The sequence below is a fragment of the Acinetobacter sp. CFCC 10889 genome (genome assembly GCF_003268395.1).
Taxonomy (GTDB): Bacteria; Pseudomonadota; Gammaproteobacteria; order Pseudomonadales; family Moraxellaceae; genus Acinetobacter.
Genome location: NZ_LQXQ01000009.1, coordinates 57,672 through 103,198 on the forward strand (window position 1 = coordinate 57,672; position 45,527 = coordinate 103,198).

The 45,527-nt window shown below is 38.7% G+C and carries 38 protein-coding genes and 2 pseudogenes (1 of these 40 only partly in view); 23 read left to right on the plus strand and 17 right to left on the minus strand.

The genetic code is table 11. The annotated features are described in order from the left end of the window. From AVJ19_RS04900 to AVJ19_RS04955, 12 genes and pseudogenes are all read left to right on the plus strand, one after another. A protein-coding gene (locus AVJ19_RS04900) for a nuclear transport factor 2 family protein (protein WP_111858665.1) crosses the window boundary here: on the plus strand, window positions 1-38 show its final stretch. Its footprint begins 490 nt before the window's first position; the window shows 38 of its 528 coding nt (coding positions 491-528); the start codon falls outside the window, past its left edge; the stop codon is at window positions 36-38. Window positions 39-68: 30 nt separating this feature from the next. After that, a complete protein-coding gene (locus AVJ19_RS04905) occupies window positions 69-1,346 on the plus strand; it encodes an aromatic ring-hydroxylating oxygenase subunit alpha (RefSeq protein ID WP_111858666.1) in 1,278 nt (425 codons plus the stop codon). Between the two features lie 10 nt (window positions 1,347-1,356). Continuing rightward, window positions 1,357-1,842: an aromatic-ring-hydroxylating dioxygenase subunit beta gene (locus AVJ19_RS04910; protein ID WP_111858667.1), complete on the plus strand. Its 486-nt coding sequence runs from the start codon at window positions 1,357-1,359 to the stop codon at window positions 1,840-1,842. Window positions 1,843-1,851: 9 nt separating this feature from the next. Next, window positions 1,852-2,588: pseudogene (locus AVJ19_RS04915) on the plus strand (SDR family NAD(P)-dependent oxidoreductase). A 34-nt stretch (window positions 2,589-2,622) separates the two neighbouring features. Further along, window positions 2,623-3,576 carry a PDR/VanB family oxidoreductase gene (locus AVJ19_RS04920; protein ID WP_111858668.1) on the plus strand — a complete coding sequence of 318 codons (954 nt, stop codon included), beginning with the start codon at window positions 2,623-2,625 and terminating at the stop codon, window positions 3,574-3,576. A 73-nt stretch (window positions 3,577-3,649) separates the two neighbouring features. Then, complete coding sequence (locus AVJ19_RS04925; protein WP_111858669.1) at window positions 3,650-4,606, plus strand: p-hydroxyphenylacetate 3-hydroxylase reductase component; 957 nt, start codon at window positions 3,650-3,652, stop codon at window positions 4,604-4,606. A gap of 253 nt (window positions 4,607-4,859) precedes the next feature. Continuing rightward, window positions 4,860-6,002 carry an ABC transporter substrate-binding protein gene (locus AVJ19_RS04930; protein WP_111858670.1) on the plus strand — a complete coding sequence of 381 codons (1,143 nt, stop codon included), beginning with the start codon at window positions 4,860-4,862 and terminating at the stop codon, window positions 6,000-6,002. Window positions 6,003-6,096: 94 nt separating this feature from the next. After that, complete coding sequence (locus AVJ19_RS04935) at window positions 6,097-7,134, plus strand: branched-chain amino acid ABC transporter permease (RefSeq protein WP_111858671.1); 1,038 nt, start codon at window positions 6,097-6,099, stop codon at window positions 7,132-7,134. Then, window positions 7,131-8,933 (plus strand): ABC transporter permease subunit, encoded by a 1,803-nt coding sequence (locus AVJ19_RS04940; protein ID WP_111858672.1) that lies wholly within the window; start codon window positions 7,131-7,133, stop codon window positions 8,931-8,933. The genes AVJ19_RS04935 and AVJ19_RS04940 overlap by 4 nt, the downstream gene beginning before the upstream one ends. Window positions 8,934-8,965: 32 nt before the next feature. Next, a complete protein-coding gene (locus AVJ19_RS04945; RefSeq protein ID WP_322873941.1) occupies window positions 8,966-9,703 on the plus strand; it encodes an ABC transporter ATP-binding protein in 738 nt (245 codons plus the stop codon). 14 nt (window positions 9,704-9,717) lie between these two features. Then, entirely contained in the window at window positions 9,718-10,710 is a 993-nt protein-coding gene (locus AVJ19_RS04950) for a ketopantoate reductase family protein (RefSeq protein WP_111858674.1), read from the plus strand. A gap of 12 nt (window positions 10,711-10,722) precedes the next feature. Continuing rightward, complete coding sequence (locus tag AVJ19_RS04955; protein WP_111858675.1) at window positions 10,723-11,469, plus strand: class II aldolase/adducin family protein; 747 nt, start codon at window positions 10,723-10,725, stop codon at window positions 11,467-11,469. Window positions 11,470-11,674: 205 nt separating this feature from the next. Here AVJ19_RS04955 and AVJ19_RS04960 read toward each other — a convergent pair whose 3' ends face one another. The 8 genes and pseudogenes from AVJ19_RS04960 to AVJ19_RS04995 all read right to left on the minus strand — a co-directional run bounded on the left by AVJ19_RS04960 (window position 11,675) and on the right by AVJ19_RS04995 (window position 18,686). Next, window positions 11,675-12,379: a hypothetical protein gene (locus AVJ19_RS04960; RefSeq protein ID WP_111858676.1), complete on the minus strand. Its 705-nt coding sequence runs from the start codon at window positions 12,377-12,379 to the stop codon at window positions 11,675-11,677. 174 nt (window positions 12,380-12,553) lie between these two features. Further along, on the minus strand, window positions 12,554-13,330 hold the full coding sequence (gene pcaD, locus AVJ19_RS04965) for a 3-oxoadipate enol-lactonase (protein ID WP_111858677.1): 777 nt from the start codon (window positions 13,328-13,330) through the stop codon (window positions 12,554-12,556). Window positions 13,331-13,383: 53 nt separating this feature from the next. Then, a complete protein-coding gene (gene pcaF / locus AVJ19_RS04970; protein WP_111858678.1) occupies window positions 13,384-14,589 on the minus strand; it encodes a 3-oxoadipyl-CoA thiolase in 1,206 nt (401 codons plus the stop codon). Between the two features lie 147 nt (window positions 14,590-14,736). Beyond that, on the minus strand, window positions 14,737-15,387 hold the full coding sequence (locus AVJ19_RS04975) for a 3-oxoacid CoA-transferase subunit B (RefSeq protein ID WP_111858679.1): 651 nt from the start codon (window positions 15,385-15,387) through the stop codon (window positions 14,737-14,739). A gap of 20 nt (window positions 15,388-15,407) precedes the next feature. Further along, entirely contained in the window at window positions 15,408-16,091 is a 684-nt protein-coding gene (locus AVJ19_RS04980) for a 3-oxoacid CoA-transferase subunit A (RefSeq protein WP_111858680.1), read from the minus strand. Between the two features lie 135 nt (window positions 16,092-16,226). Further along, on the minus strand, window positions 16,227-17,147 hold the full coding sequence (gene catA / locus AVJ19_RS04985; RefSeq protein WP_111858681.1) for a catechol 1,2-dioxygenase: 921 nt from the start codon (window positions 17,145-17,147) through the stop codon (window positions 16,227-16,229). A gap of 125 nt (window positions 17,148-17,272) precedes the next feature. Beyond that, window positions 17,273-17,563 (minus strand): muconolactone Delta-isomerase, encoded by a 291-nt coding sequence (gene catC / locus AVJ19_RS04990; RefSeq protein ID WP_111858682.1) that lies wholly within the window; start codon window positions 17,561-17,563, stop codon window positions 17,273-17,275. Between the two features lie 14 nt (window positions 17,564-17,577). Next, a pseudogene (locus AVJ19_RS04995) lies at window positions 17,578-18,686 on the minus strand (muconate/chloromuconate family cycloisomerase). Between the two features lie 119 nt (window positions 18,687-18,805). Between AVJ19_RS04995 and catM the strand changes: the two are divergent. From catM to AVJ19_RS05015, 4 genes are all read left to right on the plus strand, one after another. Continuing rightward, on the plus strand, window positions 18,806-19,723 hold the full coding sequence (catM, locus tag AVJ19_RS05000; RefSeq protein WP_111858683.1) for a cis,cis-muconate-binding transcription regulator CatM: 918 nt from the start codon (window positions 18,806-18,808) through the stop codon (window positions 19,721-19,723). Between the two features lie 389 nt (window positions 19,724-20,112). Further along, window positions 20,113-20,505 (plus strand): DUF4440 domain-containing protein, encoded by a 393-nt coding sequence (locus tag AVJ19_RS05005; protein WP_111858684.1) that lies wholly within the window; start codon window positions 20,113-20,115, stop codon window positions 20,503-20,505. A gap of 408 nt (window positions 20,506-20,913) precedes the next feature. After that, the gene (locus AVJ19_RS05010; protein ID WP_111858685.1) at window positions 20,914-22,179 is read left to right on the plus strand and encodes an OprD family outer membrane porin; all 1,266 of its coding nucleotides are present in this window, start codon (window positions 20,914-20,916) and stop codon (window positions 22,177-22,179) included. A gap of 28 nt (window positions 22,180-22,207) precedes the next feature. Further along, a complete protein-coding gene (locus AVJ19_RS05015) occupies window positions 22,208-23,593 on the plus strand; it encodes an MFS transporter (protein WP_111858686.1) in 1,386 nt (461 codons plus the stop codon). Window positions 23,594-23,661: 68 nt separating this feature from the next. Here the strand turns inward: AVJ19_RS05015 and AVJ19_RS05020 are convergent, their stop codons facing one another. The 5 genes from AVJ19_RS05020 to dnaE all read right to left on the minus strand — a co-directional run bounded on the left by AVJ19_RS05020 (window position 23,662) and on the right by dnaE (window position 32,167). Next, the gene (locus AVJ19_RS05020; RefSeq protein WP_171334159.1) at window positions 23,662-25,668 is read right to left on the minus strand and encodes an esterase/lipase family protein; all 2,007 of its coding nucleotides are present in this window, start codon (window positions 25,666-25,668) and stop codon (window positions 23,662-23,664) included. A gap of 129 nt (window positions 25,669-25,797) precedes the next feature. Then, complete coding sequence (locus AVJ19_RS05025) at window positions 25,798-26,727, minus strand: ABUW_2363 family tetratricopeptide repeat lipoprotein (protein WP_111858688.1); 930 nt, start codon at window positions 26,725-26,727, stop codon at window positions 25,798-25,800. Window positions 26,728-26,921: 194 nt separating this feature from the next. After that, on the minus strand, window positions 26,922-27,722 hold the full coding sequence (gene cysE / locus AVJ19_RS05030; protein WP_111858689.1) for a serine O-acetyltransferase: 801 nt from the start codon (window positions 27,720-27,722) through the stop codon (window positions 26,922-26,924). Then, window positions 27,722-28,558, minus strand: coding sequence for an RNA methyltransferase (locus tag AVJ19_RS05035; protein WP_111858690.1), 837 nt, complete (start codon window positions 28,556-28,558; stop codon window positions 27,722-27,724). The genes cysE and AVJ19_RS05035 overlap by 1 nt, the downstream gene beginning before the upstream one ends. A 36-nt stretch (window positions 28,559-28,594) precedes the next feature. Beyond that, entirely contained in the window at window positions 28,595-32,167 is a 3,573-nt protein-coding gene (dnaE, locus tag AVJ19_RS05040) for a DNA polymerase III subunit alpha (protein ID WP_111858691.1), read from the minus strand. Window positions 32,168-32,342: 175 nt separating this feature from the next. On the opposite strand from dnaE, the gene AVJ19_RS05045 reads away from it, so the two are divergent. Further along, window positions 32,343-33,233 (plus strand): tetratricopeptide repeat protein, encoded by an 891-nt coding sequence (locus AVJ19_RS05045; RefSeq protein ID WP_111858692.1) that lies wholly within the window; start codon window positions 32,343-32,345, stop codon window positions 33,231-33,233. A gap of 60 nt (window positions 33,234-33,293) precedes the next feature. Here AVJ19_RS05045 and AVJ19_RS05050 read toward each other — a convergent pair whose 3' ends face one another. Beyond that, a complete protein-coding gene (locus AVJ19_RS05050; RefSeq protein WP_111858693.1) occupies window positions 33,294-34,352 on the minus strand; it encodes a type II asparaginase in 1,059 nt (352 codons plus the stop codon). A gap of 349 nt (window positions 34,353-34,701) precedes the next feature. Here AVJ19_RS05050 and AVJ19_RS05055 point away from each other — a divergent pair, with 349 nt between their 5' ends. Next, window positions 34,702-35,397: a tetratricopeptide repeat protein gene (locus AVJ19_RS05055; RefSeq protein WP_162626539.1), complete on the plus strand. Its 696-nt coding sequence runs from the start codon at window positions 34,702-34,704 to the stop codon at window positions 35,395-35,397. Window positions 35,398-35,457: 60 nt separating this feature from the next. On the opposite strand, the gene AVJ19_RS05060 is transcribed toward AVJ19_RS05055, so the two are convergent. Continuing rightward, on the minus strand, window positions 35,458-36,888 hold the full coding sequence (locus AVJ19_RS05060) for a pyridoxal phosphate-dependent aminotransferase (RefSeq protein ID WP_111858695.1): 1,431 nt from the start codon (window positions 36,886-36,888) through the stop codon (window positions 35,458-35,460). A 228-nt stretch (window positions 36,889-37,116) separates the two neighbouring features. Between AVJ19_RS05060 and msrB the strand changes: the two genes are divergently transcribed. The 4 genes from msrB (at window position 37,117) to AVJ19_RS05080 (ending at window position 41,697) form a co-directional block, all read left to right on the plus strand. Beyond that, a complete protein-coding gene (gene msrB, locus AVJ19_RS05065) occupies window positions 37,117-37,536 on the plus strand; it encodes a peptide-methionine (R)-S-oxide reductase MsrB (protein ID WP_111858696.1) in 420 nt (139 codons plus the stop codon). Further along, the gene (locus tag AVJ19_RS05070) at window positions 37,533-38,015 is read left to right on the plus strand and encodes a glutathione peroxidase (protein WP_111858697.1); all 483 of its coding nucleotides are present in this window, start codon (window positions 37,533-37,535) and stop codon (window positions 38,013-38,015) included. The genes msrB and AVJ19_RS05070 overlap by 4 nt, the downstream gene beginning before the upstream one ends. A gap of 254 nt (window positions 38,016-38,269) precedes the next feature. Next, on the plus strand, window positions 38,270-40,456 hold the full coding sequence (locus tag AVJ19_RS05075) for a TonB-dependent receptor (protein ID WP_416240569.1): 2,187 nt from the start codon (window positions 38,270-38,272) through the stop codon (window positions 40,454-40,456). Between the two features lie 320 nt (window positions 40,457-40,776). Then, window positions 40,777-41,697 (plus strand): LysR family transcriptional regulator, encoded by a 921-nt coding sequence (locus AVJ19_RS05080; protein ID WP_111858699.1) that lies wholly within the window; start codon window positions 40,777-40,779, stop codon window positions 41,695-41,697. Between the two features lie 91 nt (window positions 41,698-41,788). Here the strand turns inward: AVJ19_RS05080 and AVJ19_RS05085 are convergent, their stop codons facing one another. Then, window positions 41,789-42,715, minus strand: a complete 927-nt coding sequence (locus AVJ19_RS05085; protein WP_111858700.1) for an alpha/beta fold hydrolase — start codon at window positions 42,713-42,715, stop codon at window positions 41,789-41,791. An 8-nt stretch (window positions 42,716-42,723) separates the two neighbouring features. After that, window positions 42,724-43,275, minus strand: a complete 552-nt coding sequence (locus AVJ19_RS05090; RefSeq protein ID WP_111858703.1) for a PadR family transcriptional regulator — start codon at window positions 43,273-43,275, stop codon at window positions 42,724-42,726. Window positions 43,276-43,436: 161 nt separating this feature from the next. Between AVJ19_RS05090 and AVJ19_RS05095 the strand changes: the two genes are divergently transcribed. After that, window positions 43,437-45,461 carry an NADPH-dependent 2,4-dienoyl-CoA reductase gene (locus AVJ19_RS05095; RefSeq protein ID WP_111858701.1) on the plus strand — a complete coding sequence of 675 codons (2,025 nt, stop codon included), beginning with the start codon at window positions 43,437-43,439 and terminating at the stop codon, window positions 45,459-45,461. Window positions 45,462-45,527 lie beyond the last annotated feature (66 nt).

Genomic DNA, 45,527 nt, shown 5'->3' on the forward strand with positions numbered 1-45,527 from the left:
ACAGTACTGCCGAATTGCCTGTACCGAACCAGAACTAAACCAAGGAAAATTTAAAAAGGATCATTTTTATGAATAGTTTAATTCCAATGCAAGACATTGATCGTGATTACAATGAATTAGTACAAAGCGATCGTGCGCATACTTCGCTGTATAAAGACCCTGCTATTTTTGAAGATGAAATGGAAAAAATCTTCTACAAAACATGGGTATGGGTAGCACATGCCAGTGAAATTCCAGATGTGGGCAGTTATAAAACCATGAACATTGGCAAACAGCCTGTTGTTGCAGTACGTGACCGTAAAAAGAAAGTCCACGTACTATTAAACCGTTGCCGCCATCGCGCTGCAACGGTGTGTGAACATAAAAAGGGTAAAACCAACAGCTTCGTTTGTCCGTATCACGGTTGGAGCTATGCACTTGATGGTAGTTTACGTGGTGTGCCATCACCTGAAAGTTATGGTGAATGTCTGGATAAATCAGAATTGCCGATGATTAGCCTACGTGTTGAAGAATATAACGGCATGATTTTCGCTTCATTTAACCATGAGATTGAACCGCTTGAAGACTTCTTGGGTGCTGCGAAAAAGTGGATTGATTTATTCATGAAACAAGGTGCGGGTTATCCAGTTAAAGTCTTAGGTGAACACCGTTTTACTTTCCCTGGTAACTGGAAAATTCAGTTAGAAAATACTACGGATGCGTATCATTTCCCATTGGTGCATAAATCATTCTTAAGTTCAGTCGATGAAAAAACTGAAGAATTATTTAACTTTGAAAATCAACCGGGCTTTGTTGAAGACTTGGGCAATGGTCATAGTGTCATGGTGATGATTCCTGAATTGGTTGATCTTGATGAAGAACTGATGGAGCGTCCAATTCAAGAACGTTTTGAAAATTTGGCACAAGCCTTACGTGATGAAGGTCATGCCGAACTTGAAGTGCGCCGTATTGTTCGGGCTGTTGGTGGTTCAGGTTTTAACCTCAATATTTTCCCAAATATTGCATGTTCTATGGCGTTCTTCCGTGTGATGCAACCGATTTCAGTGGAAAAAACTGAAATTCACCATTCTGTGATTACCATGGATGGTGGTCCGCAAATTGCCAATCAATATCGCTTACGTTTACATGAGCATTTCCAAGGTCCGTTTGGTTTTGGTACACCTGATGATGCTGAAGCATGGGAACGTGTACAAAAAGGTGCAAGTGCGGGTGATGATTTATGGATCATGCTGAATCGTGGTTTGCCGGGTGAAGTAAAAACTGAAGATGGTTTAAAAAGTGATGTCAGTGCAGAAACAGGGATGCGTGCTGCTTATCAGCAGTGGAAAAAGTTGATGACGGTTTAAGGAGAATGCCATGAAAATTGATTTAAATTTATTGAATGAAGTCACTGCTTTTGTATGGGCAGAAGCAGATATGCTTGACCATTTTGAACATGAAGCTTGGTTAAATCTGTGGAATGAGCAGGGTGTTTATATCATCCCGATTGATCCAACATTGACGGATTATGAAAACAATCTGAATTATGCGTATGACAATCATCACATGCGTCAGCTTCGGGTGAATCGTTTGAAAAATGGGGAAGCCATTTCAACATCACCGAAAGCCAATACGGTACGTAGTGTGTCACGTATTCGTGTGATTAAAGATGAAGATGGTGAAATTATCTTGCGCTGCGCACAAAACCTACGTGAATTTCGTAAGGAAAATTTAAAAAATTATACGGCTGATGTAACTTTCCATTTGGTACGTGATGCAGCACAAGGTTTTAAAATTAATCGTAAAATTATTAACTTAGTCAACTCTACTGATACTTTGGCAGGGATCAGCTACATTCTCTAGGAGAACACAATGAAACAGGTTGTTTTAGTGACAGGTGCTGCCTCAGGTTTGGGAAATGTCATTGCAGAATATTTTGCAGCGCAAGGTCATCAAGTGATTTTATCGGCAAGTACGCTAGAAAAGGCGGAAAATGCCAAAGCACGTAGTCCGCATGCAGAGCAGATGTTTCCACTTAAACTGGATATTTCAGTTGAGGCAGACTTCCATACAGCAGTGCAGTGGATTGAGGATAAATTCTCAAAGCTTGATGTGCTCATTAACAATGCCACAGTCACTAAAGCCACACCTGTTTTAGAGATTACTGCCGCAGATTTTGATTGGATTACACAGGTGAATCAGCGTGGTACTTTTCAAGCGTGTCAAATCATTGGTAAATACATGGCTGAAAAAGGCTATGGGCGCATCATTAATATGGCGTCACTTGCGGGACAAAATGGTGGTACAGCAACAGGTGCACACTATGCTGCAACCAAAGGTGCGATTGTGACCTTAACCAAAATTTTTGCCAAAGAATTTGCTGCTAAAGGGGTTACTGTAAATGCAGTTGCTCCAGGTCCGATGGAATCACCGATAGTACATAGCGTTGTTTCTGATGAAAAAATGGCACAGTTTATTCAAAATATTCCAGTAAAAGCTTTGGGGAGTATGGAGTTTATTGCGGAAACTTGTGGATTATTGGCAAGTCAAATGCAGCATTTGTTACAGGTGCAACATGGGACATTAATGGCGGATTATTTATGCGTTAAGCCATGAGCTTAACCTGTAAGAGGGAGAAAAATCATGACAACACTTTATCATGTTGTGGTTAAAAATCGCCATGTCGAAGGTGAAAATGTCGCAGTGATGGAGTTTGAATCTGCAACATCGACAGCATTACCTCAAATTGAAGCAGGTGCGCATATTGATGTGCATTTGCCCAATGGTATGGTGCGCCAGTATTCATTGTGCCAGAACCCAAGTCAGCAGGGGGTTTTCCGTTTGGGTATTTTACGTGATCCTGAGTCACGTGGTGGTTCAGTTTCCGCATTTGATGACTTAAAAAATGGCATGCAAATTCAGGTCAGCGAGCCGAAAAATTTATTTCCATTGGTCAAAGCCAAACATTCAGTGTTGATTGGTGGCGGCATCGGTATTACGCCATTGATTACGATGGCGTATCAGTTGGCACAAGAGGGAGCATCGTTTGAGTTGCATTATTGCGGTGCGAGTCCTGAACGTTGTGCATTTGTCGATGAGATTAAAAATGGTGAATTAGCTACATTTACCACCTTTCATTTTAAGTCTGAAGGTGCAAGTCATCGCAAGTTTTTTGAATCTGCGATTCAAGATATTGATGCAGAAAGCCATATTTATACTTGTGGTCCAAATGGATTTATGGACTGGGTGATTAATTTAGCGACAACGCAACATTTTCCAGACAGCCAAATTCATAAAGAATATTTCCAAGTAGATGTGGAAACAGGTGGTGATGCCTTTGAAGTAGTGGCACAGCAAAGCGGTAAAATTATTTTGGTAGATGCAGAAGAAACGATTTTACAGGCACTTGCACGAGAAGGCATTGAGATTGAAATGTCTTGTGAGCAAGGGGTGTGTGGGACATGTATGTGCGATGTGATCGAGGGTGAGCCTGATCATCGAGATGTGTATTTTACTGATGAAGAAAAAGCCAGTAATGAACAGATTTTAGTGTGCTGTTCAAGATCTAAATCAGCACGCTTGGTACTCGATATTTAAGTCTTTGCTATTTAAAGAATTGATTTTTGAATATTGAATACATAGGAATAGGACAAAGATTCAGGAGAGAATAATGAATACATTACATGCCATGGACAGCGCAAAAATAGATCCAATGAAATTTCGTCGCGCTTTAGGTAACTTTGCCACAGGTGTCACCATTATGACTGCGCAAAATGCAGCAGGTGAAAAGGTTGGGGTAACAGCAAATAGTTTTAATTCGGTATCGCTTGATCCTGCATTGATTTTGTGGAGTATTGATAAAAATTCATCGAGTTTTCATGTGTTTGAACAAGCAACACATTTTGCGGTGAATATTTTATCAGGTTCACAAATTGAACTTTCAAATAAGTTTTCACGCCGTAATATCGACAAATATGAGGGAACGAGCTATCGCACAGGGGCAGGTCAAGCCCCGATTCTCGAACATTGTTCAGCAGTTTTTGAATGCGAACGTCATCAAATTATTGAAGGTGGTGATCATTGGATTATCATTGGAAAAGTAGTGGATTTTCATGATGAGGGACGTAGTCCATTGGTATATCACCAAGGTGCATATTCTGGGGTAACACCACATCCATTGTTGCAAGTGAAAGATGCAGTGGACGTTGCTGATGTGGGAGCAATGCATCATGGACATTTACATAGCAATGTTTGTTATTTGATGAGTCGTGCATTTAAATTTTATCAAAATGACTATATTCCAAAGCAGTTGGTGACAGGTTTTAGAACCAGTGAAGCACGTTTATTGTTAGTCTTAGGCAGTGCTACTGCATCAAGTAAAGCAGATCTGCCACGTGATATTGCGATGCCGATGCGGGAAGTAGAACAGTCAGCTGCAATATTAGCAAAAGATGGTTTATTGATTGAAAATGAAGGTTTTTATCATTTGACTGAAAAAGGTAAAAAAACTGCACATTATTTATTTGATATTGCAGATAGCCATCAAAATGAAGTGTTAGAAAAATATTCGGATAATGAAAAGGATATTTTTATTAAAATTTTAAAGGATATCGCAGGAATTGTTTAAGCTAAAAGTGAATTGATGATAGAGCGCAGAAATAGCTAAGTCAGAGCCTTGGCGTTAAAAACAGAAAGCTTTTATTACTGTGAGCTAAGCTTTAAGATAAATATGAATGTTGATCTTGTTCGTTTTAGAATATGTAAAATTTATCACTCAAATGTGTGATATATTTTTTAAAATTAACAAGAAAATTACATGTATTTATGTTATAAAAAATGAAGTCGAGAGACTTGTGATAATGAAAAATGGAGTTAACGATATGGAAATTAAAAAAATATTACTGCTTTCAGCATTGACGACTGTTGCAGTAAGTAGCCACGCAGAAATTCGCATAGGTGTGGTCAGTTCATCTACTGGACCTGTTGCTATGGTGGGAATTCCCCAACGCAATACGATTGCTTTATTGCCTAAAATGATTGCTGGCGAGAAAGTTACTTATATTTCTTTAGATGATGCGAGTGATCCAACAGCTAGCGTAAAAGCGGTCAATAAACTGATCAATGAAAGTAATGTTGATGCCATTATTGGTCCATCAGGTTCACCGAATGCCAATGCTGTGATTGGTACAATTGCCAAAGCACAAGTGCCTTTGCTTGCCCCTGTAGGAACATCTACAGTAGTTTTACCGATGAATGAGCAACGTAAATGGGTTTTTAAAACCACGCAAAATGATGAGTTAATTGCAGAAGCGTTGGTTGAAGACATGGTAAAACGTAAGATTAAAACTTTAGGTTTTATCGGTACGGCAGACCCTTATGGTGAAAACTGGAGTAAAGTCGTTAGCGCGTTGGCTGCGAAAAAGGGCATTAAAGTGACTCAAAAAGAGTCTTTCCAACGTCAAGATACGTCATTAACAGGGCAAGCACTGAAGTTAATTGCAGGTAAACCACAAGCAATTTTGATTGCAGCACCTGGTAGTGCTGCAGTTACACCGCAAGTGGCATTATATGATCGTGGTTATCGTGGACAGGTTTATCAAACGCATGGCGCAGCATTGGATCAGTTCTTAAAGCTTGGTGGTAAAAAAGTTGAAAATACCATTTTGGCTGCAAGTTTGATGTTGGTGATCAATGAAGTTGCCAATACGCATCCATCCAAAGCTGTTGCTTTGCAATATATGAATAACTATAAAAAAGCCTATGGCAGCTATCCTGCGACTTTTGGAGCGAATGTTTATGATGCAGGATTATTACTTGAGAAAGCGATTCCAATCGCATTAAAACAGTCGAAACCAGGCAATGTAAAATTCCGTCAAGCCTTACGCAGTGCGTTGGAGCAGACCAAAGAGTTAGCAGCAACACAAGGTGTTTACAACATGACACCGATGGATCATAGCGGCTTTGATAAACGTGGTCGTGTCATGATTACAGTCAAAAATGGACAATGGACATTGTTGAAATAATTCATCTTTCTTAATTTTTAATCTGCTATTTAAATATTAGGGTGTCAACGCTCTGAGTGGAGTGTTGCCTCTAAAATGGCAAGGATCTGGCGTTATGGATTTAAATATCGCATTAATTCTTGGGCAAGATGGAATTACCAGTGGTGCAATTTATGCCTTGCTCGCATTATGTATTTTATTGGTTTTTACTGTAACCCGAATTTTACTTATTCCCTTAGGCGAGTTTAGTGTTTTTGGTGCGTTGACATTGGCTGCCATTCAGGCAGGGACACCAAGTCGTATTGTATGGCTACTCGTGGTGTTTTTTGTTGCACAATTGCTCATAGATGTTTATGTGAGTTTTAAAAATAACGCAAAATTAAATTTAAAAGGTCATGCACTTGGGGTAGCCTATATCGCATTGCTCACTGCCGCAATGTATTTTTTACCTTTGGCAAATTTACCGATTTTTGTGCAAGTCATATTGGCTTTGGCTGTAGTGACGCCATTAGGACCACAAATTTATCGTTTATTTTTCCAACCTTTAGTTGCGGCAAAGCCTTTGGTTTTACTCATTGTTTCGATTGCTGTGCATGTGGCATTGGTTGGTATTGGGTTATTAATATTTGGTCCAGATGGTGCACAAACTAAACCTTTTAGCGAAGCAACTTTTGAGGTTGGAAGTTTAGTGGTGAGTAGCCAGACGCTATTTATTCTTGCTGCATTCTTCATTCTCATTATTGCCCTTTGGTATTTCTTTGGCAAAACTTTATATGGCAAAGCGCTGAGAGCAACGGCGGTGAATCGTATTGGTGCACAACTCATGGGTATTTCTCCGATTTTTGCAGGAAAAATTACCTTTGCAATGGCAGCATTTATGGGGGCTTTTGCAGGGATTCTCATTGCGCCAATTACCACTTTGTACTATGACTCTGGTTTTATTATCAGTTTAAAAGGCTTTGTCGGGGCAATTATTGGCGGTTTAGCCAGTTTTCCTGTTGCTGCTGCGGGCTCCGTGGTTGTGGGAATTATTGAAGCATTTTCGATGTTTTGGGCAAGTGATTATAAAGAAATTATTGTATTTACCTTGATCATCCCATTTTTGCTGTGGAAGTCTTTAACCTCTCGTCAAATTGAGGAGGATCATGAATGAAGTCTAAATATTTATTTATGGGCTTTATTGCCATCATGGCGATCAGTCCTCTGCTTTTACCAACATATCAAGTCACTTTGCTGAACTATATTGGTTTGAATGCCTTGGTGGTATTGGGACTGGTTTTACTGACAGGTGTAGGGGGAATGACCAGTTTTGGTCAGGCAGCGTTGGTTGGGATCGGGGCGTATTCAACGGCATATTTAACAGTGACTGAGCAATTGCCACATTTTTTAGCATGGACAGGCGGTAGTCCTTGGGCTGCATTGTTCTTGGGTATTTTTATTACTGTTATTTCTGCGCTATTGGTCGGTGGATTAACCTTAAAACTTTCGGGGCATTATTTACCTTTAGGTACGATTGCATGGGGCATTTCTTTATATTATTTCTTCTCGACCATTGAAACCTTGGGTGGGCATTCGGGAATTTCCAATATTCCGAATATTTCAATCGCAGGCTATGCTTTAGATACCAATAACAAGATGTTTTATTTGATTTGGTTGATTCTTTGTATTGCCATTATTCTGACTAAAAATTTACTGAACTCAAGAGAGGGACGTGCGATTCGTGCATTGAAAGGTGGACAAATCATGGCGGAATCTATGGGGGTAAATACCTTTAGATCGAAAATGGTGGTCTTTATCATTTCTTCGATTTTTGCATCTATTTCGGGTTGGCTTTATGCGCATAACCAATCTTTTATTAATCCAACACCATTTGGCTTACAGATGGGGATTGATTATTTGTTTATGGCATTACTTGGCGGTGTGAGCAGTATTTGGGGGGCAATTTTTGGTGCAGGCATTTTTACGATGATGCGCCAATGGTTGCAAGACCTGATGCCTGTACTGTTTGGTAATGATGGACAGTATGAAACCATAGTCTTTGGCTTAATGATCGTGGTTTTGATGCAAAAAGCACCCTCAGGTTTATGGCCAATGTTGGTGAAGCTTGTCCCACAACGTTTTAAAGCCAATGATCTACATACGGTGTTAACTGAGCCAACACAAAAATTACCGAGTTTAGACTTGCCTGCCAAAGGCACAGTAATTCTTGAAGCGAAAAATGTCACGAAAAAATTTGGTGGTTTGGTTGCCAATAACAACATGAATTTAAAAATTCATGCAGGTGAGATTTTGGCACTGATTGGTCCGAATGGTGCGGGTAAAAGTACCATGTTTAATCAACTTTCAGGTGTTGATGTGCCGACCAGTGGCGAAGTAATTTTTTTAGGCGAAAAAATTAATGGAAAACAATCACGTGAAATTGCCAAAAAAGGGCTGAGTCGTACTTTCCAACATGTCAAAATTTTGCCTGAGATGACAGTGCTTGAAAATGTCGTGATCGGTGCGCATTTACGTGGCAAAAAAGGCGTATGGGCTTCATTACTGCGTCTTGATCGTGAAGAAGAAAATAATCTATTAAATGAAGCGAAATATCAGCTTGAACGTGTAGGTTTAGGTGAATTTCTTTATACCGAAGCAGGCAGTTTAGCACTCGGACAACAACGAATTTTAGAGATTGCACGGGCTTTGTGTGCGCATCCAAGTTTGTTATTGCTGGATGAACCCGCAGCAGGTTTGCGCTTCAAAGAAAAACAAGCTTTGGCAGATTTATTAAGCAGATTAAAAGCTGAAGGTATGGCGATTTTACTGGTCGAACATGATATGGATTTTGTCATGAATTTGGTGGATCAAGTCGTGGTGATGGAATTCGGTGAAAAGATTGCAGAAGGTTTACCTGAAGATGTGCAAAAAAATGAAGCTGTATTAGAAGCGTATTTAGGAGGGGTTGCATGAGCATTGTCACTGGAAATACGCAAGGAAAAAGCTTGCTTGAAGTGAATAATTTAACGGTTGCTTATGGCAAAGTTGAAGCACTCATAAACTTTAATATGCGTGTCAATGAAGGGCAAATTGTATCTGTAGTTGGACCCAATGGCGCAGGAAAAACCACTTTACTTTCAGCCATCATGGGCGTACTGGGTTCAAAAGGACAGGTAGAATTTGATGGAAGTGTCGAACAATGCCCTCAGATTGAACGTATGGTGGTACGTGGCTTAGGATTAGTCCCAGAAAAAAGAGAACTGTTTAGTAGCATGAGCATTGAAGACAATTTAATGCTTGGAGGCTTTCAACGTTATCGTCATGGTGATCGAGCTTTAAAAGATACTTTAGATGAAGTCTATAGCATATTTCCAAGGCTAAAAGAGCGCCGTATTCAAGAGGCTGGCACACTCTCTGGCGGTGAACGTCAAATGTTAGCGGTAGGGCGGGCTTTAATGGCAAAACCAAAACTGTTAATGCTCGATGAACCAAGTTTAGGTTTAGCACCCTTAATTACCCGTGAAATTTTTAAAATTATTGATCAATTGCGTGGGCAAGGTGTTTCAATTTTATTGGTGGAGCAAAATGCCCGTGCTGCCCTAAAGCTTGCAGACTATGCCTATGTGCTTGAAATGGGGGAATTGTCGATGCAAGGCACAGGGCAAGATTTGGTGGAAGACCCACGGATTATTGAAAGTTATCTCGGAATTAATAGTAAACATCAGGACATTCTAGCGATTTAAGATGGAGTTTTGTGATGCAAAAAAATGCCAAAATTGCCATTTTAGGAGCAGGTGCGATTGGTTGTAGCTTAGCTACTCGACTCATTTTATCGGGTTGTACGCATGTCAGTTTGGTTGCACGTGGTGAAAATTTTCATGTTTTATCAACTCAAGGAATTCATCTTAAAGATTTAACAGGTGAATATCATGTGCAGCCGTATCAAGTGGTTGAAAATTTAACTCAGTTGGATACACAAGATATTGTTTTTATTGCAACAAAGTCCAATGCTCTACCACAGTTTGTACAATCACTTCAGCATGTTTTACATGCTGATAGCTTGGTTATTCCTTTAATGAATGGTATTCCATTTTGGTATTTCTACCAAGACGAGGCGCAGCAGGATATTCCTGTAGTGAAATGTTTGGATGCTGATCAACAATTAATTCAATATTTTCCTTTAGCACATTTAATCGGTGCAGTCGTGTTTATCACCGCAGAACTGAAAGCATATGGCAAGGTCGAGTCAAATAATCCGTATTTATTAATTCTAGGTGAACCAAGTCATCGCATTACCCCACGTGTACAGGCACTTGAAGAGGTCTTTGCCAATACTGAAATTGAATTAAGGATAACGGAACATATTCGAGATCAGATTTGGACAAAAGTCATTGCAAATCTAAGTTCAAATCCTTTGTCTGTGGTTGCAGGGGCAACATTAAAAGACATTTATTCTCATCCGTATTTACAAGAAATGACCTTGCAAATTACCCAAGAAGTACGTCAAGTCGCTGCGAGCTATGGTGCACGGATCAGCATAGATCCAATGACTTTTTTACAACTTGGTGCAGAGATGGGCGAGATTCATACTTCAATGTGGCATGACTATCAAAAAAAGCAAGCTTTAGAAATGGCAGGCATTGCAGAAGCTGTTTTTGAACTCGCAGAACGATTTAATTGCCCAATGCCTGTGACCAAACAGATTTGTAATCTTACTCATTATCTCAGTGAACAATCACTCAAACCATAAAAAAGGATTTTTATGAATGCATCTATAAAACCCATCAGTATGTGTCAGCAGGAATGGGAACTGCGTGTAAAACTGGCACATTGCTATCATTTAGTGGATTATTTTGGTTGGACTGAAACCATTTTTAATCATATTTCAGCTCGTCTTGAGGGCGATGAAAATCATTATTTGGTCAATCCTTTTGGTCTAAATTATAGCGAAGTTACACCTGAAAATTTACTCAAAGTAGATTTAGATGGCAATAAAGTCGAGGCTTCTGAATACGATGCAAATCCAGCAGGTTTTGCTTTGCATAGTGCTGTACATGGTGCACGTCATGATATTCGCTGTCTGATTCATACCCATACCACACCGATCAGTGCCATTGTGCAAAAGAAAAATGGATTTTCTTATGATAGCTTTTATGGTGCACAGCTTTATGGTCGAGTGGCTTATCATGCCTTTGAAGGTATTACTTTATTTGCTGAAGAAAAACAGCGCATGATCGAAAATTTAGCAGATAAACATATTTTGGTCTTGCGGAATCATGGCATTGCAGTTGGTGAAAATAGCATTGAAAAGGCTTTTTTCTTGCTTTGGACAGTACAACGTGCAGCAGAAATTCAATGCCAAGCGGGTGCATTGGGCGGGGAGGATTATCCATTAAGTGAAGAAGTAAAACATAAATGTACAGATCTAACCGCAATGTTGATTCGTGAAAGTGGTTTTGCGGTTAAATTTTTTGATGCAATGGTACGTAAAATGCAGGAAACTTTATAATAATGATACAGCGATGCATTCACACAGCTTTTGTCGATGATAAAAGCCCTGAAAAATCGTAAGTTATTAGGTTTATGGTTAAAGATGCCCAATGCTATATTGCTTGCTAGATTTTCTAGGGTGTAATGGAATCGCTGTAAAAGTGGTTTAAAGTAAATTTAAAATGGGTATTGTAACGATACCCATTTTCTATGACATAAAATACTTATAATTCAAGATTACACTGTGTATAAACCCGATTTTCATTCAATGGGTCTGTATAAATCACCGTTAATGCACCATTTATGTCGAGCGGTTGTGACTTTGGATGGGCAATAAATGTCTTCTTGGCATATAGCGTTTTATTGTCTTGTTTTTGTGTTAAAGCATGTTGCAGCGAAAATACAGTGAAGAGTAATGGTGATTGCGCAAGATTCGTTTGATTTCGCGCTTGAATGATTAATTTTTTAAGTGATGCTTCATCTAATTTTAACATTTTAGCATCTTTACTGTGGTAAAAGTCATCGGCAATTTGATCAATATTGCCATTTTGTAGCGTGAGTAATGTTGCACTATAACCTTCTGATACGGAAATTTTAACCATTTTAAAAGCAGAACTACTTTTCGGAACAAATTGATAGTAGGGTTCAGTATAGGCAGATTTTTTATTTTGCTGAAGGCTAAATTTATTTCTAAATTCAGTGCTTAATGGATAACTTTCTTTATTTTCCTGTTTTAAAGCTTGGAACTTTTGTTGATTTTCATGCAAATGATAGGCTGTTGTGGAAAATTCATTGTCCATTTGATCATAATATTTACACTGTAATGTATTTTTTAATTTAGAAGAAATTTCGGTATTTGCCCATGATGATGTACTCATTAAACTGAATGATAAGATACATACAATAGAATTTAATGATTTAAAATGCATAATTAATCCTCTATATTTTATGTGAATAGTATTTTTTTATTAGTGTTTTGTAAAATTTAAATTTATAAAAATATTTATTATTAAATATATTTTTATTTTGAATTGAATGCTTTTTGGATACAAAATAAAAAGATGTAATACCGAAATATTACATCTTAAAAAAGAGAAAATGGTTTAAGCAATAAAATTGCGTACAGCTTGGGTAAATTCGTCAGGGCATTCGATATTTGAAATATGTGATGCATTGATTTCAAACAGTTGACTATTTGCAATGCGATCTACCATAAATTGACCATCAGTTACTGTGGTTACAGGGTCTTGCTGACCTGCAATCACCAAAACTGGCACAGTAATATTCTTTAAGTCTTCACGTAAATCCGCTTTAGCCAAAGCTTCGCAACAACTTGCATAACCTTCTGCGCTGCCAGCTGCTAAGTCGTTACTTAAAGATTCTACAACTGCGGCTTGGCTTTGGATAAAGCGTTCTGTGAACCAACGTGTTGCAGCTGTTGCTGCGATTGGTTGCAGACCTTGTTCACGTACCAGTGCGGCACGATCATTCCATGCTTGTTCTTGACCAATTTTTGCTGCGGTATTGCACACGATCACACGATTAAAATGTGCAGCTTGATGAATAGCAAGCCATTGACCTGTGAGCCCACCCATGGAAATACCACAGAAATTGGCTTTTTCAATATTTAAATGGTCAAGTAAATTGATAACATCTTGTCCTAATTGCTCAATTGAGTAAGGACCTTGTGGGGCAGAAGAAGCACCATGACCACGTGTATCATAGCAAATGACATAGAAATCATTTTGCAATGCATCAATTTGCGCTTGCCACATACTGTATTTTGTTCCAAGCGAGTTAGAAAATACAATCGCAGGGTTATTCGCATCACCAAAAGTTTGGTAATTGATTTCGGCATCGTTGGATGTAAATTTTGGCATGTATAAATCCCTCCCGACCTCCCTTTATAAAAGGGAGGGGATTATTAATTGTTTTAAACTCGTTCAATAATCAAAGCGATGCCTTGACCGACACCGATACACATTGAACATAGGGCATATTTGCCACCAATTGCTTCAAGTTGATTCAATGCTGTTGTGACTAAACGTGCGCCTGATGCACCCAGCGGATGACCAATGGCAATCGCTCCACCGTTTGGATTCACGTGTGTTGCACCATCTTCTAAACCAAGATCGCGAGTGACTGCTAAAGCTTGTGCTGCAAAAGCTTCATTCAGTTCAATCACATCCATTTGCTCTAAACTTAGACCTGTTTGTGCAAGTAACTTTTTAATTGCAGGCGCAGGACCAAAGCCCATGATACGTGGTTCAACGCCTACTGTTGTTGCACCAATAATTTTGGCACGAGCTTTTAAACCGTACTTTTCAATGGCTTCATCAGATGCAATCAATAATGCAGCTGCACCATCATTAATCCCTGAAGCATTGCCCGCGGTGATTGTTCCATCTGCTTTGACGACAGGTTTAAGTTTATTTAAACCTTCAATTGTGGTTGATGCACGTGGATGTTCATCGGTATCCACCACAATCGCATCGCCTTTACGCTGTGGAATCGAGACAGGAATGATTTCTTTATCAAAGAAACCGTTAGCTTGTGCAGTCGCAGTACGTTGTTGGCTTGTTAAGGCAAATTTGTCTTGATCTGCACGGTTGATATTAAACTGTTCAGCCACATTTTCAGCCGTTTGTGGCATGGTTTCAACACCATACATTTCTTTCAGCTTTGGATTGATAAAACGCCAACCCATCGTGGTGTCTTCAAGTTTTTGGCTACGACCGTATGCACTGTCAGATTTACCCATCACCAATGGTGCACGGCTCATGCTTTCTACACCGCCTGCAATGATCAAATCGGCTTCACCTGCTTTGATTGCACGGGCTGCCATTGCCACAGCATCCAGCGATGAACCACATAAACGGTTGACTGTGGTTGCAGGCACTTGATATGGCACACCTGCCAATAGTGCAGACATACGTCCGACATTACGGTTATCTTCGCCTGCTTGGTTGGCACAGCCGTAGATCACATCGTCGACTTTTTCCCAGTTCACAGATGGATTACGTTCAATTAAAGCTTTGATGGGTAATGCGCCCAAGTCATCGGCACGGACTGGTGCAAGACCGCCTGCATAGCGTCCGAATGGGGTACGGATGGCATCAATAATGTATGCGTTTTTCATGTTCTATCTTCCAAAATCTTTGAATCCCTCCCTTGCGAAGCAGTGCTTCTCACCCTTTGAAAAGGGAGGAGTTCCCCTCTTTTTCAAAGAGGGGTTAGGGGAGATTTATGCTTTGAAGTTCTCCTCTCAAAAAGGAGGGACTTTTAATTAAACCGTTGCATCAATTAACTTAGCACCTGTCATCGACTGCAATTCGTCAAAGCTTAAACCATCGACTTTCTCAATGACTTTCATGCCTTCCGCAGTCACATCAATCACGCAAAGGTCTGTATAAATACGGTCTACACATTTCAAACCTGTCGCAGGATAAGACAGTTCTGCGACGATTTTCGGTTCGCCTTTTTTGGTCACATGGTCGGTGGTAATGAAAACTTTTTTCGCACCTACAGCTAAATCCATCGCGCCACCGACAGCAGGAATGGCATCAGGGGCACCTGTATGCCAATTCGCCAAATCGCCATTTTCAGCAATTTGGAATGCACCCAAAACAGCAATATCTAAATGACCACCACGCATCATGGCGAATGAATCACCATGATGGAAAAAGCAACCACCCGTCAGCATGGTAACGAATTCTTTACCTGCATTGATCAATTCAGGGTCTTCTTGTCCTGCTTCAGGTGGTGGACCAAAAGCCAGTAAACCATTTTCAGAATGTAGAAATACGTCTTTGTCTGATGGGAGATAATTCGAAATCTTGGTCGGTAAACCAATCCCTAAGTTTACATAAGCTCCATCTGGAATATCTTGTGCCACACGTTCAGCAATTTGATCACGGCTTAATTTGCTATAACTCATTTTATTTTCTCCGTATCCAATTACTGTGCATTATTGTCAGTAGAACCGACAGCAACAACGTGTTGAACGAAAATTCCAGCAGTAACGATATGTTCAGGATCAAGCGCACCAAGTTCAACCACTTCCGAAACTTGTGCAATCGTCACATCGGCTGCCATTGCCATGATTGGTCCAAAGTTACGTGCAGACTTACGGTAAACGAGGTTACCCCAACGATCGCCTTGATGGGCTTTGATTAACGCAAAATCAGCTTTGATTGGATTTTCTAAAACAAAGTCTTTGCCTTCGTAATTTAAGGTCGGCTTGCCTTCAGCAAGCATTGTCCCAAAACCGGTCGGGGTGTAGATTGGTCCTAAGCCCATGCCCGCAGCTTGGATACGGCAAGCTAAGTTGCCTTGTGGAACAAGTTCGAGTTCGATTTTTCCCGCACGGTACAATTCATCAAAAATATAAGAATCAGACTGGCGTGGGAATGAACAAATAATTTTACGGACTGCACCTGATTTTAAAAGTTTGGCTAAACCGTAATCGCCATTGCCTGCGTTATTATTGATAATAACAAGGTCTTTCACACCGAGTTCGATCAAGCCATCAATCAGTTCAGCGGGTTGTCCTGCTGTGCCAAATCCACCAATCATGATGGTTGCACCATCTTTGATTTGGGAAAGTGCTTCTTTCAGTGAAGCTGAGCTTTTATCAATCATGTGATTAACCTTGTCTACATTTTCATAAATTGCTATGCATAAGTATTTATTCACGATTTGATCAAAATACTTATGCATAAAAAATTATGTGAAGCAAAACTGTGAGATGAAGGGTTCATCTCACAGTGATTTTAATTATGCACTTGCACGACGACGGTCAACTTCAGTTGTTGGCGCAGCATCTTTTTCTTTCACAAGTTCAACATTAAATGTAATGTGTTTGAATGGTTTATCTACACCACGACGTGCGATTTCAGCAGCATCATTGACATCTTCAGCAACTGCAACTAGACCATCACGTGTTGCGAATGCAAAGTCATCCCAAAGGTATTTGTCACCTTCAATATTAAATTGAGTTGTAAGTTTGCGGTAACCTGGTGCAGACACAAAGTAATGTACGTGAGAAGGGCGGTTACCATGACGACCTAATTTATCAAGGACAAATTGTGTTGTACCTTCAGGTGGGCAACCATAGCCAACAGGCATCGTAGTTTGCGCAACATATTGACCATTAGCATCAGATAGAATAGTACGGCGAAGGTTAAAATCAGATTGTGATTTATCAAAGAATGAATAGTTACCTAAGCTGTTGGCATGCCAAACTTCAACTTTAGCACCTTCAATTTTATTGCCTTCAGTATCCGTTACAGTCCCTTCAATAAATAAAGTATCGATTTTGTCTGATTCAGTGCCATCATCCATACGTGCAAAGCCAACAGACTCAGGTGCACCTGCAACATAGAGTGGACCTTCAATCGTACGTGGAGTACCACCCGTGATGCCTGCTTTGGCATCCGCTTCATCTGCACGTAAGTCTAAATAATGCTCTAAACCTAAACCTGCTGCCAATAAACCAAGCTCGTTCGCTTGACCTGCGTCAGTAAAATATTCCAAACCTTTCCAAAGCTCAGTTTGGGAAATATCTAAATCTTCAATGGCTTGAAAAAGATCACCCAATAAACGTACAACGATTTGTTGAACACGTGCATCAACTGGACCTGTTGCTGTGTCTACGTTCATTTTTTTGACTAATTGATCAATCTCTTGACGGTTCATACGAATTCTCCTTAAGTATGAAAAGGTCTGTGGGGCTGTGCTTGCTAAATCATTTTGGCGCGCTTCCTTGCCCCAACACTCCTTGTTTTATTGCTATAACATTAATATAAATTAGGAACTAAAAATCAACTGTCATCTTCACGAACAGAAGACGGATGACGGTTTAAAGCAACCACTTGAATGTCCATATATGGATATAAAGGCAGCCCTTGCAAAATGTTGTGTAACTCTTCATTACTCTCTACATCAAAAATACTGATGTTTGAATATTGACCTGTGATGCGCCAAATATGACGCCATTTCCCTTGTCGTTGCAAATCTTGAGAATATGCTTTTTCAACGGCTTTAATTTCATTGGCTTTTTCAGTTGGCATATCGAGTGGGATATGAACGTCCATTTTTACTTGGAAAAGCATGACGGCTCCTTCAATTATTGACGACGTAGGTTGTCGATTTTGTCTTCATCCAATTCAATACCTAAGCCTAAACCTGTTGGGATTTTGAGCTCAAATTTTCATATTGAAGAGGTGTTTTTAAAATTTGTTCAGTCAGTAACAATGGACCAAATAGCTCAGTGCCATACGCTAAGTTACTGAATGTTGAAAATACATGTGCCGATGCAACTGTTCCGACTGGACCTTCAAGCATGGTGCCACCGTAGAGGTCGATTCCTGCAAGATTGGCGATTTTTCCAACTTCACATGCTTCCGTAAGACCCGCAGACTGTGCGACTTTTACCGCAAAAACAGATGCTGCATTGCGTTTAGCAAGTTCATAAGCACTTTGTGGACCCATAAGCGATTCATCTGCCATGATGGCAATATCAAACTTACGAGTAAGACGTTCCATCGCATCAATATTATGAATTGCACACGGCTGTTCGATCAGATCAATACCACCATCTTGTAGCATTTGAATGCCTTTGATCGCAGTCAGTTCAGACCAAGCACGGTTGACATCAACACGAATCGAAATGTCATCGCCCAAAGCTTTTTTAATCGCCAAGACATGTTCAACATCTTGCTCTACAGGGCGAGAACCGATTTTCAGCTTAAAAACATTGTGACGTTTAGCAGCAATCATTTTTTGTGCTTCAGCAATGTCTTTTTCGGTATTGCCAGAAGCGAGTACCCATAGCACAGAAATACTGTCACGGACACGACCACCTAAAACTTCACTTAAAGGCAGACCTAAACGTTGTGCTTGAATGTCTAATAAAGCGGTTTGAATTGCACATTTCGCAAAACGATTGCCGTTGATATTACGGTTAATCACTTGCATGGTTTGTGCAACATTTAAACCTGCTAAAGTTTTTAATAATGGTGCAAAATAGGTTTCAATATTGGTTTTAGCACTTTCAGGGCTTTCTTCACCATAGCCTAAACCGCCAATTGTGGTGGCTTCACCCCAACCCACAAAGCCGTCATCTGTGCTGACTTTCACCAATACCAAGGTTTGTGTTTGCATTGTTGCAACCGCCATCTTGTGTGGACGGATGGTTGGGATCTCAACAAGCAATGTTTCTATAGATGTATACATTGCAAATAATTCTTTAAGTGTTCAACTGTTTATATACCCTAAATTAATGTAATATCTTAAACTAGAGCCAGATTGGTATTTTTAGATACTTAAAAGGTATATAAAAGGAGGTTGAGACAATGGAATTACGTCATCTACGCTATTTTGTGACGGTTGTAGAAGAACAAAGCATCACCAAAGCAGCAGAAAAACTGTGCATTGCTCAACCACCACTCAGTCGTCAAATTCAAAAATTAGAAGAAGAATTAGGCATATTATTGTTTGAGCGAGGTTCACGTCCTGTTAAAACCACGGAAGCAGGGCAGTTTTTTTACCAACATGCAGTGCAAATTCTCACCCATACTGCACAAGCCACTTCTATGGCGAAACGCATTAGCTCTGTAAATAAAGTAGTGCGGATCGGTTATGTCAGTTCATTGTTATATGCCTTGTTGCCCCAAATTATTTATTTATTTCGACAAAAAAATCCAGATACAGAAGTGGAATTGATCGAATGTGGTACCAAAGATCAGATTGAAGCACTCAAACTGGGTAAAATCGACATAGGTTTTGGGCGTTTAAGAATCAGTGATCCAGCGGTAAAACGTATTTTAATGCGTCGAGAAAAGTTATTGGTTGCAGTACATAAAAATCATTTTCTGGCGCAACAGATTGAAAGAGGCGTGTACTTATCTGAAATTAGCAATGAGTTGATTTTTTCCTATCCTGCGACACAAAAACCAAACTTTTCGACTTTGATTCAGTCTATTTTTACGGAGCTTGCTTTAGTCCCAAAAAATATGCAGGAAGTACGTGAAATTCACATGGCTTTGGGTTTAGTTTCATCGGGTGAGGGCATCTGTTTAATTCCACAAAGTGCCAGTGAAATTGGTATGCGTAACTTGGTTTATATTCCGATTTTAGATTTAGAAGCCTATAGTCCAATTTCGATGTCAATTCGAAATATGGATCAAAGCAGCTATATTCCGAATATTTTGGATTGCGTTAAAGAGGTTTTTGAGGCTGAAAATATTACATTACTGATGGATGCCGATTAAAAAACGTATTTTTAATCTTTCATAATAGACCTCTTGCGAAAATTATTTTCGGCGAGATCTGAATCAATATTGAATGTTCCCTCTCGTTTCAGGATGAGAAACATCGTTTCGCAAGAGGGAGAGGTTTTCTATTTAAAAGCCCCTCATCCTCTTGCGGAGTTACCTCCTCATCCCTGAGCCATATATGGCGCAAGAGAAGGAACTCCTGATATGCTTTTAAATATGTTCTAAGTCTAAAATTTAAACATTTTCAGACTTACGCAAGAGGCCTAATGATTTAATTTAGCGTGGGATTTTATTTTTATTCAGATTTAATTTTATTTTAAATTGAAAATTCCATTTATTTTTGTATTATTAAGGATGAAACTTTGCTTATCAAGGAACAGAACATGGCATTAACAGCAGAAGCAGCAATTCAAAGCACCTATAGTTTGCATGAATTAATTCAAGCTGTTTTTAATCAAAAAGACACAGATGCACAACTGGCAGAAATGGTTGCATATTTTACGCAAGATTTTGAAATGGTGGGTGCAGCAGGAAAACGTATTCAGTATCAACAAGTCTTGCAGCTATTTAAAAATAACCAAGGCAATATCCCTGATTTAAAAATTGAAATTTCGGATGCTGAAGTAATTTTGCAAAAAGATGATGCAATTTTGATGAATTATACTGAAACCCATCATAAAGAAGCGGGGACAACGCATCGCCGTGCTTCAGTTTTATTGGTTGAACAGGACGGGAAAATGTATTGGCGTTATTTACAAGAAACTTTTTTGGCTTAATTCATTCATAGACTTTATATTCCTCTTTGTATCTATAGCGAATCATTTGATTCGCTATTTTTATGTGCAAATTAAATTTTTTAGATGAAAAAGGCTTTTTATGAAAAATCACATTCTGTGTTTTACATCACGAATTTTGATGAAGTTGTAGATTTTAATTTTTTGTGGTTGTTGAAATGCTCATTAAATAGCTTAAAAGTATAAAAATATACTTAAAATTATATGGAAAATTACATTAATAATTAAAATAATGAATGCGTGATTCATCTTTAAATGATTTCTAAATCTCTTAAAAATAAAGAAATTTGGTTTCGCTATGAGAGATGAATGATTCACTTAACTGTCGTGATGACTGCATTTACAGCTTAAACACAACAATTTAAAAATGTGTCGGAAAGGATTTCCATGATGTTTAAATTCAATCGCTTATTTCAAGCACAACGTACTATACATTTCACTTTACTCGCATGCTTAAGTATCAATACCGCTTATGCAGATTTTTGGCAAGACAGTCAAAAATCAGTGTATTTGAGAAATTTTTATGTAGAACGAGATATTGAGGGAACAAATAAAGATTTAGGCAGCTGGTCGCAAGGTGTGAGCAGCCGCTTTGAGTCTGGTTATACGGATACACCATTACAAGTGGGTTTGGATCTTGGTTTTCAATATGCGGTTCGTTTGAGTGATCATAATGATGAACGTTTAGATACGGTATTTCATTATGATGCATCCGCAGGCAAACAAGAGCGTGATTTTTTAAAGCTTGGGGCAACTTTAAAGTTAAAGTATCAAGATACTGAACTGAAAGTTGGTGAACTGTTGCCGAAAACACCTGTTCTTTTTATTGATGACTCACGCCAATTGGTCACGACTTTTGCTGGGGCAATGTTAGAGAGTAAGGAGATTGAAAATTTAAAAATTTCGGCAGGGCGTTTTACGCATATTAATGCCCGTGATGATGATGAATTTAATAAACTCACTTTAGCAGGTTCAAAAGATCCAAATAAAGAAAGTGATGGTTTAAATTTCATGGGTTTAGATTATAACTTTAATCCAAATATTTCGGGTTCATATTGGTTTGGACAGCTTGAGGACATTTACCAACAACATTATCTAAATGCAGCATATACAGAGCAAATTGGTAAATCTAAAGTGAAAGTTGATGCACGTTATTTTAACTACACTGAAGATGGCGATGCTTATTTTGACAATATTGATACCCAATCAGTTGCCTTACAAACCACTGTTCAACATGGTTCAAGCACCATCACGACAGGCATACAAAAACATATGGGTGAAAATGCCATTCCTGTCCTTGGTGGGTATGTTCCTCAGCCTTATTTACAAAGTTGGTCTGCATTAGGTTTTTATAAAGCTAAAGAGTTAACATGGCATATTTTATATAGCTATGATTTCAAAGAAGCTGGTGTTCCTGGTCTAAAATTAACGTTACGTTATCTCAATGGTAGTGAAATTTATCGCCCAAATTTAAAAGATAATCAAGAAACTGAAAAGAATATCATCGTGAATTACACCGTGCCTGAAGGGAAGTTGAAAGGTTTAGGTTTTGAATGGCGACATATTCGCACAGATCAAAAATATGGTGTGGGAAATGCAGCAGGTACAGATTTTGTCGAAGACCGTATAGCAACGACATATACCTTTAAATTTTAAAAAAATTTATAAAATGGAGGTATAAATTATGCAGCAGACTTCACAGCATTCAACTGCGCAGAATATGTTAAAAAAAGCATGGTTAGTCACTGCTTTATTGATGGTTTTTCAAATGATCAATTTTGCTGACAAAGCTGTTCTTGGTTTAGTCGCTGAATCAGCGATGGCAGAACTCGGTATGACCAGTACGGAGTTTGGATTTATTGGTAGTTCGTTCTTTTTCTTATTTGCGATCTCAGGCGTGATTGTTGGTTTTGTGGCAGGTAAAATTCAAACCAAATGGATTATTTTAGTGATGGGTGTGAGTTGGGCAATTTTACAATTCCCTATGCTATTTGGTGGTGGTGCAATGGCGCTACTGATTACCCGTGTGATTTTGGGTGCTGCTGAAGGACCTGCTTCTTCGATTAGTTTACAACATGTGCAAGGTTGGTTTGAACCAACTGCACGTGGTTTTCCCAGCAGTATGGTTGCAGCAGGAACAACTATAGGCCCAATTATTGCAGCACCAGTTTTAGCCTATATCATTGCACATCCACAAATGGGTTGGCGTTGGGCTTTTGGTTTTTTAGGTATCGTAGGCTTACTCTGGACAGTGGTTTGGTTCTTTGTTTGTAAGGAAGGCCCATATAGTCATATTGGTGATATGGCTGAACAAAAACCTGTACAAAAGCAAGATATTTTAAGTGCTGAAACCCACAGTATTGCGGCAGTGGTCGATCAACTACAGCCTGTGGCATATTTTAAAATTTTTAGTTCAAAAATGTTTATCGTTGCAGTATTAACAGGAATAGGTTGCTTTTGGCCTCTGGGTTTTTTAACCACATGGTCACCTAAATATATCGCCACGATTGCACCATTAAGTCCACAAATGATAGGAACTTTATCTACTTTACCATGGATCTTAGGTGCGGTTGCCTTGATGTTTGCAGGTTATATTTCTCGTCTTTTAATGAAGAAAGGTTGTACTGTGCATCAGGCTTTAGGTATGAATTTTGGAATGATTATTTTAGTGTCTGGTATTTCATTTTTATTGTTGCCACATAGTCAGGCTAGCATGGCAATTTTAATGATTACTATTGCTGCTGGTGCTGCGATGACATTTCCATTGGCAACCATGACGGTAGGCTATAGTGTCTGTTCTAAGCAGCGTGCTGCTGTGATGGCAACATTAGTATCATTGTCTTCGATTGGTGGGATCGTTTCACCTTTGATGGTTGGGCATCTTATGGATCGAGCGGGTTATATACAACCACATAAAGGTGAGGTATTAACAGAGCAGATGGCAGCAAATCTTATTCATGGTATGAATCAAAGCTTTACTTATATTGGAATATATTTGGTGATTGTTGCAATTTTGGCGATTCTATTTTTAAATCCAGATAAAACAGCAAAGCGATTGAATTTTCCGTAGTCTTAATCATGTTGATGTCGATCATTAAATTAAATAGCCCACACTTTGTGGGCTATTCTTTTGGTTGTCTAATTCGCCTTATAAAGACCATGCTGAACTAAATGCTGACGTAAAATACGTCTCAGTTCTAATACCGCTTCAGGTGTTTCTTGGATCGAATGTCCACCTTTAATAATTTTTTCAGATGCAGCACCATCTAAATGTGCACTTTTATATGGAACGATCCCATCGGTCATGAGATTTGCATCTGTTGTATCTGAGTTATTCCCCATAATAGAATGGAAAACTAGACCTTGCTTTGGCATGACATTTTTAGTGAGTTTGGTAAATTTGGAATTATGGCTGAGATCACTCGGACCATTTTGGATGAGTCCATCACCAACTTCATTGACAAAATTTTTCATATTAATATTTTGCTCAGTAATGGAATCCGCCAAAGCACCTAAAAATGCACCTGGTAATTTGATGATTTTTCGTGCAGCTAAGGTAAACCAACGATCAGCAAACGCCGTACCACGATGTGGTGCAGATAGAAAAATCGCACGATCAAAGTTGGGTACAGATTTAATTGTTAAACGTGCTTTGAAAAGATCATCATCTTTGAAGCGGTCAAATTTACGATTGTTGAGCATTTTTAAAGCGGGTTGGGCTAAGTCTGCATCACTGACTAAGAGACGAGAAATAATTCCGCCCATACTATGCCCAATGAGCACCGCATCCTTTGCAGCAGGCGTGTCTTGTCCAATATAGTTAAAGCTTTGATTAATAATGGCATTGATTTGATAGCGACTTTCTAAAATTGGCATATTCGTTGAATAAAAGACTTGCCAAACTTGATAATGTTCACGTAGAACATGATCACCCATGATGTCATTGGTTAAACGAATCCATGCCTCAGGACTACTTGCTAAACCATGTACTAAAACAATCACTTTTTTGTTGGGATTGAAAGGCTCTAACATGTATAAATGTGGCATGGTCAAGCGTTGATCACGATCAATGAGCGTCAGATAAGCCGCTGCTCCAAGGTTATTTTCAGCCAACCAAAGTCCATAAGGGGCAGAGAAATTAGCAGCAAGTGGATAGTCTTTATCTGCAACTTTAATTGTGTCAATCGAATATGGATCGTAAATTTTTAGACTAAAATGGGGAGAATGCAAAATTTCATCAACAGTCTCTCCTGATTTTGGCTGTGCAGTAATACTGACAGATAAATAACGTGGATCATGAATGTTGGGATTGACACCATTTTGATAATGGTGATGTACAGGATCAACGATGTATTTATCTTCTTCAGCACTCTCTGGATCATCTAAAATCGCAACAAATTCAGCACCAAAACCATCTCTACGGTTAAGTGAGCGTAAACCTGAAAAATTTAAGTTGTAGCTTGAGAGTAGGTTTTCAATCTTTTCAGTATCGAGTTGGGGGTAGTGACTATAATCAATGCTATAAATACTTTGACCAATTTTAATTTCTTTTGGAACTGTTTTGCCTTTGGTACGTAGCCCATAGGTCGTAATCATTTTAGCCAAAGCTTGGTTGTAAAAATCTCGAATTTGAACTTGTCTATTATCAAAAATACGATCTTGTGGTTGACGTTTACTTTCAAATAAATAGGCATAGCTATAGCGGATACTCTTATCGAGCATATCCAATTGTTGGTCTAAACAAGTGTCATAGTTGGTCTGATTTAGCTTCTGTTTTTCTTCAGACTGGTGTTTGGAAAGCGCACTAATTTTACAATTTGAAGAACCATTTAAAGCAATAGCCTTGGCAAGATAGACTTCACTCGCTGTTGAAAGTAGCTGCTCATCTTGGATTTGTGGAATTTTTGCTAAATCTTGAATGCATTGATCAGGTTGTTCCGTACACTTTTTAGCTTCACTACCTGTCATGGACAAGACATTTAAACTCGCCTCGCTCATTTTGCTGCGGGTAAGAATACTATCACGTTCATTGGCAATGGTAACATTGACCTTTTGGCTTTTCACACTGACCACTTGACAGCCACTAAGCAGTAAAGGCGTCATCGTAGCAAGGATGAGCAGTATATTTTTTTTACTGTGCTGCATCAGTATCCTCTACATTTTAGGTTTAGCGAAATCATACGATATTGCTTGAAAAATTCAAATTTTTTCACAAAAAAATAGGCTGATATTGATCAACCTATTTTATATTTAATATGCTTAAATTATATGCAATTATTTAGATTGGGCTGGATTTTTTAGAATCTGCCAAACATTATAACGCCCTTGTTTTTCAACTTCTTGTACTAAACGGTCAACAACTTCAGCTTCTTCAGGATATTTAACTTTATAATTTTTCAATGTCTGAAGGGCATTTTTTTTCTGATCCATCCATAAATAGTTATTGATTGCAGATAAATAAGCTTCTTGTACGCCAGATTTCATTGCACTATTTAAATAAGGCATCGCTTCTTTTTGACCACCACCTTCAGATAATGAGAAACCAAACCATAAGTTTGCTTCTTGGTCTTCTTTATTAATTTTTAAAATACGTTGTGCATAATCTAAAGACTTGGTGGTATATGATGAACCTAAATCTAAATTACGTCCCATTACACTGGCTTTAAATGCACGAATCAGAATATCAAATGACGCATTTGGGTTTGCTGCAAGTGCATCTAGCTGAGCTGAAACTTCTTTGAGTTTACTTTCAAAACCACGGCGTTCTTGACGATCGGTAAATTGTGGTGGGTAGTGACGTGCTTTACCTTCGACCATTTGTAAGAAATCATCAATATTGGTGATATCAATTTCATCTTGACCCGCAATGACTGCATATTTCATTGCACGTTGTGTATTGTTGACAGTAGGAATGATCAATTTATTGGTGTCTAAAATGATTTTTGCTGCTGGATTATTTGGATCAGGCACTTCCATTTTTTGTACAGGTGCAGTAGCAGCTTTTTGTAATTCAAGTTCAAAAACAGGTGGTTGATTATAATTAAATGGATTTAATGCATAAAATGGTGGAGTAATATCTGGTTCAGTATAGACGATAGGCTCATTGTTAATAGCTTTGCTTGGGGCTTTATTGATAGAGGTTGTAGAGCAGGCAGCAAGTAATGAAGCTGAGAAAATAGCGACTGCAAGTGGCTTAATCGTCATATTTGTCTTCCAAAGATTTGTTGTATAAGTCAAAAATAAGTATGTGCATCAGTCTAAGAAAACTTATTTAAACATGCAACGCTAAAAGCTTAAAGTTTTAAAATTTATACAGAATACAAACGTGTTTGATTGATTAGAGCTAAAATTGTATAACATGTCGTAAAAAGCCTAGTTTGAACTAGGCTGATTTTAAATTACTTACTTTGCGCTTCACACTCACGGCGCACATCTTCAATAATTTTTAGTTCCTCTTCACTAAATGGTGTTTCTTTGGCTTGTTGTTGATTAAATGTTGGATCAAGCAAGGATAAACGATGACATAAATTATTCATACGCATTTCATTGTGTTGAATACGTTCAAGTAAAACACGCATACCATCTAGCATTGGGTCGGACTGATCTTGCGTAGCTGCATACGGTTGGAAACCAATGCTTTCTGCATAGTCACGGCGTTGTTTCTCTTGCTCGTTGTCTTTTTCTTTATCTTTGAAAATTAAACGTGCAGCACTGCCCACTGCAGTTGCTCCTTCAGGAATAGCTTTAGTGACAACGGCATTCGAACCAACTTTGGCATTTTTCCCAACAGTAAAAGGTCCCAAAATTTTTGCACCTGCACCAACAACAACACCATCTTCTAAAGTTGGGTGGCGTTTGCCTTTATTCCATGTTGTACCACCTAAAGTCACACCATGATACAACGTCACATCATTGCCAATCTCGGCCGTTTCTCCGATGACTACACCCATACCATGGTCGATGAAAAAACGTTTTCCGATCTTTGCACCAGGATGAATTTCAATACCTGTAGCAAAACGACTAAAAGAGGACAGCATGCGGGCTGAGGTTTTACACTCTTTTTTCCATAATTCATGGGCAACACGATGCATAATCAGTGCGTGAATACCTGGATAAGTAGTTAAAACTTCAAATGTATTGCGTGCGGCGGGATCACGCGCAAACACAGCTTGGATATCTTCTTTGAGCTGTTTCAGCATTAGTTTTGATCCTCTTTCGGTTTTGAACTTTTCCATGTGCCATTATTCAAGGCTTGAACTCGACTAAAAATGCCTCGAAGTAAATGATATTCCATTTTATCTAATTGTATACGTCCAAATAAACGGCGCAAGCGTAATGGTAATAATCTTGGATTTTTTGGATCCATAAATTCAATCTCTGCCAACATTTTTTCAATGTGTGGGTAAAACTGTTCCATTTGCTCATGGGTGACAAGTGGTTCATCCCAATGCATATCTTCAGAATCAGTGACATGCATCATGGCTTGATCATCATGTTGCTTATCTGCAAATGCTAAAGTTGCCATACGTATTTCATAGCAAATCACTTGAATCGCTTGTGCGACATTCAGTACACCATAGTCACTATTTACAGGAATAGTCACATGATAATTTGCCAAAGCCAGTTCGTCATTGGTCAGACCTCGATCTTCTCGACCAAATACAATGGCAATTTCTTGTTGGTCGTGAATTACTGCGCGCATCGATTTTTCAGCAGCAGGGCGTGCATCGAGCAATGGCCAAGGAATGGTACGACTACGAGCACTCGTACCAAAAACAAGATGACAGTCTTTGATTGCATCTTCTAAAGTTTCAACGATTTCGATCTGTTCAATCAAATCGGTTGCACCTGCTGCTAGAGCATCAATATCAGGATGAGGGTAAGTCTTTGGTGCAACGAGAACGAGTTTAGACAAGCCCATAGTTTTCATTGCGCGTAAAGCACTACCAATATTTGCAGGTAAAGTGGTATTGACCATGACAATACGCACATGGCTTAAATGCTGCGAAATGGCAGCATTATCAATAATATCCATGATTTGTCCAAGAATAGGTTTGAATTTAAAAAAGTATTAAGAAAATTGACTGACTTCAGCGTTATAGACATCCATTGCGTCATCCATACTCATATCCTCAGGCGGAGGAGCAACTTGTGTTGGTTGAGCAAGCTCACGATGATCTACCACCTTGGCTGCTTTAGATTTCACTTGATATTGGACATGAATGCTTTCTTTACCGAAATATTCACGTAACTTAAATAGCAAATCATCCAAAGGAGCAACTTTCCACTGAGTACCTAAATGTAGGTCTGCATTGGCATAGTCATAATCAATTTGAATTTGAAATGGGATATGTTGACACAGATCGACATTACAAAATGGCAAAAGAATTTTTTGTAAATCAGATGCTAAAGTCTTAGTGATGACTTCAGGATTTAACTGAATCGAGATCGAATTTGCACGTTTTTGACGAATTTCATTGAGGCTAAATGCCTTGGTTAAACGTCCCATTGGACGGTCAAAACCTTCACGTTCATAAATTTCCCCTTCGATGACTACGACTTTTTCATTTTGTAAAATATCTTTAAAGCGTTGGAAACGTTCATGATTTGCAGAAACTTCGATCCTTGCTGTACCATCATCTAGTGTGATCATCATACGATTTGGGAAATTAGCAACATCGACCACCAAGCCTGCAAAAACAGTGGTGACACCACGACGAGTTGGTGTGAGTTCATTGATGCGTTGCGAAATAAAAGCTTTTAACTCAGGGCGATAAACATCAATCGGATGACCTGTTAAATACAAGCCTAAAGTATCTTTTTCACCTTTTAAGCGAACTTCATCCGACCATGGTTTTACAGGTCTTGCAGGTTTGCGTTGAACTTCTTCGACTTCACCGAACAAGTCCATAATCCCTGTTTCACGATTAGAACGTGCTTGTTCAGCAGCTTGAACCGCTTCAGGCAATTGCGCCATGATGGTTGAACGTTCCATGTCTAAACAGTCTAAAGCACCTGCACGAATCAAGGCTTCAAGAGTACGCTTGTTGATTTTTTTCAGGTCAATACGATGACAAAAATCAAATAAATCTTTAAATGGACCCTCTTGCTCACGTGAATCAATCACCGATTGCATGGCAGCTTCACCCACGCCTTTAATTGCTCCAAGACCATAAATAATCGTTTCAGCATCATTCGCATGGAAATGGTAAAACGACATATTAATCGAAGGTGGTAAAACCTCTAAGCCATTGATACGACAGTCATCAATCAAGAATACGATATTGTCAGTATTTTGCATCTCTGAAGACATCACCGCAGCTAAAAACTCAGAAGGGTAATGTGCTTTGAGCCATGCAGTTTGATAAGCAACTAAAGCATATGCCGCAGCATGGGATTTGTTAAAACCATAGCCTGCGAATTTTTCCATATAGTCGAAAATATGATTGGCTGTTTTTTCATCAATGTCTTTTTTCGCAGCCCCTTCAATGAAAGTGGCACGCTGTTTGACCATTTCCTCGACTTTCTTTTTACCCATCGCACGGCGTAACAAATCCGCACCACCAAGCGTATAGCCTGCACAGAATTGTGCAGCTTGCATCACCTGTTCTTGGTATACCATAATGCCATAAGTCGGTTCGAGTACACTTTCAAGGAGTGGATGTAAATATTCAAATTCACCACCATGCATACGGTGAATAAAGTCAGGGATCAGATCCATTGGACCAGGGCGGTACAACGATACAAAGGCAATAATTTCTTCAAATTTGCTTGGGCGTGCTTCTTTGAGCATTTTTTTCATACCCACGGATTCAAACTGGAATACCGCAGTTGTATTGGCTTCTGCAAAGATTAAATATGCATCAGTATCATCCAAAGGAATATGTGCAATGTCTAAAGGTGTCTCAGATTTGACCCGTTTATTAATATTCTGAACAGCATCCTCAATCACGGTCAAGTTACGCAGACCCAAGAAGTCAAATTTAACTAGACCTGCGGCTTCTACATCATCTTTGTCAAATTGTGCAACACGGTTAGTACCATCATCATCACATAAAACGGCTGAATAATCGGTGATTTTGGTTGGTGCAATCACTACACCACCCGCATGTTTACCTGTATTACGAGTAATACCTTCGAGTTTCAGTGCCATTTCCCAGATTTCAGCGGCATCATCATTGTCTGGATTAGATGGATTGGTCACGATGTCTTTGAGTTGAGGTTCAGCCTCGATGGATTCTTCCAAGCTTAAACCCAAAGGCTTAGTCGGAATCATTTTAGAGATACGATCTGCTAAACCATAAGATTTACCCAAGACACGTGCGACATCTCGAATTGCACCTTTTGCTGCCATTGTACCGAAAGTTGCAATCTGTGAAACAGCATCACGTCCATAGTGGCGTGCGACATAGTCGATGACTTTATCTCGACCTGCGATACAGAAATCGACATCAAAATCGGGCATGGAAACACGTTCTGGATTTAAGAAACGTTCAAATAGTAAGTCGTAACGTAAAGGATCTAAGTCGGTAATTTTTAAACTAAATGCAACGAGTGAACCTGCACCTGAACCACGACCTGGACCAACAGGGACGCCGTTATTTTTTGACCATTGAATAAAATCCATCACGATCAGGAAGTAGCCAGGAAATCCCATCTTATTAATAATGCCTAACTCATAGGCAAGGCGCTCATCATAAGGTTTGCGGATTTCAGCCCAATCCTCGTTGCGTTTATCAATAGGATATAAAACAGTAAGACGTTCTTCTAAACCTTCCTCTGATAAGTGCTCAAAGAAAGTGTCAATGGTATGACCTTCAGGAATGGGATAATCAGGTAAGTCATGAAACCCCAAACGTAATGACACTGTACAACGTTTAGCAATTTCCACAGTGTTTTGAATAGCACTTGGAATATCGGAAAACAATTGAACCATTTCTGCTGAAGTTTTAAAATACTGCTGTGTACTATAGTTTTTGGGACGTTTATCATCCCCTAGAACATAACCATCAGCAATACACACACGTGCTTCATGTGCTTCAAAATCTTCAGGTCGAATAAAATGCACATCATTGTGTGCAACTACACCAATATTATATTTTGCAGCTAGTTTTACGGCTTCTTGATTAAAGTCTTCTTCTCTAGGGCGATCTGTACGTGTTAGTGCAAGATAAACACGATTACCAAATTTTTCGATCCATTCCTCAAGTAAAGGCTCTGCTTTTTGTGGGTTGGATGACACCAACATTTGTCCAACATCACTGTACAAACCGAGCAATACGATAATGTCTTGTTGTTGCTCTAAGATCCATTGTTTTTGGATGCATGGAATCGACAGTTGCTGACCTTCAATAAAACCACGTGACACAATTTCAGTCAGCCCACGCCAACCTTTTTTTGTCATCGCCAGCAAAGTCGCTTTGTGGTTGGCGTCATTGAGGCGAATAGTACTGCCAAAAATGGGTTTAATGCCTTTACCTAAACATTTGTTATAAAACTTTACTGCTGCATGTAAATTGGACAAGTCTGTGATTGCTAGCGCAGGCATTTCATCCTTAGCAGCAGCTGAAATCAGATCAGGTATACGTACAATCGATTCTGTAATCGAAAACTCTGTATGAATACCAAGATGAACAAACTGCATAGATGAATCCCTTTTATAACAGCGCATGATTTTACCACGCTTCATTTAGATATGCAGATGAAACTTGATTGAAGTGATTTTGTTAACGAATGGTTGAATATTTTGCAATCATTTAAAAATATTAATATTATGGAGTATTACAATAATTTCACTTGAACTTTCTGAAAGGAAATACATGAAAATTAAAACATTATTACTCCTAGGGTGTTTGGTATTACCGATCACAACATTGGTCAATGCAGAAGAAGTGCAATATAGCCCAGCGTTGCTTAAAAAAGCAGACTCTGGCGATGCACAAGCACAATATGAGGTAGGTGAAGCATATTACCAAGGTTATGGGGTTGAAGAAGATTTAACCAAAGCTTTGGAATGGTATAGAAAAGCTGCTGCAAAAGGTAATTTAGAAGCGATTTACTCAATCGGATATATGTACGATGAGGGCGAAGCTGTTGAAGAAAATAATGTAGAAGCAATGAAGTGGCTATTAAAAGCAGCAGAAAAAGGTCACTTATTGGCACAGTATCGCTATGGTCAAACCCTAGAAACGGGTGAAGATGGTGTAAAAGCAGATGCTAAAAAATCCATGCAATGGATCAAAAAAGCAGCTGATGGTGGCTTAGCAGATGCCCAATATCATTTAGGTTATAACTATGAAACAGGTGAGTATGTCACCAAAGATTTAGATCTTGCTGTTAAATATTATAAACTTGCTGTAGCACAAGATAATCGTGATGCGCAAAATAATCTTGGTGTTTTATATCATGATGGTGAGGGTGTAACGCAGGATTATGCCAAAGCACTTGAGCTTTATACCGCAGCATCTGAACAAGGCAATGAACTCGCATCTTCAAATATTGGTCTTTTGTATGAAAATGGCGAAGGCGTGAAAAAAGATTTTAAACGTGCTGCAAAATATTATGAGCTAGCTTATGAGCAAGGCGATCATGATGCGCTTGAAAGCTTGGCAAATCTATATGAAACAGGTGGTTTTGGCTTGAAAAAAGATTTGAGCAAAGCCAAAGAATATCGTGAAGCAATTGCATCTACGGCTGCAGCAGAAGATTAAGTCTTATCAATTTAAAAATAAGCGCCAAATAGGCGCTTATTTTTATGGAAATATACAGCCTTAATATTCCCAAAACATACGTTGAATTTCTTTTGCATCTTTGGTTTTGGTCAGTGCTAAAGCTGCTAAAAGTTTGGCTTTTTGTGGATTTAAATCATGAGCAACCACCCAGCCATATTTATCATCAGGCTGTTCTGCATTACGTAAGACAAAGCCTTGTGGGACACGTGCAGAGCGAATGATTTGGACACCTTGTTGCTGTAATTGATTTAAGGTCGGAACGATATAGTTCGGTACAGAACCATTGCCAGTGCCTGCATTGATGATCGCTTTTGCCCCTGCTTTGGCATACGCTAAATAGGCACCTGGGAGCATATTGCCTGAGCCATAGACAATTTGAACTAAAGGTAGGGCATCACCTTGAATATTTTCAATATTAAATTCTGAGCTGTTATTAAAACGTTTTGCGACATTTCTAAACCAATAGGGCTTTCCTTCAACGAGCGTTCCTAAAGCACCCCATTGGCTTGCAAAAGCATTGGTATGAATGTTAATGGTTTTGCTTACATCTCGTGCTGCAAAAATACTATCATTCATCAGCACAAAAACACCTTTGCCCTTTGCACTATCGGCTGCTGCAAGTGCAACAGCACTGTATAGATTTAAAGGCCCATCGGCAGAAAGTGCTGAAGGTGGACGCATCGAACCCACGACGACAATCGGTTTATCGGTATGGACAGTCAAACTTAAAAAGAATGCTGTTTCTTCTAAAGAGTCTGTTCCATGAGTAATCACCACACCATTAACATCAGGTTTTTTAACCAGTTCATTGACTTTACGCGCTATGGTAAGTAATTCTTTATCGGTAATGCTTTCAGAAGCCACTTGTAAGGCTTGTACACCTGTAACATTGGCAAGGTTTTGGATTTGAGGCACAGCATTTAATAAATCGTCGACAGGGACTTTTGCTGCGGTATAAGTTGCACTATTGGTCGAGCTTGCGCCTGCACCTGCAATGGTGCCACCAGTCGCAACAACCACGACATTATTTTTGGCATAACTGGAAAATGGCAGAAGCATACCAATCGAAAGTGCGAGGGCTGTAACCGTTTTTTTCATAAAAGTTCCTTTTCTATCCATTGATCTATTATTTAAGTTTTAAGCATTTTCTATGCCGATTTTTAACTTAATATAAAAAATGGTCTTTTGCCCATATCTATTTAAAAATGTTATTTTTTGAATAATCATTCAAATTTATAGTCTGGTGAAGTGTTGATTTCCCCCCTTAAAAGTGTGCGTTAGCTATAAATCGCACAATATAAATACTTAGGAAAAATTTAAGCTAAGTTAGTGAATATTTACGTTATGATGGTTTATATGAAATTAAATAAACTTACAAATGAAAAAAATATTTCAAATTTTAAGCCAGTGTATGGTTCTTTCACTCTTTGGTATATCAGGTTTTGTTATGGCAGCGATAGACATTTCAGATGTAATTTCACGTTCCAATCAAGGTGATACAGTTGCTTTGCAGCAACTTGCAGAAGCCTATCATTCAGGTGAATACAATATTGAACAAGATACGGGAGACATGATTAAAGTGTATTCACCCTTTGCTGAACGTGGTGATTTGGCAGCACAATATTTATTGGCAATTGCTTATGTAGATCATTCAGAGGATAAAAAATATATACAATGGTTGCAAAAATCTGCAGATGCAGGTTTTGTCATCGCTCAGTCAGATCTTGGTGCAGCCTTTGTTTTTGGTGACACAGTTAAACCCAATTTAAAAAAAGCAGTGCATTATTTAACTTTAGCTGCTGAGCAAAATAATGCTGAAGCGCAATATGTGCTTGGAGAGCTTTACCATGAAGGTAAAGGGGTTAAGAAAAGTTTTCAAAAAGCAGAAAGCTTACTTAAATTGGCAGCTCAACAAAATCATGAGCATGCTCTTGTTCATTTAGGGATGATGTTTGAGCTTGGGCAAGGGGTTGAAAAAGATTATAAAAAAGCAGTTGAATATTATGAGAAGGCATCTGAGTTGGGAAGTGTTCAAGTGCTTGAGTATTTAGCAGAAATATATGAAGCAGGTGGGTATGGTTTAGAAAAAAATTTACCAAAAGCACAATATTATTCAGAACTTTGGGAAGATTTAAAATATTAACAAACCAAATAAAAAAGCACTCAATTGATTGAGTGCTTTTGAAAAATAAATTCTTTAAGTCTAACGCATTTTAGCCAAGAAACGACTTAAACGGGTTAATGCTTCACGAAGTTCATTTTCAGCAGGTAAGAACACCACACGGAAGTGATCAGGCGTTGGCCAGTTGAATCCAGTTCCCTGAACTAAAAGCACTTTTTCTGCTTTTAAAAAATCTAACATGAATTTTTCATCATCTTGAATTGGATAGATTTCAGGATCAAGGCGAGGGAAGCAGTACATTGCACCTTCAGGCTTTACACAGCTCACGCCTGGAATGTCATTCAACATTTCCCAAGCAATATTACGTTGTTCATATAAACGACCACCCGGGCGAATCAAATCATTGATCGACTGATAACCACCAAGTGCTGTTTGGATCGCATATTGTGCTTGATGGTTGGCACACAAGCGCATAGAAGCGAGCATGTCTAAACCTTCAATATAGTCGGCAGCACGAGATTTATCACCTGTGATCGCCATCCAACCTGAACGATAGCCAGCAATACGATACGCTTTAGATAGGCCATTGAATGAAATACATAATTGATTACCTGCAAGCGCAGCAACAGATACATGTTCAATACCGTCATAGACGATTTTGTCGTAAATTTCATCTGCAAATAAAATCAAATCGTATTTCTTAGCCAGTGCAACAATTTGTTCTAAAACATGACGTGGATAAACTGAACCTGTTGGGTTATTTGGATTAATAATCACGATCCCGCGCGTATTCGGGGTGATTTTGCTTTCCATATCTGCAATATCAGGGTACCAGTAATTTTGGTCATCACATTTATAGTGAATCGCAGTACCGCCTGAAAGATTCACCGCAGCAGTCCACAGTGGATAGTCAGGCATTGGAATGAGCATTTCATCGCCATCATCCAATAGACCTTGCATCGCCATTACGATCAGCTCTGATACGCCATTCCCGACATACACATCATTGACATGCATATTGAGAATGCCTTTCTGTTGATAATACTGACAGATTGCTTTACGTGCAGGAAAAATCCCTTTTGAGTCAGTATAACCAATTGCATTTGGTAGATTTAAAGCAACATCATTGATAATTTCTTGTGGCGCTTCAAAGCCAAATGGGGCAGGGTTGCCAATATTGAGCTTGATAATTTTATGACCTGCTTCTTCCATCTCATTGGCCGCTCGTAACACAGGTCCACGGATGTCGTAGCATACATGCTCGAGCTTAGACGATTTTTTTATTTCGCGTGGGGTTTGGATACTGTTCGGCATTTTGAGGTTCTCGGAAAGAGTGGAGTTCACTTTTGCATAACGATATAAATAACTTTTAAATGTTTCAGTTGTTACGAGATCAAGATTATGTTCGTCTCTAAGTAAGGCAACAATTTTTTCATGGGTAAATCCATCCTGTTGATATTGTCGAATCACAGGGAGCAGATTTTTAAAAATAACGCTCTTTTTTTGCGACATTTTCTAATCCTGAGCAAGAACAGCGCTTAGATTAACACTAAAATTGCTCACAAAAAAGGATAAATTAAATTAATTTGCTCACTTTAATTTTTGTATTGCTTTCTTTTTGCTATTGGTTCTGATGTAAGTCTTTTGTAAATTGTGAACTTAGGACTAGAAATTTTAAGATGAATGACGTAAATATACGATTAACCTATTTTAAGTAGCATGATAGTAAAGGAAATAATCATGGGAAAACTCAATAAAACAGAAAGAGAATGGCAAAGAGAGTTATCGCCAGAAGAATTCAAAATTACACGTCAGAAGGGGACTGAACCTGCATTTACTGGAAAATATTGGAATACCAAGCAGCAAGGCACATATATATGCCGTTGTTGTGGCGCACCTTTATTCTCCTCAGAAACGAAGTATGATAGTGGCAGCGGTTGGCCAAGTTTTTATAAGCCAATTACTGCGGCTGCAGTAGAAGAACATGATGATGCAACACATGGTATGCAACGCACAGAAATCATTTGCCATCATTGTGATGCGCATTTGGGGCATGTGTTTGAAGATGGTCCACAACCAACAGGTTTGCGTTATTGTGTAAATTCAGCCTCTTTAGAATTAAAAACACAAGAAAAAAGTGATGAGGAAACCTATCCATGAGCAATATTTATCAGTTTGAAGCAGAGTTATTAGAAGGAGAAAATAAAGCTTTTTCAGACTATAAAGGGAAAGTTTTATTGATCGTGAATACTGCGAGCAAGTGTGGTTTTACCCCACAGTTTGCAGGTTTAGAAAAATTATATGAAAAATATAATGAACAGGGCTTTGAGGTTTTGGGCTTTCCTTGTAACCAGTTTGGTGGGCAAGATCCAGGCTCAAATGAACAAATTGGAGAATATTGCCAACGTAATTATGGTGTTAAATTTCCAATGTTTGCCAAAGTTGATGTGAAAGGTCCTGAGGCACATGTAATTTTTCGTTATCTAACGAACAATAGTAAAGGGGTGTTAGGTAATGGGATTAAATGGAATTTTACTAAATTTTTAATCAATAAAAATGGTGAAGTGATTAATCGTTATGCACCCACTACGAAGCCTGAAGATTTAGAAAAAGATATTGAAAAAGCTTTGACGGAGTGATTTCCTCCATAAATGAGCATTCTATTTTTTGATGACAGTATGGCTTGATATTCAATAACCCTGCACCATGCAGGGTTTATTTTTGCCTTAATTGATGAAAAATAACAATAGAAATTGGATTTTTACAAGAATAAAACAATGAATATTTTTTGAGAATAATATTGCTAATGAGAATTGTTATTAATTAATATTGCATACATATTGTTAAATCTCCCTTTAAAATCGTTATGTTAAAACTTAATCCAATATTTTTCATGGTGTCTATGGCTTTGTATGCACAACATAGTCAAGCAGAACAAAGTTCATCTATTCATCCAGACAGTGAAATTCAAACTTTAGATACGGTTGTCTTTGTGGCGAGTGCTGATGCGTCATCCAAAGGTTTAATGCCTGAGTTTGCGGGAGGGCAAGTTGCTAAAGGCGGAAAAGTGGGTCTATTTGGCAACCAAAAAAATATTGAAACACTATTTAGTTTGACCAGTTATACCAATAAATTCATCCAAGAACGTCAAGCTCAAAGTGTTGGTGATGTTTTGAAAGCTGACCCGAGTGTGCGGGTGGGACGTGGTTTTGGTAATTTTCAAGAAAATTATTATATTCGTGGTTTTAACTTAGGCTCGGATGACACGGCGTATAATGGTTTGTATTCGATTTTACCACGTCAGTACATTCCGACTGAGCTGTTTGAACGTGTAGAGGTTTTTAAAGGTGCTTCATCATTTTTAAATGGTGCAAATCCAAGTAATGGTGGGATTGGTGGTGCAATTAACTTGTTGCCTAAACGTGCAGCGAATCAAGATTTAAACCGTGTTACTGTGGGCACAGACTTTAATGGTGGTTATGTCGCAAGTGATATTTCACGCCGTTTTGGTGAGGAAAAACAATATGGTGTCCGTGTCAATACGGCATATCATGGTGGTGATACTGCGGTAGAGGATGAAGAAAAGCAACTTGGTTTATTGTCCGTTGGATTGGATTATAAAGGTGATCAGTTACGATTATCAGGTGACATGGGCTATGTGAATAATCGTCTCAAAGCTACACGTCCAAACGTAACTTTGGGGGCTGCAATGACTGAAATACCGTCTGCAGTTGATGGTCAAGATAATTATGCTCAACCTTGGTCATATTCTAATGAAGAGGATTATTTTGGTAGTTATCGTGCGGAATATGATTTTGCTGATCATTTAACTGCATTTGCAGCATACGGTTTTAGACATGGTGAAGAGCAAAATAGTCTTGCCAATATGACCATTCAAAATGCTGAAACAGGTGCTGGAACAGTATATCGTTTTGACAATACGCGTGTAGACATGGTCAATACAGGTGAAGCGGGTATTCGTGGGCAGGTATATACTGGTGATATTGAGCATAATTGGGTCATATCCGCTTCGGCATTTCAGCAAAATACCAAAAATGCCTATGTGATGGATTATAAAAATACCCTAAATAATTCGATTTATCAGCCGATTCAATATCCCGAACCAGCTTATTCTGCCAATGCTTTGTATGGTAATGTCTTATCAGATCCAAAATTAACCACACGCACACGTCTGAGAAGTATTGCAATTGGGGATAATTTAAAAGCCTTAGATGATAAATTAACCGTGATGTTGGGTGGGCGTTTTCAAAATATTAGACAAGATAATTACAGCTATGGAACACAAGAAAAAACGGCAAGTTATGATGAAAGTAAATTTACGCCTGCACTGGGTGTGAGTTATAAAATTTCACCTGAAATTTCTGTGTATGGAAATTATATTGAATCTTTAGCCAAAGGTTTAAGCAATACGGATACGACAAGCAAAGAAACCACAACCCTCAAACCTTTTGTAGCAAAGCAAAAAGAAGTGGGTGTGAAATATGAAAATAAAAGCTTTGGTTCGAGTTTGAGTTTATTTGATATAGAAAAGCAACGTGCTGTTTTACAAAACAATGTGTTTAGTGATGCAGGGGAATATGTGCATCGTGGAGTTGAATTCACTACATACGGCAAGATCACGGATGATATTAAAGTTTTGGGTGGTATGACATGGATGGATGCAGAGCAGAAAAATACAGGCAGTGAAAAATATGATGGTAAAGATGAAGTCGGTGTTGCTAAATTCCAAGCCAATCTTGGTGCAGACTGGCAATTGCCGATTGCACAAGACATTGCCTTGAATGCACAATTGACCTACACAGGTGCAAGTTATGCCAGTTTGGATAATCAGTTAAAAGTCGGGGATTGGACAACTTTAGACTTGGGAGCACGTTATAAAACCCAACTTGGACAAATGCCAACCACATTTAATTTTAAAGTGGATAATGTCTTAGATAAGTCTTATTGGTCTTCGGTTGGTTTATTTGACAATATTAATAGTTCGGGCAATACCAATAATGGATATTTGGTTGCAGGACAGCCACGTACCTTTAAATTGAGTGCAACATTTGATTTTTAATATAAATTTCAAATTTTATAGACTGATTTAAGTTTGTATTAGATACATAAAAAGCTCTGTGATTGCATGATCATGGAGCTTAATTTTGCTGGTGTATTTACAGTTTTTAGCAGTTAATAAAATACATGATGATTTGAATTATTTTGAGTTATTTTTATTCATGTATTTAAGAAAATAATTTAAAAAATTCATTTTTAAATAAATTCATTGATTTTATGTTATAGTGAATTATATTCACTTTATTGCAATAAGATGTATTTTGATTAAGTGCATTTTATTTCATTTATAAAGTACAACATTGCTCAAAACTGGATTTTCTCATGCTAGAAATTCGTCATCTGAAAACGCTAACGGCTTTGCGTGAACATGGCTCACTTGTCGCTGCGGCGAATGATTTGTGCTTAACACCTTCTGCAATCTCTCATCAACTCAAAGAGTTAGATCATTGGTATGGTGTGGAAGTTGTGAATCGTAAGACACGCCCTGTGACATTTTCCAATGTTGGGCAACGCTTGCTCAAACTTGCAGATGATATTCTTCCCCAAATTCAAATTGCACAAACCGACATTACACGCATCGTACATGGGCAAACAGGGCGAATTATTTTTTCTTCGGAATGTCATAGTTGTTTTGATTGGTTAATGCCTTTATTAAATCAATATCGCCAACAATATCCTGATGTTGATCTAGATTTTGCATCAGGTTTTGAGGCAAATCCGCATGAGTTATTACAAATTGGTGAGTTTGATTTATTGATTACGGCTGACCCAATTGCGTTGAAGAGCATTGAATATTTTCCGATTTTTGAATATGAATCACGTTTAGTTTTATCTAATACGCACCCTTTGGTACGTGCTGAAAATATTACGGTTCAAGATTTGGCAGAGGAAACTTTGATTACTTATCCTGTAGATAAGCATCGTTTAGATATCATGGCGAAGTTATTTCTACCTGCAAATATTCAACCGAAACAAGTACGTACTACAGAGTTAACACAGATGTTGATTCAGTTGGTTGCCAGTGGGCGTGGCATTGCAGCTTTGCCTGATTGGGTGGTGAATGAATATGAGCAAAAAGGCTGGGTGACATCGAAGCGTTTAAATTGTGTGTCAGAAAATGGGTTGCGCCGTACATTATATGCAGGCTATCGCATTGATGAGAAAGAAAAAAGTTATTTTGAGGGCTTTTTAAAGCAACTTGACCGTTTTTCGAAAAAACGGGTGATTTATTATTCGGCTTAATATAATCATGAACTGAAAGTCATTAGAAAATCAGCAAGCAAATATACTTTTTCTCATTTTATATTTGCTTGCATAAAATAAATTCAGTTTATCAGGTAGGTTTTTGTTGTGTGCTTTTGGCTAAAAATGCAGAGATTTCTTTACTAAATTTGACAGGTTCAGTGATTAAAGGTGTATGTCCTGAACGTTCAAAGATAATACTTTGTGCATTAGAGAGTTGATTGGCAATACGTTTTTGCCCCTCAGATGGGTATAAAGTCGATTGTTCACCAATGAAGAAAGTGGTTGGACAATCTAATTGTGTAATGGCACTACGATAATCTTCATTGTGATTCAAATAGTTATCGATATACCATGTCATATAATCTAAACGCCTGATTGGTAATAAATGCTTTTGTAGCTGTGGACGTTTGAGTGCTAAATTAAAAATAAATGGGCTAACTTTGTTGCTACCTTGAATTTTAATAAAATTAATCCACATTTGTACCAATTCTGTTCTTGGTTCAGATGGAAGTTCATCGACAAAACGATAATCTTGGTATTGGTGTAAAAAATCTGAATAATCTTTTAAAAAACGTTTAAATTTTAGGTGTTTTTTGCCAAATAAACCAAATTTCCATGTGTCATCACTCGGAATTTTAGGGGTTTGGTCGATGTGTAAATAAGCTTTTAATTTATCCCCTAAATTGCCATATTGCATACCATGCATGGCGGTTGTTGCCCCCATTGAATAGCCCATCAAGATAAATTGATCTAAGTTTTTTTGTTGAATGAGGCTGTCGATATCACGCCAATGGTTATGAATCGCATCAAGGTCTTGTGGGATTTTACAGGTACGTGAACCCCCAAAACCACGCCAATCAGGAATAATAAATTGATATTTTTTCAGGTGGGTAAAAATAAAAGGCAGCCATTGCCAACTTTGCATGCCCAAACCTGACAGTACGAGTACAGGTTCACCTTGTCCAATTTCACGGACAAATAATTTTTCACCATCAGGCATTGTGTAGTGTGGCATAATAATCCTTAGCTATTTTCTTTATTTTCAAATGCTTTGAGTTGTGGAATCAGTTGGTTGAGCCAATTGATCCAACCGTTTTCCAAATCAATTCCCAATTGTAAAATCATTTTGTGAATATATAAAGTACGATCTTGCGGATCTGCATGGGCAAAATCTTTATTAAAAATGTGTTGATAGATTTTTAAATGCTCTTGGTGAAGGTGTAAATGGCGTTCCAGTTCAGGTAAAAGTGTATTGCCCCCCAACTGTGCTTCGGCACGTAAGCGCACCATGATTTCTTCACGAAGTTGTGCAGGTTGTCCTTGCTTGCTCATCCATTCTGTTAATTCAATACGTCCAAGCTGTTCAACTTGATACGTTTTTTTTCGCCCTGTGTCGGCTTGGTCTTCAAGTGTGGAAATCCAGCCCTTTTTTTGCATGCCGTTCAGTTCACGATAAATCTGTTGGTGTGTGGCATTCCAAAAATATCCCATTGAGCGATCAAAACGACGTGCCAATTCAAAACCTGTACTCGGTTTTTCAATCAAACTTGTCAATAAAACATGGGCTAAAGACATTTGGTCATATTTCGCAAATAAAATGGATGTAAATTCATTATGCAACATGTTGCATAAAATGCAAATCTCGATTATAAATAAATCCATTATGCAACTTGTTGCATTAAATTTAAAAATGAGACTAAAAAATATTAGCCAGCGAAAGCAGCCAAGGAGTTCACATGTCTAATTATCCGCATTTACTTGCGCCTTTAGATTTAGGCTTTACCACATTAAAAAACAGAGTGTTAATGGGTTCTATGCATGTAGGACTTGAAGAAGTTGATGGTGGTTATGATCGGATGGCTGCTTTCTATGCAGAGCGAGCAGCAGGTGGTGTGGGCTTAATCGTGACAGGCGGTATTTCACCAAATGATCATGGGGTGACATTTTTTGGTGGTTCAAAACTCGATACTGTAGAAGAAGCAGAAAAACATAAAGTCATTACCCAAGCCGTGCATGATGCAGGTGGTAAGATCGCATTACAGATTTTGCATACAGGGCGTTATTCTTATCAGCCTGAGAATGTTGCGCCATCAGCAATTCAAGCACCGATTAACCCAACTAAACCACATGCTTTAACGTCTGCGGAAGTGAATCAAACGATTGCTGACTTTGCCAACTGCGCAAAAATGTCACAGATTGCAGGCTATGATGGCGTAGAAATCATGGGTTCAGAAGGCTATCTGATCAATGAATTTATCGCAGCACGTACCAACCATCGTGATGATGAATGGGGTGGTAGCTATGAAAATCGGATTAAATTTCCGATTGAAATTGTGCGCCGTACTCGTGAAGCAGTCGGTGAAAACTTCATCATTATCTATCGTTTATCTATGCTTGATTTGGTTGAGGGCGGTTCAACGCTTGAAGAAGTGATTCAACTTGCTAAAGAAATCGAAAAAGCAGGTGCAACGATTATCAATACAGGGATTGGTTGGCATGAAGCACGTATTCCTACGATTGCAACCAAAGTTCCTCGTGCTGCATTTACATGGGTGACCAAGAAGTTAAAAGGTTCTGTCAAAATTCCTTTAATTACCTCAAACCGTATCAATACCCCTGAAATGGCTGAGCATGTTTTAGCTCAGGGCGATGCGGATATGATTTCAATGGCTCGCCCAATGCTTGCAGATTCTCACTTTGTAGTGAAAGCAGAACAGGGTCGTGCAGATGAAATCAATACCTGTATCGGGTGTAACCAAGCCTGTCTGGATCATATTTTCTCTATGAAAATCGCCACTTGCTTGGTGAATCCGCGTGCATGTTATGAAACAGAGCTGATTTTTAAAGATTCAGCAAATGTTAAGAATATCGCAGTCATTGGCGCAGGTCCTGCAGGTTTAAGTTTTGCAACTTATGCTGCAGATCGTGGTCATAAAGTCACAATTTTTGAAGCATCCAATCAGATTGGTGGTCAGTTCAATATTGCCAAAACCATTCCGGGTAAAGAAGAATTTTATGAAACTTTACGTTATTTCAAACGTAAAATTGAACTGCAACCGAACATTAAATTGGTACTGAATCATACTGCGACTTATGAAGAGCTCAGTGCTGAAAACTTTGATGATATCGTGGTGGCAACGGGTGTAACACCACGTCATTTAAATATCGAAGGCATTGATCATCCAAAAGTATTGTCCTATATCGAAGTGTTACGTGACCGTAAGCCTGTGGGTAAAAAAGTAGCGATTATTGGTGCGGGTGGTATTGGTTTTGATACGGCTGAATATTTATCGCATGAAGGCGAAAGTGGCAGTCTAAATCCGCAGAAATTCTATGATGAATGGGGTATTGATACCACTTATGAGCATGTCGGTGGTTTGAAAGCACCTGAAGTTGAACAATCGCCACGTGAAATTTACTTGCTACAACGTAAAACCAATTCAGTGGGTGCAGGTCTGGGGAAAACAACTGGATGGATTCACCGTACAGGTTTAAAACACCGTCATGTCAATATGATTCCGGGAGCAAGCTACGACAAGATTGACGATCAAGGTTTACATATCACAGTAGGTGAAAAAACCATGATTTTAGATGTAGATAATGTGGTGATCTGTGCAGGGCAAGAATCTTACACTGCAATGTTTGATCAGCTTCAGGCGGATGGTAAATCTGTGCATTTGATTGGTGGTGCAAAAGAAGCAGGCGAGCTGGATGCAAAACGTGCTATTCGTCAGGGTGCTGAATTGGCGATGGTGATTTAATTTTTTTAATAGAATCTCCCCTAACCCTGAGCCATATATGGCGCAAGAAAAAAGAAGGGAAAAGCT

What these genes read in the sequence shown, in the direction of transcription:
- msrB (WP_111858696.1), top strand. Translation starts at nt 37,117, where the DNA reads ATGGGAAAACTCAATAAAACAGAAAGAGAATGGCAAAGAGAGTTATCG.
- AVJ19_RS05035 (WP_111858690.1), bottom strand. Translation starts at nt 28,558, where the DNA reads ATGGATATTATTGATAATGCTGCCATTTCGCAGCATTTAAGCCATGTG.
- AVJ19_RS05025 (WP_111858688.1), bottom strand. Translation starts at nt 26,727, where the DNA reads ATGACGATTAAGCCACTTGCAGTCGCTATTTTCTCAGCTTCATTACTT.
- AVJ19_RS04955 (WP_111858675.1), top strand. Translation starts at nt 10,723, where the DNA reads ATGAATGCATCTATAAAACCCATCAGTATGTGTCAGCAGGAATGGGAA.
- AVJ19_RS05090 (WP_111858703.1), bottom strand. Translation starts at nt 43,275, where the DNA reads ATGTCTTTAGCCCATGTTTTATTGACAAGTTTGATTGAAAAACCGAGT.
- AVJ19_RS05060 (WP_111858695.1), bottom strand. Translation starts at nt 36,888, where the DNA reads ATGTCGCAAAAAAAGAGCGTTATTTTTAAAAATCTGCTCCCTGTGATT.
- AVJ19_RS05045 (WP_111858692.1), top strand. Translation starts at nt 32,343, where the DNA reads ATGAAAATTAAAACATTATTACTCCTAGGGTGTTTGGTATTACCGATC.
- AVJ19_RS05010 (WP_111858685.1), top strand. Translation starts at nt 20,914, where the DNA reads ATGTTTAAATTCAATCGCTTATTTCAAGCACAACGTACTATACATTTC.
- AVJ19_RS04940 (WP_111858672.1), top strand. Translation starts at nt 7,131, where the DNA reads ATGAAGTCTAAATATTTATTTATGGGCTTTATTGCCATCATGGCGATC.
- pcaD (WP_111858677.1), bottom strand. Translation starts at nt 13,330, where the DNA reads ATGCCAAAATTTACATCCAACGATGCCGAAATCAATTACCAAACTTTT.
- AVJ19_RS04910 (WP_111858667.1), top strand. Translation starts at nt 1,357, where the DNA reads ATGAAAATTGATTTAAATTTATTGAATGAAGTCACTGCTTTTGTATGG.
- AVJ19_RS05020 (WP_171334159.1), bottom strand. Translation starts at nt 25,668, where the DNA reads ATGCAGCACAGTAAAAAAAATATACTGCTCATCCTTGCTACGATGACG.
- pcaF (WP_111858678.1), bottom strand. Translation starts at nt 14,589, where the DNA reads ATGAAAAACGCATACATTATTGATGCCATCCGTACCCCATTCGGACGC.
- AVJ19_RS05055 (WP_162626539.1), top strand. Translation starts at nt 34,702, where the DNA reads ATGGCAGCGATAGACATTTCAGATGTAATTTCACGTTCCAATCAAGGT.
- AVJ19_RS04975 (WP_111858679.1), bottom strand. Translation starts at nt 15,387, where the DNA reads ATGAGTTATAGCAAATTAAGCCGTGATCAAATTGCTGAACGTGTGGCA.
- catA (WP_111858681.1), bottom strand. Translation starts at nt 17,147, where the DNA reads ATGAACCGTCAAGAGATTGATCAATTAGTCAAAAAAATGAACGTAGAC.
- cysE (WP_111858689.1), bottom strand. Translation starts at nt 27,722, where the DNA reads ATGCTGAAACAGCTCAAAGAAGATATCCAAGCTGTGTTTGCGCGTGAT.
- AVJ19_RS04920 (WP_111858668.1), top strand. Translation starts at nt 2,623, where the DNA reads ATGACAACACTTTATCATGTTGTGGTTAAAAATCGCCATGTCGAAGGT.
- AVJ19_RS05015 (WP_111858686.1), top strand. Translation starts at nt 22,208, where the DNA reads ATGCAGCAGACTTCACAGCATTCAACTGCGCAGAATATGTTAAAAAAA.
- AVJ19_RS04980 (WP_111858680.1), bottom strand. Translation starts at nt 16,091, where the DNA reads ATGATTGATAAAAGCTCAGCTTCACTGAAAGAAGCACTTTCCCAAATC.
- AVJ19_RS04950 (WP_111858674.1), top strand. Translation starts at nt 9,718, where the DNA reads ATGCAAAAAAATGCCAAAATTGCCATTTTAGGAGCAGGTGCGATTGGT.
- catC (WP_111858682.1), bottom strand. Translation starts at nt 17,563, where the DNA reads ATGCTTTTCCAAGTAAAAATGGACGTTCATATCCCACTCGATATGCCA.
- AVJ19_RS05005 (WP_111858684.1), top strand. Translation starts at nt 20,113, where the DNA reads ATGGCATTAACAGCAGAAGCAGCAATTCAAAGCACCTATAGTTTGCAT.
- AVJ19_RS04925 (WP_111858669.1), top strand. Translation starts at nt 3,650, where the DNA reads ATGAATACATTACATGCCATGGACAGCGCAAAAATAGATCCAATGAAA.
- AVJ19_RS04905 (WP_111858666.1), top strand. Translation starts at nt 69, where the DNA reads ATGAATAGTTTAATTCCAATGCAAGACATTGATCGTGATTACAATGAA.
- dnaE (WP_111858691.1), bottom strand. Translation starts at nt 32,167, where the DNA reads ATGCAGTTTGTTCATCTTGGTATTCATACAGAGTTTTCGATTACAGAA.
- AVJ19_RS05050 (WP_111858693.1), bottom strand. Translation starts at nt 34,352, where the DNA reads ATGAAAAAAACGGTTACAGCCCTCGCACTTTCGATTGGTATGCTTCTG.
- AVJ19_RS05070 (WP_111858697.1), top strand. Translation starts at nt 37,533, where the DNA reads ATGAGCAATATTTATCAGTTTGAAGCAGAGTTATTAGAAGGAGAAAAT.
- AVJ19_RS05080 (WP_111858699.1), top strand. Translation starts at nt 40,777, where the DNA reads ATGCTAGAAATTCGTCATCTGAAAACGCTAACGGCTTTGCGTGAACAT.
- AVJ19_RS05075 (WP_416240569.1), top strand. Translation starts at nt 38,270, where the DNA reads ATGGTGTCTATGGCTTTGTATGCACAACATAGTCAAGCAGAACAAAGT.
- catM (WP_111858683.1), top strand. Translation starts at nt 18,806, where the DNA reads ATGGAATTACGTCATCTACGCTATTTTGTGACGGTTGTAGAAGAACAA.
- AVJ19_RS04960 (WP_111858676.1), bottom strand. Translation starts at nt 12,379, where the DNA reads ATGCATTTTAAATCATTAAATTCTATTGTATGTATCTTATCATTCAGT.
- AVJ19_RS04935 (WP_111858671.1), top strand. Translation starts at nt 6,097, where the DNA reads ATGGATTTAAATATCGCATTAATTCTTGGGCAAGATGGAATTACCAGT.
- AVJ19_RS05085 (WP_111858700.1), bottom strand. Translation starts at nt 42,715, where the DNA reads ATGCCACACTACACAATGCCTGATGGTGAAAAATTATTTGTCCGTGAA.
- AVJ19_RS04930 (WP_111858670.1), top strand. Translation starts at nt 4,860, where the DNA reads ATGGAAATTAAAAAAATATTACTGCTTTCAGCATTGACGACTGTTGCA.
- AVJ19_RS05095 (WP_111858701.1), top strand. Translation starts at nt 43,437, where the DNA reads ATGTCTAATTATCCGCATTTACTTGCGCCTTTAGATTTAGGCTTTACC.